This is a genomic window from Mycobacterium sp. 852002-51961_SCH5331710 (assembly GCF_001665535.1).
Classification (GTDB): domain Bacteria; phylum Actinomycetota; class Actinomycetes; order Mycobacteriales; family Mycobacteriaceae; genus Mycobacterium.
The window spans coordinates 112,014-169,151 of sequence record NZ_LZSQ01000069.1 but is presented as its reverse complement, the minus strand read 5'-3'; the positions used below and the strand labels follow the sequence as shown (position 1 = coordinate 169,151).

56 protein-coding genes and 2 pseudogenes (2 of these 58 running past the window's edge) are annotated in these 57,138 nt (G+C 68.4%); 27 read left to right on the top strand and 31 right to left on the bottom strand.

All coding sequences use genetic code 11. From position 1 onward, the window contains the following. From A5752_RS12150 to A5752_RS12095, 12 genes and pseudogenes are all read left to right on the top strand, one after another. On the top strand, positions 1-1,201 hold the 3' portion of the coding sequence (locus A5752_RS12150) for an acyl-CoA synthetase (RefSeq protein ID WP_502686718.1). 377 nt of this gene lie to the left of the window's left edge; 1,201 of the gene's 1,578 nt are visible here — the last part of the coding sequence; its start codon lies beyond the left edge, outside the window; the stop codon is at positions 1,199-1,201. Between the two features lie 21 nt (positions 1,202-1,222). Further along, a complete protein-coding gene (locus tag A5752_RS12145) occupies positions 1,223-2,329 on the top strand; it encodes a zinc-binding dehydrogenase (protein ID WP_067085402.1) in 1,107 nt (368 codons plus the stop codon). A gap of 14 nt (positions 2,330-2,343) precedes the next feature. Further along, positions 2,344-3,762, top strand: a complete 1,419-nt coding sequence (locus A5752_RS12140) for an aldehyde dehydrogenase family protein (protein WP_067085400.1) — start codon at positions 2,344-2,346, stop codon at positions 3,760-3,762. Further along, the gene (locus A5752_RS12135; RefSeq protein WP_067085398.1) at positions 3,759-4,538 is read left to right on the top strand and encodes a crotonase/enoyl-CoA hydratase family protein; all 780 of its coding nucleotides are present in this window, start codon (positions 3,759-3,761) and stop codon (positions 4,536-4,538) included. Before A5752_RS12140 ends, A5752_RS12135 begins: the two co-directional genes overlap by 4 nt. Beyond that, positions 4,535-5,680, top strand: coding sequence for an acyl-CoA dehydrogenase family protein (locus A5752_RS12130; protein ID WP_197500598.1), 1,146 nt, complete (start codon positions 4,535-4,537; stop codon positions 5,678-5,680). The genes A5752_RS12135 and A5752_RS12130 overlap by 4 nt, the downstream gene beginning before the upstream one ends. After that, positions 5,677-6,687, top strand: a complete 1,011-nt coding sequence (locus A5752_RS12125; RefSeq protein ID WP_067085394.1) for an acyl-CoA dehydrogenase family protein — start codon at positions 5,677-5,679, stop codon at positions 6,685-6,687. Before A5752_RS12130 ends, A5752_RS12125 begins: the two co-directional genes overlap by 4 nt. Before the next feature lie 81 nt (positions 6,688-6,768). Continuing rightward, entirely contained in the window at positions 6,769-7,257 is a 489-nt protein-coding gene (locus A5752_RS12120) for a nuclear transport factor 2 family protein (protein ID WP_067085392.1), read from the top strand. Positions 7,258-7,260: 3 nt separating this feature from the next. Beyond that, positions 7,261-8,112, top strand: coding sequence for an SDR family oxidoreductase (locus A5752_RS12115; protein ID WP_067085390.1), 852 nt, complete (start codon positions 7,261-7,263; stop codon positions 8,110-8,112). Positions 8,113-8,138: 26 nt separating this feature from the next. After that, positions 8,139-8,931, top strand: a pseudogene (locus A5752_RS12110) (SDR family NAD(P)-dependent oxidoreductase). An 8-nt stretch (positions 8,932-8,939) separates the two neighbouring features. Continuing rightward, positions 8,940-10,559, top strand: coding sequence for an FAD-binding protein (locus A5752_RS12105; protein ID WP_067085449.1), 1,620 nt, complete (start codon positions 8,940-8,942; stop codon positions 10,557-10,559). Next, the gene (locus tag A5752_RS12100; protein WP_067085388.1) at positions 10,556-11,485 is read left to right on the top strand and encodes an alpha/beta hydrolase; all 930 of its coding nucleotides are present in this window, start codon (positions 10,556-10,558) and stop codon (positions 11,483-11,485) included. The genes A5752_RS12105 and A5752_RS12100 overlap by 4 nt, the downstream gene beginning before the upstream one ends. A gap of 116 nt (positions 11,486-11,601) precedes the next feature. After that, positions 11,602-12,678: a hypothetical protein gene (locus tag A5752_RS12095; protein WP_067085386.1), complete on the top strand. Its 1,077-nt coding sequence runs from the start codon at positions 11,602-11,604 to the stop codon at positions 12,676-12,678. A 51-nt stretch (positions 12,679-12,729) separates the two neighbouring features. Here the strand turns inward: A5752_RS12095 and A5752_RS12090 are convergent, their stop codons facing one another. Together A5752_RS12090 and A5752_RS12085 are read right to left on the bottom strand one after the other, a co-directional pair. Continuing rightward, positions 12,730-13,005 carry a ferredoxin gene (locus A5752_RS12090; RefSeq protein WP_067085384.1) on the bottom strand — a complete coding sequence of 92 codons (276 nt, stop codon included), beginning with the start codon at positions 13,003-13,005 and terminating at the stop codon, positions 12,730-12,732. Then, positions 13,002-14,141 carry a 3-ketosteroid-9-alpha-monooxygenase, oxygenase component gene (locus A5752_RS12085; RefSeq protein WP_067085447.1) on the bottom strand — a complete coding sequence of 380 codons (1,140 nt, stop codon included), beginning with the start codon at positions 14,139-14,141 and terminating at the stop codon, positions 13,002-13,004. Before A5752_RS12085 ends, A5752_RS12090 begins: the two co-directional genes overlap by 4 nt. A gap of 101 nt (positions 14,142-14,242) precedes the next feature. Here A5752_RS12085 and A5752_RS12080 point away from each other — a divergent pair, with 101 nt between their 5' ends. Beyond that, positions 14,243-15,946, top strand: coding sequence for a 3-ketosteroid-delta-1-dehydrogenase (locus A5752_RS12080; protein WP_067085383.1), 1,704 nt, complete (start codon positions 14,243-14,245; stop codon positions 15,944-15,946). 4 nt (positions 15,947-15,950) lie between these two features. On the opposite strand, the gene A5752_RS12075 is transcribed toward A5752_RS12080, so the two are convergent. Then, complete coding sequence (locus A5752_RS12075) at positions 15,951-16,619, bottom strand: PadR family transcriptional regulator (protein WP_067085381.1); 669 nt, start codon at positions 16,617-16,619, stop codon at positions 15,951-15,953. 100 nt (positions 16,620-16,719) lie between these two features. Between A5752_RS12075 and A5752_RS12070 the strand changes: the two genes are divergently transcribed. Continuing rightward, positions 16,720-17,316 (top strand): PaaI family thioesterase, encoded by a 597-nt coding sequence (locus A5752_RS12070; protein ID WP_067085445.1) that lies wholly within the window; start codon positions 16,720-16,722, stop codon positions 17,314-17,316. A 22-nt stretch (positions 17,317-17,338) separates the two neighbouring features. On the opposite strand, the gene A5752_RS12065 is transcribed toward A5752_RS12070, so the two are convergent. The 4 genes from A5752_RS12065 to A5752_RS12050 all read right to left on the bottom strand — a co-directional run bounded on the left by A5752_RS12065 (position 17,339) and on the right by A5752_RS12050 (position 19,974). Then, positions 17,339-17,566, bottom strand: a complete 228-nt coding sequence (locus A5752_RS12065) for a hypothetical protein (RefSeq protein ID WP_067085379.1) — start codon at positions 17,564-17,566, stop codon at positions 17,339-17,341. Then, complete coding sequence (locus A5752_RS12060; RefSeq protein WP_067085377.1) at positions 17,553-17,783, bottom strand: DUF6400 family protein; 231 nt, start codon at positions 17,781-17,783, stop codon at positions 17,553-17,555. Before A5752_RS12060 ends, A5752_RS12065 begins: the two co-directional genes overlap by 14 nt. A 104-nt stretch (positions 17,784-17,887) precedes the next feature. Continuing rightward, complete coding sequence (locus tag A5752_RS12055; RefSeq protein ID WP_067085375.1) at positions 17,888-18,580, bottom strand: MBL fold metallo-hydrolase; 693 nt, start codon at positions 18,578-18,580, stop codon at positions 17,888-17,890. After that, positions 18,577-19,974, bottom strand: a complete 1,398-nt coding sequence (locus A5752_RS12050) for a xylulokinase (RefSeq protein ID WP_067085373.1) — start codon at positions 19,972-19,974, stop codon at positions 18,577-18,579. Before A5752_RS12050 ends, A5752_RS12055 begins: the two co-directional genes overlap by 4 nt. 96 nt (positions 19,975-20,070) lie before the next feature. Between A5752_RS12050 and A5752_RS12045 the strand changes: the two genes are divergently transcribed. The 3 genes from A5752_RS12045 to A5752_RS12035 all read left to right on the top strand — a co-directional run bounded on the left by A5752_RS12045 (position 20,071) and on the right by A5752_RS12035 (position 22,099). After that, positions 20,071-20,577 (top strand): DUF6328 family protein, encoded by a 507-nt coding sequence (locus A5752_RS12045; RefSeq protein ID WP_067085371.1) that lies wholly within the window; start codon positions 20,071-20,073, stop codon positions 20,575-20,577. A 36-nt stretch (positions 20,578-20,613) separates the two neighbouring features. Beyond that, on the top strand, positions 20,614-21,555 hold the full coding sequence (locus A5752_RS12040; RefSeq protein WP_067085369.1) for a DoxX family protein: 942 nt from the start codon (positions 20,614-20,616) through the stop codon (positions 21,553-21,555). Positions 21,556-21,616: 61 nt separating this feature from the next. Next, positions 21,617-22,099, top strand: coding sequence for an RDD family protein (locus A5752_RS12035; RefSeq protein WP_067085368.1), 483 nt, complete (start codon positions 21,617-21,619; stop codon positions 22,097-22,099). A 33-nt stretch (positions 22,100-22,132) separates the two neighbouring features. Here the strand turns inward: A5752_RS12035 and A5752_RS12030 are convergent, their stop codons facing one another. Next, complete coding sequence (locus A5752_RS12030) at positions 22,133-23,569, bottom strand: GntP family permease (RefSeq protein ID WP_067085367.1); 1,437 nt, start codon at positions 23,567-23,569, stop codon at positions 22,133-22,135. 85 nt (positions 23,570-23,654) lie between these two features. Beyond that, complete coding sequence (locus A5752_RS12025) at positions 23,655-24,173, bottom strand: gluconokinase (protein ID WP_067085366.1); 519 nt, start codon at positions 24,171-24,173, stop codon at positions 23,655-23,657. A 124-nt stretch (positions 24,174-24,297) separates the two neighbouring features. Between A5752_RS12025 and A5752_RS12020 the strand changes: the two genes are divergently transcribed. From A5752_RS12020 to A5752_RS12010, 3 genes are all read left to right on the top strand, one after another. Continuing rightward, on the top strand, positions 24,298-25,008 hold the full coding sequence (locus tag A5752_RS12020) for a FadR/GntR family transcriptional regulator (protein WP_067085364.1): 711 nt from the start codon (positions 24,298-24,300) through the stop codon (positions 25,006-25,008). Between the two features lie 49 nt (positions 25,009-25,057). Continuing rightward, positions 25,058-25,942, top strand: coding sequence for an SCO6745 family protein (locus tag A5752_RS12015; protein WP_067085362.1), 885 nt, complete (start codon positions 25,058-25,060; stop codon positions 25,940-25,942). Between the two features lie 92 nt (positions 25,943-26,034). Then, positions 26,035-26,361, top strand: a complete 327-nt coding sequence (locus A5752_RS12010; protein WP_067085360.1) for a YnfA family protein — start codon at positions 26,035-26,037, stop codon at positions 26,359-26,361. On the opposite strand, the gene A5752_RS12005 is transcribed toward A5752_RS12010, so the two are convergent. Continuing rightward, positions 26,358-28,313 carry a DUF7064 domain-containing protein gene (locus A5752_RS12005; protein ID WP_067085359.1) on the bottom strand — a complete coding sequence of 652 codons (1,956 nt, stop codon included), beginning with the start codon at positions 28,311-28,313 and terminating at the stop codon, positions 26,358-26,360. The genes A5752_RS12010 and A5752_RS12005 overlap by 4 nt on opposite strands. Before the next feature lie 41 nt (positions 28,314-28,354). Next, entirely contained in the window at positions 28,355-29,863 is a 1,509-nt protein-coding gene (locus A5752_RS12000) for a carboxylesterase/lipase family protein (RefSeq protein ID WP_067085357.1), read from the bottom strand. A gap of 72 nt (positions 29,864-29,935) precedes the next feature. On the opposite strand from A5752_RS12000, the gene A5752_RS11995 reads away from it, so the two are divergent. Next, positions 29,936-30,610, top strand: coding sequence for a hypothetical protein (locus A5752_RS11995; RefSeq protein ID WP_067085355.1), 675 nt, complete (start codon positions 29,936-29,938; stop codon positions 30,608-30,610). Between the two features lie 13 nt (positions 30,611-30,623). On the opposite strand, the pseudogene A5752_RS11990 reads toward A5752_RS11995, so the two are convergent. The 6 genes and pseudogenes from A5752_RS11990 to A5752_RS11965 form a co-directional block, all read right to left on the bottom strand. Beyond that, positions 30,624-31,717 (bottom strand): annotated as a pseudogene (locus A5752_RS11990) (LLM class flavin-dependent oxidoreductase). Between the two features lie 7 nt (positions 31,718-31,724). Continuing rightward, complete coding sequence (locus A5752_RS11985; protein ID WP_067085353.1) at positions 31,725-32,738, bottom strand: ABC transporter substrate-binding protein; 1,014 nt, start codon at positions 32,736-32,738, stop codon at positions 31,725-31,727. A 27-nt stretch (positions 32,739-32,765) separates the two neighbouring features. Next, positions 32,766-33,488: an ABC transporter ATP-binding protein gene (locus A5752_RS11980; protein ID WP_067085351.1), complete on the bottom strand. Its 723-nt coding sequence runs from the start codon at positions 33,486-33,488 to the stop codon at positions 32,766-32,768. Continuing rightward, the gene (locus A5752_RS11975) at positions 33,485-34,267 is read right to left on the bottom strand and encodes an ABC transporter permease (protein WP_156613792.1); all 783 of its coding nucleotides are present in this window, start codon (positions 34,265-34,267) and stop codon (positions 33,485-33,487) included. Before A5752_RS11975 ends, A5752_RS11980 begins: the two co-directional genes overlap by 4 nt. 127 nt (positions 34,268-34,394) lie before the next feature. After that, complete coding sequence (locus tag A5752_RS11970; RefSeq protein WP_067085443.1) at positions 34,395-35,084, bottom strand: hypothetical protein; 690 nt, start codon at positions 35,082-35,084, stop codon at positions 34,395-34,397. Between the two features lie 110 nt (positions 35,085-35,194). Further along, positions 35,195-35,524: a hypothetical protein gene (locus tag A5752_RS11965; RefSeq protein ID WP_067085347.1), complete on the bottom strand. Its 330-nt coding sequence runs from the start codon at positions 35,522-35,524 to the stop codon at positions 35,195-35,197. A gap of 126 nt (positions 35,525-35,650) precedes the next feature. On the opposite strand from A5752_RS11965, the gene A5752_RS11960 reads away from it, so the two are divergent. Next, entirely contained in the window at positions 35,651-35,986 is a 336-nt protein-coding gene (locus tag A5752_RS11960) for an RNA polymerase-binding protein RbpA (protein ID WP_064350208.1), read from the top strand. On the opposite strand, the gene A5752_RS28290 is transcribed toward A5752_RS11960, so the two are convergent. From A5752_RS28290 to A5752_RS11940, 4 genes are read right to left on the bottom strand one after another with little or no spacing between them, the layout of a single operon-like run. After that, on the bottom strand, positions 35,987-36,763 hold the full coding sequence (locus A5752_RS28290; protein WP_067085345.1) for a polyprenol monophosphomannose synthase: 777 nt from the start codon (positions 36,761-36,763) through the stop codon (positions 35,987-35,989). Further along, on the bottom strand, positions 36,760-38,400 hold the full coding sequence (gene lnt, locus A5752_RS11950) for an apolipoprotein N-acyltransferase (RefSeq protein WP_067085343.1): 1,641 nt from the start codon (positions 38,398-38,400) through the stop codon (positions 36,760-36,762). Before lnt ends, A5752_RS28290 begins: the two co-directional genes overlap by 4 nt. Continuing rightward, positions 38,393-39,979: an amidohydrolase gene (locus tag A5752_RS11945; protein ID WP_067085341.1), complete on the bottom strand. Its 1,587-nt coding sequence runs from the start codon at positions 39,977-39,979 to the stop codon at positions 38,393-38,395. The genes lnt and A5752_RS11945 overlap by 8 nt, the downstream gene beginning before the upstream one ends. A gap of 13 nt (positions 39,980-39,992) precedes the next feature. Continuing rightward, entirely contained in the window at positions 39,993-40,478 is a 486-nt protein-coding gene (locus A5752_RS11940; protein ID WP_067085339.1) for an FxsA family protein, read from the bottom strand. Positions 40,479-40,525: 47 nt separating this feature from the next. On the opposite strand from A5752_RS11940, the gene A5752_RS11935 reads away from it, so the two are divergent. After that, a complete protein-coding gene (locus A5752_RS11935) occupies positions 40,526-41,230 on the top strand; it encodes a dienelactone hydrolase family protein (protein WP_067085337.1) in 705 nt (234 codons plus the stop codon). Here A5752_RS11935 and A5752_RS11930 read toward each other — a convergent pair. From A5752_RS11930 to A5752_RS11895, 8 genes are all read right to left on the bottom strand, one after another. Further along, positions 41,217-41,600, bottom strand: a complete 384-nt coding sequence (locus A5752_RS11930) for a PPOX class F420-dependent oxidoreductase (RefSeq protein ID WP_067085441.1) — start codon at positions 41,598-41,600, stop codon at positions 41,217-41,219. The genes A5752_RS11935 and A5752_RS11930 overlap by 14 nt on opposite strands. A 2-nt stretch (positions 41,601-41,602) precedes the next feature. Further along, positions 41,603-41,983, bottom strand: coding sequence for a PPOX class F420-dependent oxidoreductase (locus A5752_RS11925; protein WP_067085336.1), 381 nt, complete (start codon positions 41,981-41,983; stop codon positions 41,603-41,605). A gap of 10 nt (positions 41,984-41,993) precedes the next feature. After that, positions 41,994-45,596 carry a cobaltochelatase subunit CobN gene (gene cobN, locus A5752_RS11920; protein WP_067085334.1) on the bottom strand — a complete coding sequence of 1,201 codons (3,603 nt, stop codon included), beginning with the start codon at positions 45,594-45,596 and terminating at the stop codon, positions 41,994-41,996. Between the two features lie 282 nt (positions 45,597-45,878). Continuing rightward, a complete protein-coding gene (locus A5752_RS11915) occupies positions 45,879-47,342 on the bottom strand; it encodes a flavin-containing monooxygenase (RefSeq protein ID WP_067085332.1) in 1,464 nt (487 codons plus the stop codon). Positions 47,343-47,407: 65 nt separating this feature from the next. Then, positions 47,408-48,373, bottom strand: coding sequence for a glycine betaine ABC transporter substrate-binding protein (locus tag A5752_RS11910; RefSeq protein ID WP_067085330.1), 966 nt, complete (start codon positions 48,371-48,373; stop codon positions 47,408-47,410). Then, the gene (locus A5752_RS11905; protein WP_067085328.1) at positions 48,370-49,140 is read right to left on the bottom strand and encodes an ABC transporter permease; all 771 of its coding nucleotides are present in this window, start codon (positions 49,138-49,140) and stop codon (positions 48,370-48,372) included. The genes A5752_RS11910 and A5752_RS11905 overlap by 4 nt, the downstream gene beginning before the upstream one ends. After that, the gene (locus A5752_RS11900) at positions 49,137-50,324 is read right to left on the bottom strand and encodes an ABC transporter ATP-binding protein (RefSeq protein WP_067085326.1); all 1,188 of its coding nucleotides are present in this window, start codon (positions 50,322-50,324) and stop codon (positions 49,137-49,139) included. The genes A5752_RS11905 and A5752_RS11900 overlap by 4 nt, the downstream gene beginning before the upstream one ends. After that, complete coding sequence (locus A5752_RS11895) at positions 50,321-50,968, bottom strand: ABC transporter permease (protein WP_067085324.1); 648 nt, start codon at positions 50,966-50,968, stop codon at positions 50,321-50,323. Before A5752_RS11895 ends, A5752_RS11900 begins: the two co-directional genes overlap by 4 nt. Positions 50,969-51,103: 135 nt before the next feature. On the opposite strand from A5752_RS11895, the gene A5752_RS11890 reads away from it, so the two are divergent. Beyond that, a complete protein-coding gene (locus A5752_RS11890; RefSeq protein WP_067085322.1) occupies positions 51,104-52,042 on the top strand; it encodes a TauD/TfdA dioxygenase family protein in 939 nt (312 codons plus the stop codon). Here the strand turns inward: A5752_RS11890 and A5752_RS11885 are convergent, their stop codons facing one another. Continuing rightward, positions 52,043-52,309, bottom strand: coding sequence for a hypothetical protein (locus A5752_RS11885; RefSeq protein WP_067085321.1), 267 nt, complete (start codon positions 52,307-52,309; stop codon positions 52,043-52,045). A gap of 131 nt (positions 52,310-52,440) precedes the next feature. Between A5752_RS11885 and cobG the strand changes: the two genes are divergently transcribed. From cobG to A5752_RS11870, 3 genes are read left to right on the top strand one after another with little or no spacing between them, the layout of a single operon-like run. Further along, on the top strand, positions 52,441-53,556 hold the full coding sequence (gene cobG / locus A5752_RS11880; protein ID WP_067085439.1) for a precorrin-3B synthase: 1,116 nt from the start codon (positions 52,441-52,443) through the stop codon (positions 53,554-53,556). A 9-nt stretch (positions 53,557-53,565) separates the two neighbouring features. Continuing rightward, the gene (locus tag A5752_RS11875; RefSeq protein ID WP_067085318.1) at positions 53,566-54,192 is read left to right on the top strand and encodes a precorrin-8X methylmutase; all 627 of its coding nucleotides are present in this window, start codon (positions 53,566-53,568) and stop codon (positions 54,190-54,192) included. Then, positions 54,189-55,661, top strand: a complete 1,473-nt coding sequence (locus tag A5752_RS11870) for a precorrin-2 C(20)-methyltransferase (protein WP_067085316.1) — start codon at positions 54,189-54,191, stop codon at positions 55,659-55,661. Before A5752_RS11875 ends, A5752_RS11870 begins: the two co-directional genes overlap by 4 nt. On the opposite strand, the gene A5752_RS11865 is transcribed toward A5752_RS11870, so the two are convergent. Next, positions 55,649-57,138, bottom strand: the 3' portion of a protein-coding gene (locus tag A5752_RS11865; RefSeq protein WP_067085314.1) for a multicopper oxidase domain-containing protein. It continues 1,090 nt past the right edge of the window; 1,490 of the gene's 2,580 nt are visible here — the last part of the coding sequence; the start codon falls outside the window, past its right edge; its stop codon occupies positions 55,649-55,651. The two genes, A5752_RS11870 and A5752_RS11865, sit on opposite strands and share 13 nt — an antisense overlap.

Here is a 57,138-nt window from a genome sequence, read left to right as displayed (position 1 = left end):
CGCCATGCGCATCGACGGAGCGGTTCGCACCAGGGCCGCGATCGTCCGGCCCGGACAGAGCGTTCCGCCGGGCTGGGACGACTTCGCGCAGTGGCTGTCCACCACGGCCCCCGCGCCGAATCCCCGCATCGACGACGACCAGCTGCTGCGGTTGATGTACACCAGCGGCACGGAGTCGCGGCCCAAGGGCGCGATGCACACGAGCCGCAGCCTGATGTGGCAGTACGTCAGCACCATCGTCGCCGGTTCGATGGCCGGCGACGACGTCGAAATCCATTCGCTGCCGCTGTATCACTGCGCGCAGCTGGACAACTTCCTGGCCACCGACATCTATCTCGGCGCGACCAGCATCATCCTGCCCGGGCCCGATCCCGAAACGGTGCTGCGCGCGATCGCCCGCTACGGGGTGACCAACTACTTCGCGCCTCCGACGGTCTGGATCAGCCTGTTGCGTTGTCCGGTGTTCGACGAGGTCGATCTGTCGAGCCTGCGCAAGGGCTACTACGGCGCTTCGGCGATGCCGATCGAGATCCTCGCCGAGATCCGGGACCGGCTGCCGAACCTGAGGTTGTGGAACTTCTACGGCCAGACCGAGTTGGCACCGCTGGCGTCCGCGCTCGGACCCGACGAGCAGGACACCCACGCCGGTTCGGCGGGACGCCCGGTGGTCAACGTCGAGACGACGATCCTCGACGAGGACGACGCCCCGGTCGCCCCAGGCGTGGTGGGTGAGATCGCCCACCGCAGCCCCCATCTGATGCTCGGCTATCTCGACGACCCGGCCAAGACGGCGGAGGCGTTCCGCGGCGGTTGGTTCCACTCCGGCGATCTCGGTTACTACGACGAATACGGCCTGCTGCACGTGGTCGACCGCAAGAAGGACATGATCAAGACGGGCGGCGAGAATGTCGCCAGCCGCGAGGTCGAGGAAGTTCTTTACCGGCACAACGGGGTTCAGGAGGTCGCGGTCTTCGGCCTTCCCCATCCGACGTGGGTCGAGACCGTGGTCGCCGCGGTGGTGTCCCGCGAGGGCGCCGACCTGACCGAGGATGACCTGATCGCGCATTGCCGGCAGCATCTGGCCGGGTTCAAGACCCCCAAGCACGTCCACTTCGTCGACGCACTGCCGAAGAATCCGAGCGGCAAGCTGCTGAAACGTCAACTGCGCGAACGCTTCGCGGCCGAACCGCTGAGCCGCTGAGCCACCGAAGGGAACTGTCTGTTGTTCACAGGACGTATCGCGCGCTTCGACGCGCCCGGAAAGCCATTCGAGATCGAGACCGTGAACCTGGCCGAGGTCGGCCGCGGCGAGATCCTGATCAAGGTCACCAGGACCAACATCTGCGGATCGGACCTGCACGCGTGGCACGGCACCTTCGCCACCCGCGGCCTGGGGGGACAGCTTCCGACGGTGCTCGGTCACGAAATGGTCGGCACGGTATCGGAACTCGGTGACGGGGTCACGGCGGACTCGAACGGCGCACCGCTGGCGAAGGGCAGCCGGGTGGTGTTCCCCTACTTCTTTTCCTGCCACCGGTGCCGAAACTGCCTGGCGGGCAGGCGCAACGCGTGCCTGAACCTCGGGATGGCCATGCTCGGACGCGCCGACGCGCCGCCCTACTTCGTCGGCGGCTACGCCGACTACTTCCTGCTTCCGGCCGGGGCGGTCGTGTACACCGTGCCCGACCGGGTCAGCGACGACATCGCGTCGGGCGCCAACTGTGCGCTGTCCCAGGTGATGTACGGCCTCGAGCGCGTGGACCAGCAACTCGGCGAGACCGTCGTCGTGCAGGGCGCCGGCGCGCTGGGACTGTATGCGGTCGCGGTCGCCAAGGCCCGCGGCGCCGGTCGGGTCATCGCCATCGACGGGGTGCCCGAACGGCTCGAGCTGGCAACCGCGTTCGGCGCCGACGCGGTGATCGACATCAACGCGGCCGCCACGGTGAAGGACCGCGCGAAGATCATCCGCGACCTGACCGACGGTTACGGCGCCGACGTCGTGGTCGAGGTCGTCGGCCACCCGTCCGCCATCGACGAGGGCCTCAAGATGCTGGGCCAGTTCGGCCGTTACGTCGAGATCGGAAACATCAACATCGGCAAGACCTTCGAATTCGACCCGTCACGGTTCGTTTTTGCCAACAAGACGATGGTCGGGGTCTCGCTGTACGAACCGCCGGTGCTGTCGCGGGCGCTGACCTTCCTCGAACAGCACCAGGACGTCCTCCCCCTGCACCGGCTGGCTGCAGCGCAGTATCCGCTCGACGACATCAACGAGGCGTTCGCCGCCGCCGAGCACAAGTGCGACGTTCGCGCCAGCATCGTTCCCTGATCCCAAGGAGACCCATGCACGACTACACCCGCAAGACGCTGTTCATCGACGGGCAGTGGATGACACCGTCGGCGGCCGACGTGATCGACGTCGTCGACCCCGCCACCGAGAAGGTGATCGGCTGTGTGCCCAACGGAACGGTCGCCGACGTGGACGCTGCCGTGGCCGCCGCCCGCCGAGCCTTCGATCCGTTGATCACCCGCGCCGAGCGCAGTGACCGGCTGGCCCGGGTGATCGCCGCGATGGAGAAGCGGCTGCCCGACATCGCCGAGACCATCAGCCGGGAGATGGGCGCGCCGCTGCGTGTGGCGCAGGGAGTTCAGACCAAGGTGCCACTGGCGGTGGCACGCGGTTTCGCCGACGTCCTCGAGTCCTTCGAATTCGAAGAGCGCGTGGGCAACTCGTTGGTGCTGCGCGAGCCGTACGGCGTCGTCGGCGCCATCACCCCGTGGAACTATCCGCTCTATCAGGTGGTGGCCAAGGTGCTGCCCGCCATCGCCGCGGGCTGCACCGTCGTCCTCAAGCCGAGCAACGAGGCGCCGCTGTCGGTGTTCGAGTTCATCGAAGCGGTCGAGGAGGCCGGACTTCCCGACGGTGTGGTGAACCTGGTGTCGGGGCGCGGATCCGTGGTGGGTGAGCGGATCGCGTCGCATCCCGACGTCGACGTGGTGTCGTTCACCGGCTCGACCGCCGTCGGCCGCCGGGTCGCCGAGCTCGCCGCCGGCTCGGTGAAGAAGGTCGCCCTCGAACTCGGGGGCAAGTCCGCCAACGTCATCCTCGACGGCGGCGACCTCACCACCGCGGTGAAGGTCGGCGTGGGCAACGCGTTCCTCAACGGCGGGCAGACCTGCATGGCGTGGACCCGGATGCTGGTGCCGCGCTCGCGCTACGACGAGGCCCTCGAACTGATCGAGTCCGCCGCCGCCAAGTACACCGTCGGCGACCCGTCCGAGCCCGGCACCCGGATCGGCCCCCTGGCGTCGGCCGCGCAGTTCGAGTCCGTGCGCGGGTTCATCGACCGCGCGCGCCGCGACGGCGCCCGCCTACTCACCGGCGGATCCGAATCGGTCCGCGACACCGGCTACTACGTCGCCCCGACCGTGTTCGCCGACGTCGACCCCGACTCCGAGCTCGGTCAGGAGGAAGTGTTCGGGCCGGTGCTCGCGGTGATCCCGTTCCGGGACCAAGACGACGCCCTACGCATCGCCAACGGCACGCCCTACGGGCTCGCGGGCGCAGTGTGGGGTCCCGACCTCGACACCGCCATATCGTTCGCGAAGCGCGTGCAGACCGGACAGCTCGACGTCAACGGCGGCGTGTACAACCCCGTCGCGCCGTTCGGCGGCTACAAGAAGTCCGGTGTCGGCCGGGAACTCGGCCGCGCGGGGTTCGAGGAATTCCTGCAGACCAAGTCCCTACAGTTGCCGTCATGAGCACACCGCTGAACATCGCCGCTCACGGTGCGACACAGACGTGGACCATCGACCTGCCCGAGGTCGGCAACGCGATCACCGACAAGGGCTTCATCTCGGCGTTCGAGGCCGCCGTCGACGCCGCCAACGCGGATCTCGACGTGCGCGCGGTGATCCTGACGGGCGCGGGCAAGATCTTCTCCGCGGGCGGCAACGTCAAGGAGATGGCCGACCGCACCGGGATGTTCGGCCTCGGCGCCCTCGATCAGCGGCGTGCGTACGTCGACGGGATCCAGCGCATTCCCCGCGCACTCGGCCGCCTGGAGGTCCCGCTGATCGCCGCGGTCAACGGTCCCGCCGTGGGAGCGGGCTGCGACCTCGCCATGATGTGTGACATCCGCGTGGCCTCCGAGCGGGCGTCGTTCGCCGAGAGCTTCGTGCAGATCGGCATCATCCCGGGCGACGGCGGCACCTGGTTCCTGCCCAGGGCGATCGGCTACGAGCGCGCCGCCGAGATGACGTTCACCGGCGACCGCATCGATGCGGCCACCGCCCTGGAGTGGGGCATGGTCACCCGCGTCGTGCCGCACGACGACCTGCTCACGGAGACGCTCGCGTTGGCCGAGCGGATCACGAAGAACCCCGCTCACGCGCTGCGGATGGCCAAACGTCTGCTGCAGGAATCGCGGGCCGGTTCGCTGGACTCCACGCTGGCCATGGCCGCCGCCATGCAGCCTCTGGCCCACCGCGACCGGGAGCACGAGCAGCGCATCAGCCGATGGCGGACCACCCCGTGACGCTCCCCCGCCTGGTGCCCCCGGCCGCCGTCGACGCCGCCGCGACCGCGGCCCTGCGAGCCGAGGTACGAGCGTTCCTCGCCGAGCAGCGTGCCGCGGGTGCTTTCACGCCGTCGGTCGACGCGTGGCTGACGGGATGGGACGAGGACTTCACCAAAGCGCTTGCCGCCCAGGGCTACCTCGGGATGACCGTGCCGGTCGAGTACGGCGGACACGGACGCTCCTTCATCGAGCGGTTCGCGGTGACCGAGGAGTTGCTCGCCGCGGGCGCACCTGTCGCGGCGCACTGGATCGCCGACCGGCAGATCGTGCCGTCGTTGCTCAAGTACGGCACGGAACTGCAGAAGAGGGAGTTCCTCCCGCGGATCGTGCGCGGCGAATGCTTCTTCGGCATCGGCATGAGCGAACCCGATTCGGGCTCCGATCTCGCGAGCGTGCGCACCAAGGCGGTCCAGGTGGACGGCGGTTGGTCGCTGTCGGGGACGAAGGTGTGGACGTCGGGGGCGCACTACGCGCATGCGTTCATCGCGTTGGCCCGCACGGCCCCAGTCGATCCGGACAACCGCCACGCCGGGTTGAGTCAGTTCATCGTCGACCTGCGCGGACCGGGTGTGCACATCCGCCCCGTCGTCTCGATGAACGGCGCACACCACTTCAACGAGGTGATCCTCGACGGCGCCTTCGTCCCCGACGACATGGTGTTCGGTGAGATCGGTGCGGGCTGGCGCCAGGTCACGTCGGAACTGGCCTTCGAGCGCAGCGGACCCGAACGGTTCCTGTCCACCTTCGTGCTGTTACGGATGTGCGGCGAAAAGATGGCCGCACAGGAGCTTTCGCGGGACGCCGGACTCGGCCGCCTTATCGCCCGAACCGCCGGACTGCACCAGATGTCGACCGCCGTCGCGGGCGCACTGGAGAGGCGCGAGCCCGCCGATGTTCCCGCCGCGGTGGTCAAGGTGCTCGGCACCACCACCGAGGGCGACATCGCCGACTTCGCCGACACGCTGACCGACGCGACCACTAATCCCGAACTCGCCGAACTGGTTTCGCGAGCCGTGGATCAACGTCCCGGCTTCACGCTGCGCGGCGGCACCAACGAGGTGTTGCGCGGCGTGATCGCACGAGGATTGGGGCTGCGATGACCGTCGATCCGGCACTGGTCGAGATGATGGACGCGGTCTTCGCCGAGTACCGCGACGCCCACCCGCCCGCGAAGACCGTCGAACGGGACACGGAGTTGTGGCGGCGCCTCGACGACCTGGGCCTGGTCCGACTGACCGGCGCCGAGGAGTCGGGCGGCAGCGGAGCGGGCTGGTTCGAGGCCGCCGAACTGCTGGCGGCCGCCGCGCGCAACGCGGTGCGAACACCGTTGGCCGAACACGACCTACTGGCCTGCTGGCTGCTCGAGGCGAACGGAATGGGCGGCGACGACGCGGTGCGCACGGTGTGCCTGCTCCGCGAGGACGGAACCGCCGACGGCGTCCCCTGGGCCGCGGCCAGTGACCGGGTGGTCGTCGTCTGGCGCGATGGCGACGACCATTGCGTCGCCGACATCGACGCCGCCGCACTCTCGATCACGGCCGGCAGCAACGCGATCGGCGAGCCCCGCGACTCCATCGAGGCCGACATCGCCGCGCTCGACGGTGTCCCGCTGGCCTCCGATCTGGTGGCCGAACTGTGGCACAAGGCCGCGCTGGTGCGGGCGATCCAGGTGTGCGCGGCGCTCGACCGGATCGTGCTGTCGTCGGTCGAACACGCCGCGTCGCGAATCCAGTTCGGCCGGCCCCTGTCCCGCTTCCAGGCCGTCCAGCACCTGATCGCCGACTCCGCCGCCGAAGCGGCGTTGGCGCGGGCGGCCACCGAGGGTGCGCTGACGACGGCCGTCATGAGCGGTTGGTCGACGGGCAGCCTCGCGTTCCGCGTCGCGGCGGCACGCTCCTGCGTCGGTCATGCCACGTCGGTCGTGGTGCGCAATGCCCACCAGGTGCACGGCGCGATCGGCACCACCCTCGAGCACCGGTTGCACGAGTTCACCCGCGCCGCGCTCGCATGGCGGTCCGAATTCGGGTCGGTTCGCTATTGGGACGAACAGGTCGCCGACGCGACGCTGGCCGCCGGAGCCGACGTGTGGAGCCTGATCGTCGACTGATCCGACTGCCTGCCCGCGCGGTGTTCCACTGACCGGGCACCGCCGCGCCACGTCCCGGTCGGCGACGGTTGACTCGCACCCATGAGCAACGAGATCACGCTGTCCGAGGTCCAGGAGTTCATCGCCGCCTTCTGGTACCACTACGACCAGGGTCACTTCGCCGAGCTCGGGGCCCGGCTCGGCGAGGAGATGGAATACCTGAGCCGGTCCGATTCCGGGAACTGCCCGTTCGAGGAGCTGCTGGCCGCCGAGTTGCACGGCAAGGACGAGACCTTGGCGTGGTTGACGCAGCACCGCAACGAGAATCCCTACCCGCTGCGCCACCACGCCACCAACGTCTTCCGCACCGGCGTCGACGGGGACGTCACCACCGCGCGCTTCTACCTGTACGTGAACCAGGTGACGAACAACGTCCCGTTCGACGTCTCCAGCGGTGTGGTCGACGTCGGCATCCGCCGCGCCGGCGACGGCCTGGTGTTCACATCGATGACCGTGATCCTCGACGCCGAGGACTCCGTCGCGTTCTCCGAGCACGCCGCCAAGACCGCCACCGCCTCGACCGCCTCGTAAGGCGTGGACGCACGCGCGACGTTCGGCGGTGGTGTCGCGGTCATCACCGGCGCCGGAAACGGGATAGGCGCGGGGCTGGCACGCCATGCCGCCGCGCTGGGCATGACCGTCGTACTGGTCGACATCGACGCCTCGGCTATCGCAGCGCTTCGCCACGAGCTCACGGGCTCGGTGGACCTGGTGTGCGATGTGCGCGATCCCGAAGCGCTCGAAGGCCTTGCCGCACAGGTGTATTCAGAGATCGGCCCGGTCCGGCTGCTGGTCAACAACGCCGGTGTCGAGCAGTTCGGATACCTGTGGGACACCCCCGTCGCCAATTGGGACCGGCTGGTGGACATCAATGTCAGCGGCGTGTTCTACGGCGTCCGCGCGTTCCTGCCGCGCATGATCGCCGCGGACTCCCCGTCGTGGGTATGGAACCTGTCGTCGATCGGCGGCGTCGCCGTCGTGCCGCTGCAGGCGCCCTACATCATGAGCAAGCATGCGGTGCTGGCACTGACCGAATGCTTGCGACTGGAGGTCGAATTGGTTGGCCACGCCGACCGGATCCACGTGCAGGCTGTGCTGCCCGGCGCCGTGAAGTCGAACATCTTCGAGGCCGCCGGCGGCGTCGACGACGGCGACGTCGGGGCCGCCGAGGCGCAGCGGACCGCGATGCTCGACATCAAGGCCGAGGCAATGGATCCGGTCGAAGCGGCGCGAGTGGTCTTCGAACAGGCCGCGGCCGGCGAGTTCTATCTGCTCACCCAACCCGAGTACGTCGGCAACGCCATGGCGGAGCGCGCCGAAGTCCTGGCGTCGCGCCGGGCGCCGGCCCTGCGCGCCAAGCGGCGGTTCGACCCCACTCGGCATTGACGGAATTCGATTGAAGGAAGGTCGACGTGCAGATCGCCGACAAGGTGTTCGTGGTGACAGGCGCCGGCAACGGTATGGGCAGGCAAGTCGCGCTCGGACTCGCCCGCCGCGGCGCACGCATCGCTGCGGTCGACCGTGACTCGGTCGGCCTGGCTGGTACGGCGGAACTCGCGAGCATCACCGGCATCCCGATGTCCACGCATGTTCTCGACCTCACCCGACGACGAGGCGGTCGCCGCACTACCCGATGCGGTGGCGCGGGCGCACGGACAGATCGACGGACTGGTCAACATCGCCGGCGTCATCCACCGATTCGCCCCCTTCTCCGAGCTCTCCCCAGATGAGACCGACCGCATCATGGCCGTCAACTTCGATGCCACAGTGCGGATGTGCCGCGCCTTCCTGCCGTCCCTGCTGACGCGGCCGGAGGCGAACATCACCAACATGTCGAGTCTCTCCGCGCTGTTGCCGTTCGCCAGCCAAACGCTCTACAGCGCGAGTAAAGGCGCGGTGAAGCAGTTCAGCGAGAGTCTCTACGCCGAACTGTGCGACACCAATGTCCATGTGGTGACGGTGTTTCCGGGCAACATCGACACCAACCTGACGGGGAACTCCGGGGTGGCGATGCTCGACGCCGGTGACAAGAAGGTTCGTTCCGCCACCGCCGAAGCCGCAGGCAAGAAGATTGTCGACGGAATCGCCCGTGACCGCTTCCGAGTCCTGATCGGCACGGACGCATTGGCCCTCGACATCTTGGCCCGGCTGTCGGCGAAGCGCGCTACCCGGTTGGTCGCCAAGCAGATCAAGTCGGTTCTGTGAGGCTGAACGTGGCAGCTGCAACCGAGTACGACGTCATCGTTGTCGGGTTCGGTGCTGCCGGCGCCGCCGCCGCGATCGAGGCTGCCGATCGCGGAGCACGCGTCCTGGTGCTGGATCGGGGGTATGGCGGCGGCGCGACTGCCTTGTCGGGCGGGATCGTCTACGCGGGCGCGGGTACGGCCGAACAGCGGGCCGGCGGATACGACGACAGCGTCGCGGACATGCGGGCGTATCTCGAACAGGAGGTCGGCGACGCGGTCAGCAGTGAAACCCTTCGGAGGTTCTGCGAACAGAGCCCGGATCTGATCGAGTGGCTCAAGAGACAAGGGGTCGGGTTCCGCGGCGGTCTCGTGTCCTCATACAAGACGTCGTATCCGACCGACGATTTCTACCTCTACTACTCCGGCAACGAGAAGGCCCATCCCTACGCGCGGCACGCGCGGCCCGTGCCGCGCGGGCACCGCGTGGTGGCTCCGGGTATGAGCTCGGGCAAGGTGCTGTTCGAGAACCTGCGCCGTTCGGCGAAAGCCAAAGGCGTCGAATTCATTCCGTTGTGCCGAGTGCATCAACTCATCGCCGATGACCACGGGCGGATCCGCGGGGTCCGGTACCGCGCGATGCCGACGAACCATCCCGACGCGCGCAAGCACCGCGTTCTGACCAAGCTCACCGGAAAGGCAGGCACCTGGCTGCCCGGCCTGGTCAAGGGCGCGGTCGAGCGCGCCGAGACGCTGTGGTCCGACGCCGCCGTGGACGGCGAGGCATCCGCACGGGCAGTGGTACTGGCCGCCGGCGGTTTCATCCACAACCGTGAGTGGATGGCCGAACACGCTCCGGAGTTCATGAAGATCTCGCCGCTCGGCACCCCCGGCGACGACGGCTCGGGTATCGCCCTGGGAGTCGAGGCCGGCGGCATGACCGACAAGATGGGCAACATCACGGCCTGGCGTTTTCTGTCGCCACCGAGCGCATTTCTCGAAGGTCTCACCGTGGGCAGGGAAGGCCGACGCATCGCCAATGAAGACCTCTACGGCGCAACGCACGGCAATGTGATGATGCGCGAGTTCGGCGGCGCGGGCTGGGCCATCTACGACGCCCCGACCTGGAGGAAAGTAAAGGCCCAGATTCGAACGCAGACACAGCTCTTCCAGCGCCTGCAATTGATGTACCTGTTGACGGTCGGACACCGCAAGGCGTCGACGGTGGAGGAGATCGCGCGCAAGAACGGGATCGATCCGACGGGTCTGCGCCGCACCGTCGAGGAGTACAACCGCGGCATTGCCGGCGGCGCGGGCGACCCCGCGCACAAAGAGCCGGATCTGTGTCCCCCGCTGACAACCCCGCCGTTCTACTCGATCAACATCTCTGCGGACTCGTCGATGTTCTACCCGATCCCCGGGCTGACACTCGGCGGCCTCATCGTCGATGAACACACCGGCGAAGTCGCCCATCGTGACGGTGGAACCGTGGCCGGCCTCTACGCCGCGGGTCGCAATGCGGTCGGTATCTGCTCCAACAGCTATGTCAGCGGGTTGTCCATCGCGGACTGCATTTTCAGCGGACGGCGCGCAGGGGCGCACGCGTCGGACACGCTACGGTCGGTCTCGAGTGATCGAGATCGCCTGTGACGCACTACTGCCTGGATCCCGACGCCGCGGCGCGGGTTGCGCAGTTCGGGGACGTGGCGCCGATGCGGGAGCGTGGACTCGACGCGGTGCGTGACGCTTTGGAATCCGCGCCGCTGCCCGAAATGCCGGAGATGGCCGATGTCGAGGATCGGATCATCGAGGGACCCGTCGGGGAGATCCCCCTGCGCATCTACCGACCGTCGACCGACAGCGGCGCCCCCGCGGTCGTCTACTTTCACGGCGGCGGAATGGTTCTGGGCTCGAACCATTCGTTCGAACCGTTGGCGCGCAACATCGCCCACCACTCCCACGCCACTGTGGTGTCCGTCGACTACCACCTGGCCCCCGAAGCGGCACCCCCGGCCCAGTTCGACGACGCCTACGCCGCGACCCGTTGGGTTGCCGAACACGCCGACGACCTCCGCATAGACGGCACCCGCGTCGCGGTGGCGGGCGACAGCGCCGGAGGCACACTGGCGGCCGGCGTCGCGTTGGCCGCCCGTGACCGCGGTGGGCCGGCCCTGTTCGCCCAGATCCTGATGTATCCGGGCGTCGACAAAGATCTCGAGGTCCCGTCGATCCGGGCCATGCCCGAGGCGCCGATGCTCAGCGTCGTCGACATCGAGTACATGCACGAGCTGGCCGACGGCCCGGAGCACCCCTACACGATTCCCGCACGGGCACAAGATCTGTCGGGCCTGCCGCAGGCCATCGTCGTGACCGCCGAAGCCGATCCGATCCGCGACTGGGGCGAGCGCTACGCGGACCGGTTGCGCGACGCGGGAGTACAGACGACGGTCACCCGCTACCCCGGCATCTACCACGGGTTCCTGATGCGTTCAGACGCGACGGCCCGTGGGCGACTGGCGGTGGCCGAGATCGGCGCACTGCTACGCGCGAAGTTCGCCCATCCGCTGCCCTTCTGATCGAGCGGAAACAGATGTCCCGATGACCGGACAGGCACGCGGCCACTTGCGGGCCGCAACACCAGAATTGACCAAGCGACCGGCATGAGATGCCGACCTCGAGAGTAGGAGAGAACATGCTCACCCAAGAGCAGCGGATGGAGTTGTCCGACGTCCTGCGGCCCGCTTCACCGCCCCGCGAGATCGACAACCTCTATTCCGACGACCAGCGGGAGCGCCTCCTCGATGTGGTGCGTACCCAGGGTCCCTGGAAGTTGATCATCGCCCAGCACTTCGCGTCGGCCGAAGAACTCATGGCCACCATGAGCGGGTTGTTCCCCGAGGGCTTCACCCCCTCGCTGGACCTGTTCCTCACCGCGACGTTCCGCGGTTATCTGGCCAACTACGGCACGGTGCTCTATCCCGAGCTGCACGACTGCTTCTACAACCAGCGCTTCGTCGAGTACGCCAAGAGCTACTGGAACGCCGAGTACGCCAAGCCCGAGATGATGCTGTTCAACATCAACGGCCCCTGCGCCAACCGCGATCCCGGCCACCTCGACTCCCCCAGCTTCCGCGGCGTGCGCCACGAGAACGCTCCCACCTGGCTGACCAGCGTCATGGGCAAGTCCGGGCTGTTCCGCGACTACCTCATCAAGATGGCTCAGGTCATCACGTGGTTCTCGCTCGACGAGGGCAGCGGGTTCACCTACTGGCCCGAGGGGCCTCTCAAGCCGCCGAAACGCCTGCTGCCGCCGGTCTACAACCGCGGTGTGCTCGTGCAGAACGAGATGATGGTGCACCGCGGCGAGGCCAACGGGCCGCTCGATCAACAGACCCCGGCGGGGCTGGCGTTCGACACGGTGTTCACCGGGGATCCGTCGGACCGCGACTTCTGGCTGCTGAAGAACGGCGACGACGTGATCGCCCGCCACCACACCGACGAACTGCGGTTCCTGGTGCACTGGTCGGCGGAGGTGTTCACCGACTTCGACGAGCTCAAGAAGAACATGGACGGCAGCGACGATCTGACCATCGACAAGGCGATCGACATGCTCGTCGACGATGTCCACTCCAAGGGCATCAAGCTCGACGTGCCGAGCGAGCCTCTGCACGATCCGGAGTTCATCGCGGCGCTGAACGCGGTCTACGACCTCGGCGGGCCGGCGGAGTACCCGAAGGAAGCGCCCCTGTCGGAGTTCCAGCTGACCTAGCGGCGGTTTCGGTGCGCTATCGGTCGCTCAGCGATCGGTAGCGCATCGACATCACGCTGTTTCGTCGACGATCGGCAACGCCCCGCGGCGCGCCGCCTCCTCGATCGAATCCCGCAGTTCGAAGCAGACCAGGAACGGCCTACCGTCGTGCGCGTGGATGGCCTCGGCGTCGCGGCGCTGGTGGCACTTTCCGGCGGACTCGGCGTCCCACTGCACGCTGGTCTGCTGCCAGGTGCTCTTACGCACCAAAACGGTTGCCGCGCAGAGCCGGCACGTCACCGAGGTCATCGGCGCGTCGGCGAATCGGTTGTCCTGGCGGACGGTCATCCCGCGCTCGTGACGGCGTCCCGTGCGGCGATATTGGCCTCGACGATCTTCATCCATTCCTCGCGCGGCCGGGTGGTGTCGATCTCGTATTCGAAGCGGTCCACCATGTCCGGCGTCACGTCGGCGACGTCGACGTAGAACTGCTCGTACCAACGACGAAGTTGGTAGACGGGCCCGTCCTCCTCGCACAGGAGCGGATTGTCGATGCGCGCCTTGTTCTTCCAGATGGCGACGTCCTGCTCGAAACCCATCTTCACGAAGTCGCCGAGACCGATCGCCGTCTGCATCGCGAGGTCCTCGGGCAGGTTTTCGGACTTCTTGACGATGATCCCGTACTGAAGCACGAAGGAGTTCTGGTCGATCGGATAGTGACAGTTGATCAGCACCGTCTTGTGATCGACGTCGGTGTAGTGGTAGGTGAGGTCGTCGATCATGAACGACGGCCCGAAATACGATGCGACCGAGGTGGTTCCGAGCATCTGGGTCGGGCCGGGCTCACCGAGGTCGGGCCGTCCCGCGCTGTTCATGTACTGGGTCGCGACATGGCCTTCGAAGATGTTCTTGAAATGCGTCGGCAGCGAACCGTGAATGTAGAAGAAGTGCGCCATGTCGACGACGTTGTCGATGATCTCGCGGCAGTTGGTGTTGACCACCGTCGTGTACCAGTGCCAGTCGGTCCACTCATCGCTCGTCGCACCCTCGATGCGCGGAATGGTGACCTCGGGCGGCGGAGGGTTGCCCTCCGCGTCGTTCCAGACGAACAACATGCCGTCCTGTTCGAGGGTCGTCCACGTCGCGGTGCGGGCCAACCGGGGCACACGCTTGCTGTAGGGCACCTTCTTGCATCGCCCGTCACCGCCCCAGCGCCAGTCGTGGAACGGGCACGCGATCTCGTCGCCCTTGACCTCGCCCTGGCTCAGGTCGCCGCCCATGTGACGGCAGTACGCGTCCAGGACGTTGATGCGGCCGTCACCGGCGCGGAACACCACGAGCTTCTTGCCGAACGCGTGCACCTGGTGCGGTTTACCGTCACCGAAATCTCTGACCAGGCCCAGGCAGTGCCATCCGCGAGCGAACCGCGACGGCGCGGCCTCCGCCTCGATCTGGCGGACCTCGATATCGGTGTCCATCGTCATACCGCTGTTGTAGCAGCCCTCGGCGAGCGTGTTCACGGTTCTGTTCCGCTCATCAGGACATCGATTCCGCACCGCGTCGAACAGTTCTAATTTGTTCGGTTGTGAGTAGCGCACACGGGGCGACGATCCCCGACGGCTTGCCGATGACCGACACCGACGTCGATCTGGTGGTGATCGGGTCCGGCACCGGCATGGCCGCCGCCCTCGCCGCTCACGAGCGTGGCCTGTCGGTGGTGATCGTCGAGAAGTCGGCCTACGTCGGCGGCTCGACCGCACGTTCGGGCGGCGCGCTGTGGCTTCCGGCCAGCACGGTGATCAAGGTCGACGGCGGCGCCGACACCGCGGCGCGGGCCAAGACGTACCTCGACGCGGTGGTGGACGGGACCGCACCCGCGCAGCGGTCGGACGCGTTCCTGGCGAACGTCGGCGAGACGATCGAGCTGCTGCGGCGGGCAACGCCGATGCGGCTCTTCTGGGCCAAGGAGTACTCGGACTACCACCCCGAGGCGCCCGGCGGCACCGCCGTGGGTCGCACGTGCGAATGTCGTCCGCTCGATTCGGCGATCCTCGGCCGGTACCGCACGCGTCTGCGGCCCGGCGTGATGGAGGCCAAGGTCCCGATACCGACCACCGGCGCGGACTACCGCTGGATGAACCTGATGTCGCGGGTGCCGCGCAAAGGTCTGCCGGTCATCGCCAAACGTCTCGGCCAAGGAATCGGCGGATTGGCCCTCAAGCGGCGGTATGTCGCCGGCGGTCAGGCGCTGGCCGCCGGCCTCTTCGCCGGTGTGCTGCGCGCGGGCATCCCCGTGTGGACCGACACCACCTTGCGTCGGCTCGTCACCGACGGCGACCGGGTGAGCGGCGTGGTGCTCGACCACAACGGCGAGGACATCACGGTGTCGGCGCGCCGCGGTGTCGTGCTCGCGGCGGGCGGGTTCGACCACGACATGGACATGCGGTGGAAGTTCCAGTCGGAATCCCTCGGCGAACATGCCAGCCTCGGCGCGGAGACCAACACCGGCGACGCGATCCGAATCGCTCAAGACGCCGGCGCCGCAACCGATCTGATGGACCAGGCGTGGTGGTTTCCCGCCGTCGCGGCGCTGCCGGGCGCGGACCCGAAGGTCATGCTCGCGGAGCGGTCACTTCCCGGGTCGCTCATCGTCGACCAGACCGGAAGCCGGTTCGTCAACGAGGCGACGGACTACATGACGTTCGGACAGCGTCTGCTCGAGCGTGAACGCGCCGGGAATCCGGTCGAATCCATGTGGATCGTCTTCGACCAGGGCTATCGCAACAGCTACGTCTTCGCCGCCGAACTGTTCCCGCGCATGGCGATACCCCAGAGGTGGTATGACGCCGGCATCGCACACCGCGCCGACTCCATCGCCGGACTCGCCCCCAGGATCGGCCTCGACGCGTCGACGTTGACCGCGACCGTCGAGCGCTTCAACGAAAACGCCGCCGCCGGAGTCGATCCCGACTTCCTGCGCGGGGCCAGCGCCTACGACCGCTACTACGGCGACCCGACCGTCACGCCGAACCCGAACCTGCGTCCGCTGAATCGGGGGCCGTTCTACGCCGTCGAGATGGTGCTCAGCGACCTGGGCACGTGCGGCGGCCTGCGCGTCGACGACCACGCCCGCGTGCTGCGGGAAGACGGTCGCGCCATCGACGGGTTGTACGCGATCGGCAACACGGCGGCCAATGCGTTCGGCACCACCTATCCCGGAGCGGGCGCGACGATCGCGCAGGGTCTGGTGTACGGCTACATCGCCGCCGCAGACGCCGCAGGCGGGTGACGGATCAGTCCTCGGCTTCGGCCTTCTTCTCGATTTCGTACCAGTATTCCGGTGCGGGCCAAGGAATTTGCGTGCCGCGTTCGATACCCGCATCCGCGAATGAGGCCTCGGCCTCGTCGAGTTCCTTGAGCATCTTCATGGCGAGTTCGCGTTCTGCGGCGTAATACCGCTCGGCCCACTGCAATGCGACCTTCGCGTAGGCCCACGACGGGTCCACGCCCGCCCACTTGGCGTCCTTCGCGGCTTGGCGCTGCATGTCGTCGGCGTAGGCGATGTGCTCCTGCAGGATCTCCTTGAGGCGCTCCGGTTCGGTCAGATGTCCGAACGTCACGCGCAGCAACGGGTTGTGCTTGAGCACCGGAGGATCGACGGGTGCCTCGTTGGCCCACCGCCGCACCGCGTCGAGACCCGCCGGGGTGATCTTGTACAGGCGACGGTTGCGGGTCCCGCCGGTGTTCTCGACGCGTGAGGACAGCAGGCCCAACTTCTCGAGCTTCTTCAGCTCCGAATAGATCTGGCTGTAGGCGGGGCTTCCGTAGAAGAAGCGCATGCTCCATTCGATCCACTTGCGGATGTCGTAGCCCGACAGTTCGTGTTCGTAGGTCAGCATGCCCAGCAGCGCCCAACTGGTCGCGGCCAGATTCGGCTTCGCGTCGGACGTGCTTTTCGCCATTTGCCTAGCCTAACAACGCAGGAGCACACCGCACCTCCAACGCACCACTGGCTGGGACGCCGCCTTGCGGAGTTGCCCAGGCGTGCGCACGCTGAAGCCCATGGCCGGTTCCGAACTCGACGACCTGCGTGCGGTGTACGAGCCCCTGGCGCAGTCGGTGCGCCGACTGATCGACGTCACCATCCGCACCCGCGCGGACGCTGCGACGGTCGCGGCCGTGAAGGACAGAATCGATTGCGCCAGTGACGAACTCAGTGAATCGCTGCGCGACGGCTCATTCGGACTGGAACACACCCGCGGCGGCGAGGCGATGGTGTGGGGAAATGTCGTCATCGGAGTGCGCAATCCGGCCGCCCCACCGCTGGTGGTGCATCACGATCCCGACGGCAGAGTGTGGACCGAATTCACGCTCGGCGCCGCGTTCGAGGGCCCGCCGGGGCACGTCCACGGCGGAGTCTGCGCGATGCTGCTCGACCACGTGCTCGGCGCGACGGCGCACAAACCGGGCAAGCCCGCCGTCACGGGAACGTTGACCACGCGGTACCGGCGCGGGACCCGGCTTGATCACCCGCTGCGCGCGGAGGCCTGGGTCGAACGGGTGGACGGCGCGAAGACGTTCGCGGTCGGGCATATCGCCGACGCCGACGGCGTCACCGTCGAAGCCGACGGTGTCTTCATTCACCCCAGAAACCCCTGAGCGCTCGGGGGCGGGTCGAGCGTCAGGCGGCCCCGCGGCGCTTGCGGTGACGCGTATCGGTCGACCACAGATGCCCGCAGGTCGGGCATTGCAGATGGACGACCGTGGCCCGGTTGCTCAGCAGGTACTGCCAGTGGTCGGCGCAGTTGCGCTGATTGGCGCACTCGCCGCAGCCGGCGCCGTGGTCGCAGCCGGGGCAGGCCAGCCAGGCCCGCCGTGCGCGGTCGGCGGTGGGATCAGTCGGCAGCACGGGTCACCGTCCGATCGGGCAGGACACCGGCGCGCACGAGGTCGTCGTAGATCTGCTGCTGGTCGTCGTCCAGGTCGCTGTAGAGCATGTCGTAGGCCAACCGCTCCTGCTCCAGCGCGGCGATCGGATCCCAGTCGTCGCCGATCGCTTCGAGGACGGCGGCGCGCCGCCGTCCCTCGTCGAGCGTGAGGTCGTACGCGAAGTCGAAATCAAGCATTGAGTGGAAGCACCTTTTGGGAATTTTTCGATAGGAACGGCCAGCGTGCCCGTCCGTCGAGGCACCCGACAATGAATTAGGTCACACCGGTGTGTTGAAATTCGTCACTTTTGGGCGGTGAGCCACCGGCGCTGCCGACGGACGAAGCCGGCGTCGACCGCGGCCCCGTGACCGGGCACGTAGACCGCGTCACCGCCTCCTGCGGCCAGCACCCGATCGAGCGTCGCCGGCCATGCGTCGAGGTCGGAGTCGAGGTCGATGGACGGCTCGCCCGATTCCTCGACGAGGTCACCGCAGAACACGACCGTCAGGTCCGCCTCCACCACCGCGATCAGATCGTGGTCGGTGTGGCCGCGGCCGGGATGGCTGATCACCACCATCCGCCCACCGACGTCGACAGCGGCTTCCCAGAGCTTGCAGTCCGGTTCGCGCAATGCGCCGATCGCCGGGTCCACCTCGGCGGCATCGGCGCCGTGCCGCATCGCGTCGGCGCGCAGGTGCTCCTTGCCGTAGGTCACGGTGTCGGCCACCGGTGGCGCGCAGTAGACCTGCGCGCCGTCGAAGGCGGGAAGGCCCAGGACGTGGTCGAAGTGGTCGTGGGTCAGAAGCACGTGGCACACCGGTTGGGCGGCGATCTCGGCGACGTCGGCGCCGATGGCCCGCCCCTCGGCCAACGTGCTGCCCGTGTCGATCAGCAGGCAGCCGCTACGTCCGGCGACCAGCCCCACCGTGACGTCGAGGAACGGCAACCGGGTGCGAAACACGCCGTCTGCCAATCGTTCCCACGAAAAGTTCACTGCCCCAGGGTAAGCGGCTGCGCCGCCCGATACTGGTCGAACACCGACGGAGTGGGATCCGCACGGTAGGTCGCGGTCTCGCCCAGCGCCCACGTCGGCGGCGCGTCCGAGTGGCCCAGCGTCCACGCGGCCTGACGGGCCGCACCGAGCGCAACGTATTCGGCGGGTTCGGGTACCTGCACCGCCGTTGAAAGGATCGCCGGTGCGATCCGTCGAACCGCCTCCGAGCGCGCTCCCCCGCCCGTCAGCATGACGCGTCGCACGTCGACACCGTGCGCCCTGATCTTTTCGATGCAATAGGCCATCGAACACCACAGGCCTTCCACGGCGGCCCGAGCGACGTTTGCGGGCAGTAGGTTTCGTGTCGTCACACCGTGTAGGGCTCCGGCGGCCGCGGGTAGGTTGGGCGACCGCTCCCCCTCCAGATACGGCACCAGGGTGAGACCCTCCGCTCCCGGCGGCGCCGACAGTGCCAGCCGGTCCAGTTCGCCGAATTCCACGCCCAACATCCGGGCCACGGCGGCGAGCACGGGGGCGCCGTTGAGAGTGCACACCAAGGGCAACTGACGACCGGTGGCATCGGCGAAACCGGCGACGATGCCCTCCGGATCGCGGGGCGCGACCGCCCCGACGGCGCTGACCACCCCCGATGTGCCCAGTGACACCACGCAGTCGCCCTCGTCGGCGCAGAGCCCGAGCGCCGCCGCGGCGTTGTCGCCGGCCCCCGGCCCCAATACCGCACCGGAGGCCGAACGGCCGGCGCTCGCGGCCGGTTCGAGCACCGGCGGAACGAGGGGCCGCTTGCCCCGCATGGCCATCTCGAGAAGATCGATGTCGTAGCGACCGGTGGCGGCGGAGAAGTACCCCGTTCCGCTGGCATCGCTGCGATCGGTGCGCAGATCGCCGAGATCCGTGGAGCCGCTCAGCCGCCAGGTCAGCCAGTCGTGCGGAAGGCACACCGCCGCGGTCGCATCGGCGTGCTCGGGTTCGTGATCAGCCAGCCAGCGCACCTTCGCGGCGGTGATCGCCGCGACCGGCACCACGCCCACCCGCGCGGCCCATTCCTGCGGACCGCCCAGCTCGTCGATCAGGTCGGCGGCGGCGCTGCTCGAGCGAACGTCGTTCCACAGCAATGCATCTCGTACCACGCGACCGTTTTCGGCAAGGCAGACCATGCCATGCTGCTGCGCCCCCACCGAGATCGCCGCCACGTCGTCAAGACCCCCCGCCGCCGAGACCGCGGCCTGCAGCGCCGACCACCAGCGCCCGGGGTCGACCTCGGTTCCGTCGGGGTGCGGAGCCGAGCCCGAGCGGACCACCGTCCCGGTGTCCGCATCACAGATGAGCACCTTGCAGGACTGAGTCGATGAATCTATTCCCGCGACGAGCGCCACCCTCGCCAACCTACTCCGGCGCCCACTGCCACCAGCCGGTCGGCCGGAAACCGTCATTCGGTCGACCGGCCAACCGAGCGGCTGCCAGAATCAGATGTGGACTTCGAGCGACCCGATCCCGACGGTCCGGAGGGCTACCGGCGCCGCGAGACGGAAGCCCAACGGCTGGACCGCAATTGGTCGAGCCTGTTGCAGGAACTTCGGGTCGCGCAGACGGGCGTGCAGCTGCTCACCGGTTTTCTGCTGATCCTGCCGTTCAGCGATCACTTCTCCGAGCTGGACGAGGTCATGCGCACGGTCTATCTCGTGACGGTGGCCTGCTCCATAGGCGCGACGATATTGCTGATCGCTCCGGTCAGCATGCACCGGCTGCTGTTCCGGCGGCACCGCATGGAGACGTTGGTGGCAACCGCGCACGCCTTCGCGATCACGGGCACGCTGCTGCTCGGCGTCGCGCTCTCCGGCGTCGCGACGATCATCTTCGACGCCGTCGCCGACCGGACTGCGGCGTGGATTGCCTGCAGCGTCGTGCTGATCGCGCTCGTCGGGTTCTGGTACATCATGCCGCTGCGGCACCGGACTCCTCGCGACGCGTCCAATTGACGTTTGCGTCCCGATACGCCTGGGAACTCCCGAGCCATGTTGATTCGCCGTATCGCGCGCCCGATGCTCTCAGCAGCCTTCATCGCCAGAGGTGTGGAGGCCCTTCGTAGCCCGAAACCGGCGGCCGACGCCGCACGCCCGACCCTCGAGGGGCTCAGCAAGCTGCCCGATCCGGTCGGGACGAACGTTCCGACAAACGCCGAAACCGTCGCCCGCGCGACGGCCGCCGTCCAGATCGGCGGTGGTCTGCTGCTCGCGACCGGCAAACTCCCACGGCTCGCCTCCGCGGCGCTCGCGTTGAGCGTGGTGCCGGGGAGCCTTGGCGGACATACGTTCTGGAGTGAGACAGATCCCCAGCGCAAGGCCGACGAGCGGCGTGCATTCATCACCGACGTGAGCCTCATCGGTGGGCTGATCATCGCGGCGGTCGATACCGAGGGCAAACCTTCGCTCGGTTGGCGTGGCCGGCGCGCGGCGCACAAGGTCTCCGAAGCGGTCACGGCGGCGCTGCCGGTCGGCGCGGCCGCGGGCGGCGCGCTCTCCGACAGCGAGTTCGCCGATAAGGTGGGCCATGGCCTGCATGTGGGCGCCGAGCGGGGCCGCGAGTTGGCCAACGTCGCACTCGAACGCGGCGCCGAATTCGCCGACGTCGCCCGCGAACGCGCGCCCGAATTCGCCGAGCTGGCGCGCAAGCGCAGCGCGGAACTCGTTGACGTCGCCCGCGAACGCGGACCCGAGCTCGCCGAGGTGGCGCGCAAACGCGGAGCGGTGTTCGCCGACGTCGCGCGCGAACGGGGTTCGGAGTGGGCCGATGTCGCGCGCGACCGTGCTCCCGAGTTGGCCGAGACGGCGCGCGGCCGTGCCGCGGAGTTGGCCGAGACCGCGCGCAAGCAGGCCGACACCGCTCGCAAACAGGCCGAGACCGCGCGCAAGCAGGCTCGCAAGCAGGCAAAGCGCCAGCAGCGCAAGCTCCGCTGACCTCCCTGCGGAGCGTGCGAAAGCGGCCCTGATCCGCGAGGTCGCCGGTACATTGACTCGGATGACTAGCGGAAATCTCGGATCACAGCCTGGGCAGTACGGCGGCGGCTATCCCGCCGCGGGCGGACAACCGGGCGGCCTGCTCCTGCGCTGGCTCGCCCGAATCATCGACGGCATCCTCGTCGGGATCGTGAGCTGGCTGCTCGCGTTCGTCACCGACAGCGCCTCCAACATCATGGTCACCGGGTTCTTCACCGGCGGTCTGATGTTCGTTTACTTCTTGGCCTTCGAGGCGGGCATGGGCTCGACTCCGGGTAAGAAGTTGCTCGGCCTGAGCGTGCGCGGACCGGGCGGTGCGCCCAAGCCGACGGCCGCGCAGGCGGCCATACGCAACTCCTGGACGTTGCTACCGATCATTCCGTTCGTCGGCGGGTTGCTCGGTGTCATCGCGATCATCGTCATCGCCGTGACCATCAGCGGCAGCGCAACCAAGCAGGGCAAGCACGACGAACTCGCAGGCGGTACGCAAGTCGTCAAGGGCTGACCACACGCGAATGCCGTTGACCCGCAACGAGGGTCAGATCACCAGCCACAAGATGAGGCTGAACGCGAAGGCGGTCAGGCCGAGTGTGGTCTCCATGACCGTCCACGTCTTCAACGTGGTCTTCACATCCATCCCGAAAAAGCGGCTGACCAACCAGAAGCCCGAATCGTTGACATGGGAGAGCACCGTCGCCCCGGCGGCGATGGCAATGCACAGCAGGGTGAGATGAAGACTGCTCAGTGACGCCTCGCCCGCCGCGGCACTGAGCAGGCCCGCCGTCGTCGTGATCGCCACCGTGGCCGAACCCTGCGCCACGCGCAACAGCGTCGCGATGATGAAGGCCTGAACTATCAGCGACATTCCGAGTCCGGACAGCGAGTCGCTCAGCGCGCTTCCGATCCCGCTCAGCCGCAGCACTCCGCCGAACATGCCGCCGGCGCCGGTGATCAGGATGACCGAGCAGATGGGTCCGAGGGCCTTGTCGTAGAGGGCGCTGACGTCGTCCATCGACCGTCCCCGCCGCAACCCCAGAACCACGGCCGCGACGATCACCGTGATCAGCAGCGCAACGCTGGTGTTGCCGAGAAGCATCAGATAGCGCACCCAGGTGGCGTCCTCTTCCAGCACGCCGGCGGAGACCAGGGTGTCGAGGACGGTGTTGAACGAGATCAACACGAACGGCAGCAGCAGCACCCCGAGCACGGTGAGGAACGACGGTGCGGTTCGGGCCGCAGTGGCCACCGCAGACGTGCCGGCGCCATCGGCGGAATCGGGCTCGGGAGTCGTTGCTCCGCCGTTGATCTCGCCAAACAAGGCCGTCGGGACGTCGACGTGCACACGGCGCCCGATCACCCGCGACACCAGCAGCACACCGATGTACCACGACAGGACGGCGACCGGCGCGCCGATCAGGAGCGTCACGCCGATACTCGCGCCCAGCGCTTCGGCCGCGGCGACCGGACCCGGGTGGGGCGGGACCAGGGCGTGCATGGCGGCGAACGCTCCGGCGGCCGGCAGGCCGTAGAGCAGGAGCGAACCCCCGAAGCGGCGGGCGACCGTCATGATGATCGGCAGGAAGACGACGAGGCCGGCGTCGAAGAAGATCGGGAAGCCGAACAACAGGGCAGCGACCCCGAGGGCGAACGGCGCCCGCTTCTCACCGAACCGGGCGATGAGCGTATCGGCGAGAACCTGTGCGCCGCCGGTGACTTCGAGCAGCCGACCGAGCATGACGCCGAAGCCGACCAGTAGGGCGACCGAACCGAGGGTGTTCGAGAACCCGTAGCTGATGGCGTCGGGAACGTCGCCGACCGGGATGCCGGCGGCCAGCGCCGTGAGCACGCTGACGAGCACCAGCGCCACGAAGGCGTGCAGCTTGACCTTCATGATCAAGAACAGCAGGACCGCCACCGCCACCGCGGCGATCAACAGGAGCGTGGTTGCTCCGTAGGCGGGCTCGATTGCTTCCATCAGGCCTCCGACCGTGCGTGTTTCCGGGTGTATCTAGCTGTTACGCCGTGTGGCGGCAACGGATGTGGCCCGACCGGTGCGGCGGTCACGCGTCTTGCCGGTCGGTCGAGTTCGAACCCGTTGCGGATACGTAGGCCTCGACGATGGCGTCGATGCTCTGGTCGACGTCGATGTCGACGCCGCGCTCATCGGCGGCCAGCGGTTCGAGGGTGTCGAACTGGGACGCGAGCAGAGATGCCGGCATGAAGTGTCCGGGACGGCTGGCTTGCCGCCTGCCGATGATCTCCGGAGTGCCGACCAGATGCAGCAGTTCGGTCTCGGCGCAGTGGCGCCGCAACTGATCGCGGTACTTGCGCTTGAGCGCCGAACAACTCATCACCCCACCGGTTGCGCAGTGTTCGGCCAGCCACTCGCCAATCGCCTCCAGCCAGGGATAGCGGTCGTCGTCGTCGAGCGCTTCACCGGCGGTCATCTTCGCGATGTTGGCAGGGGGATGGAAGTCGTCGGCGTCGGCGAACGGAACGCGCAGGCGCTGCGCGAGTGCGGCGCCCACAGTCGACTTGCCCGAGCCCGAAACGCCCATGACGACGATTGGAGACGCCATTTCCTCCACCTACCCAGTTGTGTTTGGCATCACACAGCATGCCGTAATAGTCATATGATTGCAATAGCATCACGCATTGATATGTCTTTAGATCGGTTTACCGATCGTATGAAAAGATGTATCCGTGGCGTCTCAACCAATCGTCGGCGCGCTGCACGGCAATCTGCTGAACTCGCTCGGCACGGCGATCGTCTCCGGCGAGTATCCCGCCGGGCAGGTGCTGACGCTGGACGGTGTCAGCGCGCGACACGGGTTGTCGCGCAGCGTTGCACGCGAGGCCATCCGGGTGCTCGAGTCGATGGGCATGGTCGAATCGCGACGCCGGGTCGGCATCACGGTTCAACCCGCGGAGAAGTGGAATGTGTTCGACCCCATGCTGATTCGTTGGCGGTTGGAATCCGGCGACCGAGCGGCGCAGCTGGTCTCGCTCTCCGAACTTCGGCGGGGTTTCGAGCCCGCTGCGGCGGCGCTGGCCGCGCGGCGGGCTGATCCGGACCAGTGCCGCATCATGGCGGCCGCCGTCTCGGACATGGTCGTGCACGGGCGGGCCGGGGACCTCGAGGCCTATCTCGAGGCCGACAAGCTCTTTCACCGCACGATGCTCGAGGCCAGCGGCAACGAGATGTTCCGCGCGCTCAACGGCGTGGTCGCCGAGGTGCTCACCGGGCGAACACATCACGCGATGATGCCCAGGACGCCGAATCCGGCGGCGATCAATCTGCACGACGAGGTGGCACGCGCGATCCGGATGCGCGACGAGGCGGCAGCCGAACAGGCAATGCGGGCCATCATCGACGAGGCCAGTTCGGCGGTGTCGGCGGACACCCCCGGCTGACACCGGGACCCCGGCGAGCGCGTCCAGGTGTGAGTGGTTAACTGCCGACGTGGACAGGCAACCGACGTTGGCGCGCCGATTCTTCGATCGACTCGAACCCGTGCACGCCGTCACCTACTTCGCCCCGGAAGCCCGCACCGCCCTCGACGACCTTGGCTACAAGGGGTTTTGGATGGGCTACTTCGCCGCCAGGTCGGCGCCACTCGGCCAGGTGCCGCCCGAGGTGGTGACCGCGGCGTTCTACAACTTCGCGCCGCATCGCGTGGCCAAGGCGCTCCCGGCAGCATGGGAGGTCGCTCCCCCGGCCGACGCGCTGCGTGTCCGGCAGCAGTCCGCCGTCGCGGCGCTCGAGCGGTACGACGTCGGACACGGCGACGACGTGGCGACCGCGGCGGACCTGCTGGCCGAAGCGGCACGCAACGCCCCTCTGGACGGCCGCCCGCTGTTCGCGGCCAACGCCGCGCTGCCATGGCCGGACGAGCCGTTGGCCAAGCTGTGGCACGCCACCACACTGCTGCGCGAACAGCGCGGCGACGGGCATATCGCGGTGCTCGTCAACCACGGCATCTCCGGACGCGAGAGCAACGTGCTGCACGCCGCGGCGGGTCGCGTGCCCAAGGAGATGATCATGCGCAGCCGCGACTACGACGACGAGCAGTGGGAGTCGTACCGATCGCGGCTCACGGACCGCGGGTTGCTCGACGGCGACGAACTGACCGACGCAGGGCGCGATCTCAAGCAGCGGATCGAGGACGCCACCGACGAGTTGGCACTGCCGGTGCTCGACGCACTGACCGACGACGAGATCGAGACGCTGTTCCGCGCATTGACGCCGATCACCCGCAAGGTGGTCGCCGCAGGCGACGTCCCCGCCGCGACGCCGATGGGCCTGAACCGCGACGATCTCGACGACGACAGCGCCCACCGCGCCTAGCTCCCCTTCGTTGCGCGACCGTGCGTGTTTGCACACGACACGCCGCGCCATGCCAGCATTTTGCGCACGCTCGCGGCACGCTGAGTGACGTGATGGTGCTCAAGTCGGTGATGCTGTTCGTCCTTGCCGCGGTGCTCGAGATCGGCGGCGCGTGGCTCGTGTGGCAGGGCGTGCGGGAGCACCGCGGGTGGTGGTGGATCGGTGCGGGCGTGATGGCCCTCGGCGCTTACGGTTTCGTCGCCGCGTTTCAGCCCGACGCCCACTTCGGCCGGGTGCTGGCGGCGTACGGCGGAGTCTTCATCGCCGGATCACTCGCCTGGGGCATGGTCGCCGACGGCTTTCGACCCGACCGCTGGGACGTCACGGGCGCGCTGATCTGTCTGGTCGGCGTGGGGCTGATCATGTACGCCCCGCGCTAGCCCTGGTTGCGGTTCCACTCCAGCCAGCCCACGCCCTTGCGGCCGTCGGGCGTGGTGACCGTCGCCCAGGCGCGGGGAAAGTGACTGATGCGGCCGTCGGGCGACACCAGCAGCACAGGCGCATGGCCACGCACCTCGGCGGTGACGGTCACGTCGCCGGGCGTGAGCGTCAGCGTCGTCTCGACGGGTAACGCGTTGTCGGCAAACGTCTCTCGCGCGGTGACGGCCTGCAGTTCGATCAGCGGTTCACCCGCCGATTGCACATACCCGATGCCGAGCGGCGGGGCGCCCGGAATGCGGATGTCGACGCCGTGCAGGCGGGTGCCGTCGTCGAGGTGCAACGCGCTCCACACCCAGTCCATCGCCCACCAGTCGCGCACACCCCAGGAGTGGTCACGCTGGCCCGGGACGTTGGTGAACGTGAACTCGCGGCCGTCGACGGACACGGTGCCCGACACCGTGCACGGGATCTCGTAACGCGGCGTGATCCGGTACAGATACGGCGCGCCCGCGGTCGTGTACTCGAGTTCCATCGACACGTCGACGGGCCGCCCGGATTCGTTGCGCAGCAGCGCCGCCGGATCGTCGTACGCCTCACCGCGGCCCCGCATCGTGACGCGATAGGTCTTGAGCGGTTCGGTGGCCGTGAGGATCAACTCGATGTCGCCGGTGCCTTCGAAATCGAGCAGTGCGTAGGTCGGGATGCCCGGCCCGCACACCAGGCCGTTGATCCACGATTTGTGCAGGTTCGGGTACAGGCCGAGACGCACCCATCCGCCGATCTCCTGCTCGAGGTCGACGAAGTCGTAGTACCAGCTCTCGTTCCACAGCGGTTCGTCACCGGGCGGATGGTCGCCTTCGTCGTCGGCAGTCGGCGTAAGGGGTTCGGGCGTAACGGGTTCCGGCAGGGTGGCCAGTGCATCGACGTCGAGCACATGCTCGCAGTGGCGGTGCAGCATCGTCATGAACATCTCGTCGCCGCGCTCGGTGCGCTCCACGAGCATCGACGAGATGATCGCCATCATCACCCCGCCGAACGTCTGTCTGCGCACCCCGTCTCGGACATCGTCGATGGTGATCGGGGCATCGGGACCGAGCGCCGAGTGGTAGGCGGACAGCAGCGCCTCGTAGTGCTCGCGACGTACCTCGACGGGCAGCGCGCAGCCGAGAAAGTACGCGACGTCGGTCATCGCCGGTCCCCAGGTGACCGTCTGCCAATCGACCACGGTCAGCGGGCGGTCGGCGCCGGGTTGTCCGAACAGCATGTTGTCCAGGCGGTAGTCGCCGTGCACCAGTCCTTTGACCCGGTCGGGTGCGGACTCGGCGGCGATGTAGGCGTCGAATGCGTCGATCAGCCGCTCGCACACCTCACGGTGCGCAGGCGCGATCCTGTCGGCATAGCGTTCGGCGAACCCCGCATACAGCCCGGCGATCAACGCCTGGTTGACCGGCGCCTCACGGTTGAGCCACTCGGCGCTGGCGGCCGCGGGATCGCCGAGCAGCGGTCCGTGCAGCCGGCCCAGCTCGGACAGCGCCAGCATGGCCTGTTCGGCTGAGGCGCCGCGGATTTCGTCGCCGACGATCGCGGGTCCGGCGTCGCCGAGCAGAAGATGAAAGGCACCGGTCTCGGGATTGAACCCCGAGGAGAAGCACGGCGCCACCGGTCCCCCGATCCGCGGCGCGATGTCGGTGTAGAACCGCACCTCGCGCTCGTAGAGGCCCAGCGCCAGCCCGGTCTGCCTGCTCACCGGATCGCTGGCGGCCACCTTGAGCACGACCGTCGCGGGACCGGAGCCCTCAGCCGCGTACGTCAGCGCGACGCGGTAGCACTCGCTCATCTGCCCCGTGCCGATGCGCTCGTACGAGAAGTCCGCGACCGGTGAGCCGACCGTTGACGTCAGCCACTCGGCGCTCAGTTCTGCGGGGCGCTCCACGACGTTGATGGTGGGCACTTGTCACCTCCATGTGACCTGTTCGGGTGGCGGCGCCACCGTTATCGCGAGACCAGCGAGAAGCCCTCCCACGCCTCCCTGCGGGCGGCGTGCGGGTCGAACTCGATTCGCGGGCGGTGATCGAAGACTCGCACGGCACGGTCGGCGCTGGTGTAGGCGGGCCAGTCGTCGCCGGGGACGCCGGTACGGGCGAATTCGCGCCAGCGGCGCTGGATGTCATCGCTGACACGCAGGGCCTTTCGCCGGTCCCCGACCGCTGTGAGCAGGCGCCCGAACCGGCTGCGGTACACGTCGAAGACCGCCAGCAGTTCGGTGGCGTGTGTGGCGCCCAGTCCCGCCAACCGCAACGAGCGCGGTGCGTAGTCGTAGCGATACAGGTGGGTCGGAGCGTGGCGGCTGTGCGCCTCGGCGATCTGCCAGGCGGCCGAGCCGAATGCGAAATCGCCGCCGAACTGGACGCATGCCTTCTGGTCGGGGTAACCGGGATACGCCGCGGTGATGCGTTCCCGCTCTTCGGGTTCCGCCTCGGCGAGCAGCCGCTCGATCATCGGTTCGGACATCGGCAGCAGCTTGAGGAAACGGCCGAAGAGGTTGGCCTCCTCGGCGTTGGTCCCGACGATGAGCGGGACCCGGTGCGCCTTGCCGCTGCGCATCGCCTCCACGGGATCCAGTGGCAGGTAATCGGTTCCGCTCGTCGGCCCGGCCGCGAAGGCGCCGAGCATCTCGCGCTGCCCCTGCTTGATGAGCCGTTCGAACGCGGTGACCAGCTCGGCCGGCCGAGCCGCCATCACCGCGTCGGCGCCGTTGCCCTCCCCCGCGCCCAGCATCTCGGCGAACCTCGTCGCGTACTGCTCGGCCACCTCCGGCGTGCGCACCATACCGGCCGCGGGACTCTCTGAAATCGCCTTGGCGAACAGGCCTTTGGCGGCCGGCACCGCCAGCAGCGTGGCCACGGCGTGGGCTCCGGCGCTCTCACCGAAAATCGTCACGTTGTCTGGGTCGCCGCCGAACACCGCGATGTTGTCGCGCACCCAGCGCAGCGCCGTCACCAGATCGCGCAGGTACAGATTGTCGTCGATGGTGAAGGTCCCGTTGGACAACGACGACAGGTCGAGACAGCCGAGCGCGCCGAGGCGGTAGTTGACCGAGACGTACACACACCCCTTGCGGGCCAGTGCCGCGCCGTCGTAGATCGGCGTGGCCGACGTTCCCATGAAGTAGCCGCCGCCGTGGATGAAGACCATGACCGGCAGCGCGGAGTCGAACCGCTTCTTCGGGCTCACCACGTTGAGCGTCAGGCAGTCCTCGCTCATCGGTTGGTACTTGCCCGGTGCCAGCATCGTGTACATGCGTTGCTGAGGCGCACAGTTGCCGTATCCGTGGCAGTACCGGACGCCGCGCCACGGCTGTACCGGCTGGGGCGCGCGCAGCCGCAGCGGGCCCACCGGCGGGCGCGCATAGGGAACCCCACGCCAGCGGTGCACGCCATCGCGGGTGAAGCCCTCGATCGTGCCCGAGGCGATGGTCGCGCGGACGGTGTGTTCGTGCATCACCCGACGTTAGCAATGGACTCGCGCCGCGCCTGGCCAGGGATTGCGTGTCGGCCCGCTAGCCTGGCCCGTATGCGAATGGCTGTGCTGATCGCGTCTGTGCTGGTAGCGGGGTGTTCGACGACGACGGGCGGACAGGCTGAACGGATCGAACCGATTCCGCCATCCCCGTCGGCGAGTTCGCCGACGACGTCCACGACGAAACCCAAGCCGGCCGCTCCGCCGGCCCCGGGCGCCCCGATCGGGGATGTGATGGCCTGGGTGGAGGCCGGCGAACCCGCCGACGCCGGCCAGTATCACGCGGCCTCGCGTGACGGGCAGACGACGGACCTCGGCGAAGACGTCGCATTCACCACGCCGTCGGGCAAGACCAGCTGTATGACCGACAGCCAGTACGCCGACGGGGCGTTGGCCTGCCTGGTGGACCTGGTCAACCCGCCGCCGCGGCCGGACGACGCCTACGGCGAGTGGAAGGGCGGCTGGGTCGATTACGACGGCACCACCGTCACCGTCGGCTCCGTGCACGGCGATCCCGGCCGGTTCACCGCCGGGGAGGGGCCCGAACTCCCGTACGGGCAGGTCCTGTCCTTCGGTGACTACCGCTGCCGCACCGACACCGTCGGACTGTTCTGCGTCAACTACGCCTACCGGTCCGCGGTCCGGTTCAGCGACGCCGGCATCGAACCGTTCGGATGTCTGCAGCCGGCCACCGCGCCCCCGCAGACCGGCGAGAAGTTCAGCTGCTGACCATAGCCACGAATCAGGCGACGCCTTTGCGTTTGAGCAGCGGCAGCACGCCTTCGGCGAACCAGTACGCCTCTTCCAGGTGCGGGTAGCCCGACAGGATGAACTCGTCGAACCCGAGCGAGTAGTACTCGTAGATCAGGTTGGCGACTTCTTCGTGGCTGCCGACCAGCGCGGTGCCCGCGCCACCGCGCACCAGCCCGACACCGGCCCATAGATTCGGGTAGATCTCGAGTCGATCCGTCCGGCCGCCGTGCAGAGCGGTCATCCGGCGCTGGCCTTCGGACTGCGACTTCGAGTGCAGTGCAGTGGCGTTGGCGATCTGCTCCGGGCTCAATTCCGCGATCATCTCGTTCGCGACCCCCCACGCGGCCTCCGAGGTGTCCCGGCTGATGGTGTGCAACCGGATCCCGAACCGCACGGCGCGGCCCTGCTTTTCGGCGAGCTCACGGACGCGGCTATCTTGGCCGCCGCGTCCTGCGGGGGTTCGCCCCACGTCAGGTACACGTCGACGTACCGCGCGGCGATCGGCAGCGCCGCGGGCGACGACCCGCCGAAGTAGATCTGCGGCAACGGATCCGGCGGCGCCGACACCCGCGCGTCGGCAACCTTGTAGTGGTCGCCCTCGAAGTCCAGCGATTCCTGGCGCCAGACGGAGTTCACGATGTGGAGGAACTCCCCCGTCCGCGCGTAGCGCTGGTCGTGGTCGAGCCAGTCGCCGAACCGGCGCTGTTCGACGTCGTCGCCGCCGCTGACGATGTTGAGCAGCACGCGGCCGTCCGAGAACCGCTGCAGCGTGGCGGCCTGCTGCGCGGCCAGTGTGGGCGGCGTCAGACCCGGCCGGAACGCGACGAGGAACTTCAACCGCTCGGTCTCCGCGAGCAGGGCGGATGCGGTCAACCACGCGTCCTCGCACCAGGTTCCGGTCGGCGTCAGCACCCCCTCGTAGCCCAGGCGGTCGGCGGCGCGGGCCACCTCGGCGAGGTAGCGCCGCGTCGGTGGACGGTAACTGGCGGGCACCGTCTTCTGCGACGACGCATGCGACGAACCGACGATGGATCGGCCGTCTCCGGCGGTGGGCAGAAACCAGAAGAACTTCGCCGAGGGCATGTCGCTCCTAATCACGATCCAGGTAGAGGGGTTCGAGCACGTCGGTGTAGCGACGGTCGACCCAGCGTTCGAAATCCGGTGCGGCCGCGATCTGTTGGGACTCGGCGAACAGGTCGGCCATCTCCTGCTCCGAGGCGATCAACTTGCCCGACAGATCGGTCGGCAACCGCAGGCTGCGACCCTGCGCCAGGGAGGCGACCGCGGGGGCGAGGCCCACTTCCTCGCCGTAGCGTTGGGCCCACTGTTCGCGGTTGTCGTTGGCCCACCGCACGGCCTTGGCGTAGCGCTGCAGCAGATCACTCAACGCGGTGTTGCGTTTCGGGTCGGCCAACGCGGCGTCGGAGGCGACACCGAAGCCGGCGCCGTTGGTGATGCCGGTCGCGGTGGCGATGCTGCGCACCGAGAGATCGGTCTCGGCCTGCGCGGTGTAGGGATCCCAGATGGCCCACACGTCGACGCGGCGCTGGGTGAAGGCCGACAGCGCATCGGCGGGTTGCAGGAACACCAGCTTCACGTCGGACACGTTCAGCCCCGTGCGGTCGAGCTGGACCAGCGTATGCCCGTGCGCCGAGCTGCCTTTGGCGACCGCGATGCTCTTGCCGCGCAGATCCTCGACGCGCTGAATGGGCGCGTCGGCGTGCACCAGGAGCTGATCTCCGTATCCGCCGCCGTCGTAGGCCGATACCACCTTGACCTTCGCGTTGGACGCGGCGCCGAAGATCGGTGGCGTGTTACCGGTGATCGCGAAGTCGATCTTGCCCGCGGTGGCGGCCTCGATCTGGGGTGGGCCGGAGGTGAACGTCGAGAAGTTGATCTCGTAAGGCAGATCGTCGAGCGCACCCGACGCCCTCAGCAGGGCCTCGGTGCCACCCTTCTGGTCGCCGACGTTGAGCGTCACCCCGGCGAGGTCGGACAGCGGCACGGTGGCCGGCGCCTCTTGCGCACCCGCACTGTCCTGGCGCGACACGCAGCCGGTCAGCAGGAGGCCGATCAGCGTGAGAACGACGACGACTCTGGGCATGAAAATTCCCCTCGGTAGCAATGGGTTTCAGCTCTGCACACCGAGCTGTTCGAGCAGTTCGGCGCGGTAGGCGTCCGCGCCGATCGAGGCGCGCGGGTCGGCGATCTCCAGCGTGTGGATGACACGGCCGTCGTCGAGCACCAGAACCCGGTCGGCCAGAGCGACGGCCTCGTCCACGTCGTGCGTGACGAGCAGGACGCCGAACCCGTGCTCACGCCAGAGGTCGAGTAAAAGCTCGCGCATGCTCAGCCGGGTCAACGCGTCCAACGCACCGAACGGCTCGTCGAGCAGCAGGAGCTCCGGTTCGGCGACCAATGCGCGAGCGAGCGAAACCCGTTGCGCCTGACCGCCGGACAGCGTCAGCGGCCACGCGTCGGCGCGCTCGGCGAGCCCGACATCGGCCAGCGCCTGCTCGGCGCGGGCGCGTGCCCGGTCCTTACGCAGCCCGCTGCGGGTGAGCCCGTACGCCACGTTGGTGCGCACGTCGCGCCACGGGAACAGCCGCGGCTCCTGGAAGGCCAGCGCCGGCGCGCCCGACACGATTCGCTCTCCGGTGTGTTCGGGCGACAGGCCGGCGAGCACCCGCAGCACGGTCGACTTACCGGATCCGCTGCGGCCGATCAGCGCGACGATTTCGCCGCGACCGACCGTCAGCGACACGTCAACGAGCGCATGGTGGTCGCCGTACCACTTGTCGACGTGGCGTAATTCGGCGGCGGTGCGCACTTCCCGTGCCGTGGCGAGTGTCATGAGCGGTACCTCAATGCGCGTCGTTCGAGAATGCGGACGATCGCGTCGGTGCCGATGCCGAGCAGCGCGTACACGATCAGGCCGAAGATGATGATGTCGATCCGCAGGAAGTCGCGGGCGTTGTTGATCAGAAAGCCGATCCCGCTGTCGGCGTTGATCTGTTCGGCGACGATCAGCGTCAGCCACGCGATCGCCAGCGACTGCCGGAAACCGACGAGCACCTGCGGCGCCGCGCTGGGCACGATGATGCGCCAGAACCGTTGCCAGAACGAGAATCCCAGCACCTGAGCGGTTTCGAACAGTTTCGAATCCACCTGGCGGATGGCCGAGAACGTGTTCAGGTAGAGCGGAAAGCTCACACCCAACGCCACCAGCAGCACCTTGGGCAGTTCGCCTATGCCGAACCACAGGATGAACAGCGGAATCAGGCCGAGGTGCGGAAGCGCCCTGATCATCTGCATGGGTGGATCGATGCCGGCCTCGACCCACCGCGACAACCCGACGGCCGTGCCGAGCGCGACGCCGAGCAACCCGCCGAGCACCAGGCCCTCGGCCACCCGGATGCCGGAAACGTGCAGCGCGTCGGCGAGTTGGCCGTTGCGGATCAGCTCCACCCCGGCCTCGAGGATCAGCGACGGCGCCGGCAACACGTCCTGCGGGATCAAGCCGACAGCGCTGAGCAGCTGCCACAGCAGAAGCAACAGCACCGGAGACGCCAACCGAACGGCGGCCCACTTGCGTTGCCGCCGAGCCTGATTCGCGGCAGGCCCGGCGGTTATGGGCGCGTTGGGTGCAGCGAGGTCGACGGGGGCGGTCACGGTGATTTGACGCTACGCACGGCTCCGCGGGGGCGGAAGGTTTTGATTCTGGGTGAAGGAAAGACCGCCCCCGCCGGTCATCGGCTTGTCAGTGCAAGCGGAACGAACCGGTCACCGGCGTCGGCGTGACGTCACCGCCGTTGATCGTCGATCGCATCGCCCCGTTCGACAGGCGGGTGATCTGCTGGGCCTGCTGGAGCTGTCGCTTGTTGCGGACCTCGGCGCGGAACTGGGCGTCATTGAGCTGAATGATGTCGGCCTGGTCGAGCGTTCCGCTGATTCCGTTGAGCTGCACGCCGACGGCCGAACCGTCTTCGCGGACCACCCAGGTGGCACGAACGCCGTTCAGGTCGGCGGTGTAGATACCGGCCTCCCCGGACACCGGCGCGGCGGTGAACGCGTAGGTCACCCCGTTCATCGTGACGTCACCGTCGACGTCGGTGCCGTCGAACCGCGCGTTCAGGGCGTCGCGGTACTTCGACTCGAGGTCTATCGTGCCGTCGGTCTGCTTGCCGAAGAACCACGCTTCGTCGTCGGTGCCGTTGCAGGCGTAGGCGACGACCTGGCCGCCGTCGACGGAGATGCCGATCGTCATGGGCTTACCGTCGGGCGACTTCATGTCGGCGACGAAGCGCGCCGACTGAGGAAACGGCCGAGCGGACGCGGGCGGGGACGGAGCGTCCGCCGTCGGGGTCGACCCGCCGGAGCAGGCGGACAGGGTGGCGAGCGCGAGCATCGCGCCGATCGCGACGAACAGTGTGGGGGTCAATCGCTTCATGAGCACGGTCATGGTGGGTCCAATCGGGGGAAATTGCTGGTCGTTCTGGACGACGAGCCAACCCCCGTGGTGGTTCAACCGCGCAGCGATTTACCGAGAGATATTCGCCGTCATCGCCACCCGTCGGCGGCCTTGGCCGCCTGCATCAGGGCATCGCACAGCTCGCGCAGTTCACCGGTGTCCGCCCCCTCCTCGACGGCCAGGGCGACGTCTTCGGCTGCGCATCGGACCTGGTAGACGCGGTCGGAGAGTTCGGCGGCCTCCTCCGGGGACAGGACCACCGCGTCGGGGGCCAGCGAGGTGCCCTTGATCAGGCTTCTCTGTTCATACGCGCGCTGGCGGCAGGACTGCCTGCAGTACTGGCGTCGCCGGCCCAGACCGGCGTCGCCGACCTCGCGACCGCACCAGCGGCAGGACTGGGGACGTAACCGACGTGCCACGGACGTGACTGTAAACCGAGCGCCACCCGTTCCCCGGTATCATGGAGGGTCGAGTCGGGAACTTCACAGCGTATTGCTGCGTTGATGATCCGGACAATTACGCGCTGATCGAGGAGTTGTTTGACGATGGCTGATCGTGTTTTGAGGGGAAGTCGCCTCGGAGCCGTGAGCTACGAGACCGACCGCAACCACGACTTGGCGCCGCGTCAGGTCGCGCGGTACCGCACCGACAACGGTGAGGAGTTCGACGTCCCGTTCGCCGACGACGCCGAGATCCCCCACACCTGGCTGTGCCGCAACGGCATGGAAGGCACCCTGATCGAGGGTGACGCGCCGGAGCCCAAGAAGACCAAGCCGCCGCGGACGCACTGGGACATGCTGCTCGAGCGCCGCTCGATCGAGGAGCTCGAGGAGCTGCTCAAGGAGCGCCTCGACATCATCAAGGCCCGCCGCCGCGGCTGATCACGGCGTGACGCGGGCCCCCCGCGCGCGGTCGATGCGACCCCGCAGTCCCCACCCCGCGACCTTGAACAGGGCCTCGCGGATGTTGGAGCCGCTCATCTTGGACTGACCGAACTCGCGTTCGGTGAACGTGATCGGCACCTCGACGACGACGAACCCGTTGTTGATCGAACGCCAGGTCAGGTCGATCTGGAAGCAGTAGCCCTTCGATTCGACCGCGCTCAGGTCGATCTTCTCGAGCACCTCACGGCGGTAGGCGCGATAGCCGGCGGTGATGTCGTGGATGTCGACGCCGAGCAGGATGCGGCTGTAGCCGTTCGCGGTGCGCGAGAGCACCAGGCGGCGGCGCGGCCAGTTACGCACCTCTCCGCCCGCCACGTAGCGCGAACCGATCACCACGTCGGCGCCGCCGTCGATGGCGTCGAGCAAGCGGTACAGCTGCTCGGGAGGGTGGCTGCCGTCGGCGTCCATCTCGACGAGCACCGAGTACTCGCGGCCCAGCCCCCACGCGAACCCGGCCAGGTAGGCCGCGCCGAGGCCGCCCTTGGCGGTGCGGTGCATGACGTGGATGCGGTCCGGGTCGGCGAGCGCCAGGTCGTCGGCGAGCTTGCCGGTGCCGTCGGGGCTGCCGTCGTCGACGACCAGAATGTGCACGTCGGGCTGCGCCTTCTGAACGCGCTCGACGATCAGCGGGAGGTTCTCCCGCTCGTTGTACGTGGGGATGATGACCAGCGTGCGCTGGCTGGGGCGCTCCCCCGGGTCCCGGCCCGTCGTCATGTAGCTCCTCTATCTTTGGTGCCGCCGGTCAATCGACGGCGCACAAAGCTTTCATTGTGCAGCATCGCGGCGATAAGCCCGCCTACGCCGAGGGCGATGAGCAGGCCCTCCACCAGCGGGCCCCACCGCGTCGCGGCTGTGAGCTGCGTTTTCAGCCGTACCGCGGAGTCGAGGTACGCGGGTTCGTAGAACGCGGTGCGAGACAGCTCACGGCCGTCCGGCGAGATGACGGCGCTGATTCCCGTTGTCCCGGCGACGACGACGTATCGGTCGTGCTCGACCGCGCGCAGCCGCGCAAACGCCAGCTGCTGTTCGCTCATGGACTCGGTGAACGTCGCGTTGTTCGACGGCACCACCAGCAGCTGCGCCCCGTTGCGCACCGACTCGCGCGGTGCCCGGTCGAAGATCACCTCCCAGCAGGTGGTCACCCCCACGGGCACACCGGCGGGATGCACGACCCCGGTGCCGTCGCCCGGCACGAAGTACCCGGCTCGGTCGGCGTAGTCGGAGAAGTGCCGGAAGAAGCCGCGCCACGGCAGGTACTCCCCGAACGGCTGCACGATCTGCTTGTCGTGTCGCTCGCCCGGCCCGCCGCGCGGATTCCACACGATCACCGAGTTCGTCGTGGTCGGCTCGTCGGGCGTGGCACCGGGCGCCTCGACCACGGCGCCGACGAGGATGGGAGCGTCGATGGCTGACGCCGCCGAGGAGATCAGCTCGTCGGCGTCCGGGTTGGCCAGCGGGTCGATGTCGGACGAGTTCTCCGGCCAGACGACGAACATCGGCCGCGGTGCGCGCCCGGCTCGTACGTCTTCCGCGAGTTGCAGCGTCTCGCGCACGTGATTGTCGAGCACCGCGCGCCGCTGCGCGTTGAAATCCAGGCCGAGCCGCGGGACGTTGCCCTGGACGACGGCCACGGTGACCGAGTGTTCGTCGCCGGCGCCTAGCCCGGACTGACGGACGTGCGGCCACGTCAACGCGGTGACGAGCAGCACGGCGCTGATGGCCACCCCGGGGACCACTACGGCCGGCGGTGCCGCGTTCTGTCCGGCGTCGCGCCGCCACCATTCGACGACCTCGAAAACGATTGCCGCGACGCTGAACCCGACGAGCACCGTGGCGAAGGACAGCAACGGCGCACCCCCCAGTTGGGCGATCGACCGAAGCGGGCTCTCGGTCTGGCCGTAAGCGACCACGCCCCAAGGGAAGCCACCGAACGGCACCGTCGACTTGAGCCATTCCTGCGCCGACCACAGCCCCGCAAACCACAGCGGCCAGCCCGGCAGCTTCCGAACCGCCACCGCGGCCGCACCGAACAGCGCCGGGAAGAACGCCTCGGCGAGTGCCAAACCGATCCACGGGAAGGGGCCGACGAACGCGCCGACCCACGGCAGCAACGGCAGGTAGAACGCGGCGCCGAACAGGAAGCCGTAGCCGAATCCGCCTCGCACGGTGGTGGTCTCGCGCGTCAGCACCCAGGCCAGCAGCGCGAACGCGACGAAGCTCAGATACCACCAACCGAACGGCGGAAAGCTCAGGCACAGTAGCGCCCCGGCCACGATCACCACGGCCAGCTGCGGCAGCCGGTTGATCAGGGCCTGTCCGAAGCGCCTTGTCCTGGAGGCGGTTTCAGCCATGGATGACGACACCCCGGTGAACCGTCTGACGGCAGCGGGGTGATGGGCCGTCCAGCCGTGGCAACGCGGGCACCCGCGAGCGCCGGTCGGTCGACCACCTCTGTACCGCGTCGGCGGGCGCACTGACCTCGAGTTCGTCGGCCTCCCAGACCGCGTACGTGGCCGGAGCGCCGGGGACCAAGGTGCCGGCCACCCCGTCCCGCACGCCTGCGGCCCGCCACGCACCGCGGGTCAGTGCCGCGAAGGCCGCACGCGCCGAGAGCGCACTGCCCGGGGTCTGATGCCGCGTCGCCGCGCGCACCGTCGCCCACGGGTCCATTCCGGTGACGGGGCTGTCCGAGCCGAAGGCGAGGGGCACGCCTTGGGATGCTAACAGCGCGAACGGGTTCAACGATCTGGCTCGCTCGCGCCCGAGACGCTGGGCGTACATGCCGGTTTCACCGCCCCACAGGGCGTCGAAGTTCGGTTGCATGCTGGCGAGCACGCCCCAGGCGCCGAGCTTGTGTGCCTGTTCCTCGGTGACCATCTCCAGATGTTCGAGCCGGTGCCCGCACCGGGCGACGGCGGGGGCTCCGGCCGAAGCGACGACGGTCTCGAGCGCGTCGACGACGGCGGTGACGGCCGCGTCGCCGATCACATGGAAGCCGGCGGGGATGCCGGCTTGCGTACAGGCCTGCAGGTGCGCCGCGATCGCGTCGCGGTCGAGGTAGGTGTTGCCGACACATCCGGGGGCGTCGGCGTAGGGCTCGTGCAGCCAGGCGGTGCGCGAGCCGAGCGCTCCGTCGACGAACAGGTCGCCGGCCAGGCCCCGGGCGCCGGTGCGCTCGATCAGCGCGTGCGCCTGATCGGCCGTCATCACCGCCTCACCCCAGTAGCCGATGATCTCGACGCCGTGGTCGAGGGCGCGGATCTCGTCCCAGTCGTCGAGGCCGCCGATCTGCGGGCCGGCGCACTCGTGCACGGCGGCGATACCGGACGCCGCCGCCGCGTTCAGCGCGGCTGTGCGCGCGCGGTCGCGCTGCTGCGGGGTCAGCCGGGTGCGCGCCTCGGCACGGACCACGTGGTGCGCGTCGGCCGTCAGCGGCCGCTGCGGGTCGTATCCGGCGGCGTCGACCAGGCCGGTGCGAAGTGCCCGCAGTGCGGTCGAGGCGACGGCCGAGTGCACATCCACCCGCGCGAGGTAGGCGGGCCGGTCACCGACGACGGCGTCGACGTCATCGGTGCTGGGCGGGGTGCGTTCGGGCCAGTCCGATTCGTCCCAGCCGTGGGCCCAGATCGGGCCGTCGGGATGGCTGCGGGCGTAGTCGTCGAGCAGTTGCAGGCAGTGCTGCCTGGATCGGGCCGACCGGAGGTCGAGGCCCGAGAGCGCCAGCCCGGTGGCGGTGAGGTGAATGTGGCTGTCCACGAAGGCGGGTGCGACGAAGGCGCCGTCGAGGTCGATGACCTGCGCGTCGGGGTATTGGCTGCGGCCGACGTCGTCGCTGCCCAGCCAGGCGATCACACCGTCGCGCACCGCGAGAGCCGTGGCGTCGGGCAGGGCGGGGCTGTGCACCCGCCCGTTGAGCAGAAGGGTCGTCACCTACGGGAGGTTCTCACAGGTCGTCGGTGGAACGAGGCGCGCGCTCCACGGCGGGCGGTTCGACGTCGACCACGTCGACGACCTCGCCGTCGATGTAGTCCTCGCGCCTCGTGGCCGCTCCCCAGCCCGCCACCCCGGCGGTGATCAGCGGCATCCGGCGCGCGGCCAGCGCGGTGAGCACCGGGCGGGCCGCCGCCCGCGTCGGCGGCAGAAGGAGCAGCGCGCCCATCACCGAGCTGGCCAGCCCCGGGATCACGACCAGTACGACGCCGAGCGCGACCAGGATGCTGTCGGCGGCCGTACCGTGCAGGGTCGCCGGGGTCAGGCCCGAACGCAGCCGGCCGATGTGGCGCCGCAGCTGCGATCCGGCCAGCGCGAAGCCCAATATGAACGTCGCGAGCAGCAGCAGTAGCGTCCAGCCGATGCCGATCGTCGACACCAGGGCCACCACGACCGCCGTCTCGATGAGCACATAGAGGACAAACAGCCGCATCGCCATACGCGGTTAACGTCCGGGCGGGCTGTCGGGTTCCGTAGATTGACGGTGTGGGCACGATCAAGATCGATACGCCGGACGGTCCGATCGACGCGTTGCTCTCGACGCCGGACGGCGAGGGGCCGTGGCCGGCGATCGTGGTCGTGCACGACGCGATTGGGTACGGACCGGACAACGAGGCGATCGCGGCCCGCATCGCCGGCGCCGGCTACATCGCGATCACGCCGAATCTGTACTCCCGGGGTGGGCGCGCCCGCTGCATCACCCGAGTGTTTCGCGAACTGCTCAGCAAGCGCGGTCGCGCGCTCGACGACATCCTGGCCGCCCGCGACCATGTGCTGGCCCTGCCGGAGTGCACGGGCGCGGTCGGCATCGCCGGGTTCTGTATGGGCGGGCAGTTCGCGTTGGTGATGTCGCCGCAGGGGTTCGGCGCGTCGGCGCCGTTCTACGGCACCCCGTTGCCCCGCCAACTCGACGAGACGCTGACCGGCGCGTGCCCGGTCGTCGCCAGCTTCGGCCGCCGCGACCCGATCGGCATCGGGGCCGCCGACCGGTTACGGAAAGTACTCGAGGACAAGGGAATTCCGTCGGACATCAAGGTGTATCCGGACGCCGGCCACAGCTTTGCCAACAAGCTGCCCGGGCAACCGTTGTTGCGGATCACCGGGTTCGGGTACGACGGGGCGGCCGCCGACGACGCCTGGGCGCGGGTGTTCGCGTTCTTCGGCGAACACCTGCCGGCTACGCCGGCTTGATCTCGATTCCGATGTGCACCTTGTCGATGCCGCCGCGGATGAGCGCCTGCGGGATCCACCACCACGCGTGATACCAGTAGCGGCGGGTGACCTTGTCGAAGACCCGGCGGGTGTCGTCCCTGGGCAGCACCCGGGCGACCGCCTCGACGGGTTCGCCCTTGGGCTTGCCCAGCGCCGACGACTTCTGGATGGTCACCCGCGGGGTGTTGTTGATGCGCTTGGTTTTCCACGACCCGTCGTCGGTGATGACGAGCAGCTTGTCCCCCTCCGGGGCGCCCCAGATCGGGGTGGGCTTGGGTCTGCCGTCCTTGGTGAAGGTCGTCAGCAGCATGTACTTCGAACGCGCGACGTCGTCGAACGTGTCGGCCATGATCACCCCGGCTTGATCTCGATGGTTACGTTCTTGTTCATTCCCCCGCGCAGCTTGGAGAAAACGTTGAACGTCTTGCCGAGCAACCCGTAGCGCTTGCCGATCGCGGCATAGGTCGCGCCGTTGGCCGACTTGTCGAGGATCGAAGCGACCGCCTCGACCGCCTCGCCCTTCGGATTACCGCGCATATCGCACGGCGCTATGGTCACCCGCGGCGTATTGCGGATCCGCTTGACCTTCCACGATTGTTCCTGCGTGATGGCGATCAGGCCGTCACCTTCGGGCACCGCCCAGATCGGCGTGGGCTTCGCCCTGCCGTCCTTGGTGAACGTGGTCAGCAGGATGTACTCGGACTTCGCGACGTCGGCAAAGGTGGCAGACACGCCACCCAACCTAGCCCTCCAGATCGCCCTCGGTCTCCAGGAGCACGTTGCGCAGGCCGTCGAGCGTCGCCCGTTCGGGTGCGGACCACATGCCGCGGTCGGCGGCCTCCAGGAGTCGTTCGGCCATACCGTGCAGCGCCCACGGATTGGACTCGGCCATGAACTTGCGGTTCTCGTCGTCGAGCACGTACTCCTGCGACAGTCGCTCGTACATCCAGTCGGCCATCACGCCCGCGGTCGCGTCGTAGCCGAACAGGTAGTCGACCGTGGCGGCCATTTCGAACGCACCCTTGTAGCCGTGCCTGCGCATCGCGTTGATCCACCGCGGATTGACCACCCGGGCACGGAACACCCGGGTGGTCTCCTCGGAGAGCGTGCGGGTGCGCACGGCGTCGGGGCGGGTGTTGTCGCCGATGTAGGCGGCCGGATCCTTACCGGTCAACGCCCGGACGGTGGCGATCATGCCGCCGTGGTACTGGAAGTAGTCGTCGGAGTCGGCGATGTCGTGTTCGCGCGTGTCGGTGTTCTTCGCGGCGACCGCGATTCGGCGGTACTGCCTGCTCATGTCGTCGGCGGCCGGCGCACCGTCGAGGCCGCGGCCGTAGGCGAATCCGCCCCACGCCGTGTACACCTCGGCGAGGTCGGCGTCGTCGCGCCAGTTGCGGCTGTCGATCAGCTGCAGCAGCCCGGCACCGTACGTTCCCGGTTTGGATCCGAAAATTCTTGTGGTGGAGCGACGCTCGTCGCCGTGTTCGGCGATGTCGGCCTGTGCGTGGACACGGACGTAGTTGTCCTCGGCGGGTTCGTCGAGCGCGGCGACCAACGCCACGGCGTCGTCGAGCATCGTGACGACGTGCGGGAAAGCGTCTCGGAAGAACCCCGAGATGCGCACGGTGACGTCGATGCGGGGTCTGCCCAGGTCGGCGAGCGTGATCGGTTCGAGGTCGACGACCCGCCGCGACGCCTCGTCCCAGACCGGGCGAACCCCCAGCAGGGCCAGCACTTCGGCGATGTCGTCGCCGGCGGTCCGCATGGCCGAGGTGCCCCATACCGACAGCCCGACCGACCGCGGCCAGTCACCGTAGTCCTCGCGGTAACGGGTTAGCAGCGAATCCGCCATCGCCACACCGGTTTCCCACGCCAGCCGCGACGGCACCGCCTTGGGATCGACGGAGTAGAAGTTGCGTCCGGTGGGCAGCACGTTGACCAGCCCGCGCAGCGGCGACCCCGACGGCCCGGCGGGGATGAAGCGCCCATCCAGCGCCCGGAGAATCTGCGGAATCTCCTGCGCCGTGCCCGCGAGCCGCGGCACCACTTCGGCGGCAGCGAACCGCAGCACCGCAGCGACGTCGGCGTTGTCGGTCAGCGTGTCGACGACATCGGCGTTCCATCCCGACTCCTGCAGCGCGGCAACCAGTTCGCGGGCTTGCTCCTCGGCGGAGTCGACTGCGGCGCGCTCGTCGTTGCCGTCCTCGGCGAGGCCGAGGGCCTGGCGCAGACCCGGCACCGTCTGTTCACCGCCGAACAACTGCCGGGCCCGCAGGATCGCCAGCACCAGATCGAGTTCGTCCTCGCCGCTGGGTGTTTCGCCGAGGATGTGCAGACCGTCGCGGATCTGGACGTCCTTGATCTCGCAGAGCCAGCCGTCGACGTGCAGGAGCATGTCGTCGAACGAGTCCTCCTCGGGGCGCTCCTCCAGCCCGAGGTCGTGGTCCATCTTCGCGGCGCGCATCAACGTCCAGATCTGCTGTCGGATCGCGGGCAGTTTGCCGGGGTCGAGCGCCGATACGTTCGCGTGCTCGTCGAGCAACTGCTCCAGACGGGCGATGTCGCCGTAGCTTTCGGCGCGCGCCATGGGCGGGATGAGATGGTCGACGAGGGTGGCGTGGGCGCGACGCTTGGCCTGGGTGCCCTCGCCGGGGTCATTGACCAGAAACGGGTAGATCAGCGGCAGGTTGCCCAGCGCGGCGTCCGATCCGCAGGCCGCCGACATGCCGAGGGTCTTGCCCGGCAGCCACTCGAGATTGCCGTGTTTGCCCAGATGTACGACCGCGTCGGCGCCGAACACCGACTCGATCCACCGGTATGCGGCGAGGTAGTGGTGGCTGGGCGGTAGGTCCGGGTCGTGGTAGATGGCGACGGGGTTCTCGCCGAATCCGCGCGGCGGCTGCACCATCAGCACGACATTGCCCGCCTGCAGCGCGGCGATGACGATCTCGCCGTCGGGGTCGGCGCTGCGGTCGACGAACAACTCCCCCGGCGGCGGACCCCAATGCTCGACGATCGCGTCGGTGAGTTCGGCGGGCAGCGTGGCGAACCAGTCGCGATAGTCCTCGGCCGACACCCGGATCGGATTGCCCTCGACCTGTCCTTCGGTCAGCCAGTCGGGGTCCTGGCCGCCGCGTTCGATCAGCGCGTGGATGAGCGCGTCCCCATCGCCGGAGGCGATGATCGTGCCGAGGTCGCCGGCTCCGTCTGCGTCGTCGATGCGGTAGCCGTGCTCGCGCATCGCACGCAGTAGGGCGACGGCGCTGGCGGGGGTGTCGAGCCCGACGGCGTTGCCGATGCGCGCGTGTTTGGTCGGATAGGCGGAGAACACCACCGCGATCCGCTTGTCCTGCACCGGAATCGACCGCAGCCGGGCGTGCCGCACGGCCAGCCCGGCGACGCGCGCGCAGCGTTCGGGATCGGGCACGTACGACGTCAGTCCCTCGTCGTCGATCTCCTTGAACGAGAACGGCACGGTGATGATGCGGCCGTCGAACTCCGGCACGGCGACCTGTGTCGCGACGTCGAGCGGCGAAAGCCCGTCGTCATTGTTCTGCCACTGCGACCGCGGGCTCGTCAGGCACAACCCCTGCATGATCGGAACGTCCAGTGCCGCAAGGTGCGCGACGTTCCAGCTGTCATCCGCGCCACCGGCCGACACGGTCGACGGGGTGGCCCCACCGGCCGCGAGGACGGTCGTGATCAGCGCGTCGGCCGTTCCGAGCAGTTCGAGAAGCTCCGCGTCGGCGGTGCGCAGCGACGCGCAGAACACCGGCAGCGCACGACCGCCGGCGTTTTCGATCGCATCGCACAGCGCCTCGACGTAGGCGGTGTTGCCCGCGAGGTGCTGGGCGCGGTAGTAGAGCACCGCGACGGTCGGACCGTCACCGCCGCCTTCGCGGGGCACCACGCCCCACAGCGGCGTGCTCTCGGGCGGCGAGAACCCGAAGCCGGTCATCAACACCGTGTCGCACAGGAACGCGTGCAACTGGCGCAGGTTCGAGACGCCGCCCTGAGCCAGGTAGACATGCGCCTGCAGCGCCACCCCCGCGGGTGTGGTCGAGTGCCGCATCAACTCCGCGTCCGGCGACTGCTCGCCGCTGACGACGACCGCGGGCACTCCGCTGGCCACGACCTCGTCAATGCCGTCCTGCCAGGCGCGGTAGCTGCCGAGGATGCGCACCACCACGACGTCGGCGTCGCGCAGCAGTTCGCCGAGTTCGCCGTCGACCAGCCGCGACGGGTTCGCCCACCGGTAGTTGGCGCCGCTGGACCGGGCCGTGATCAGGTCGGTGTCCGAGGTGGACAGGAGCAAGACGGCGGGGTCGCGAGACGGCTGAGCCACCCCCCATTACTACCCCACGCCGTATTCCGCTCCGCGAGCGTGCGGCAGATACCGAAGCGGTTAGTGGCGGTTCCAGCGGCCGTAGGTGCTCTGCGGATACGGCAACCCGAGGGCGGCGATCAGCACGACCAGAAGAGCACCGAACACGATGAGTTCGAACATCGTCGTTCCTTCCTGACGCTTACTGCACACACGTGCAGTAATCGGGAACTTACGACGTCAGCGACGGTGTGAGATCGACTTGTGTGGCACGGATCACTAGAGGCTCTAGTGTGACGACCGTCACGTTTGAGCCGTTTGGACGTCGAAGTCGGATGGCTCCGGCGACGCCAACAGCCGGCGATGACGGACGGGCTCCCACGGGAACAGTTCGGGCAGCCCGTGCTTGTCGAGATACCAGCTGTTGCAGCCGGTCGTCCAAACCGTATGCGGCATGGCCAATTTCATCTGCTCGTTGTAATCCTTGGTGGCGATCTCCGTCGGCGCCGCGGCCTCGATGCGACCGTCCCGGATGCGCTCGATCCACCACATCGCGTAGTCGGCCTGGTTCTCGGCGATGATCACGAGCGACTGCTGACCGATCGGAGAGTGCGGCCCCATCAGCATGAACATGTTCGGGAAGCCCGGCACTGCGACCGAACGATAGGCCTGCGGGCCGTCCGTCCATGCGTCGTCCAACGAGACGCCGTTGTGCCCGATGATCTCCATCGGGCGCGTATAGGCGTGCGCGTCGAAGCCGGTCGCGACCACCAGGAGATCGAGCTCGTGCAGGGTGCCGTCCGCGGTGACGACGCCCCGGGGCTCGATGTGATCGATCGGGTCGACGACGACGTCGACACCCGGCTTCTGTACGGACTGGTAGTAGTGTCCGGCGGCGACGATGCGCTTGCACATCGCCTGGTAGTCGGGCGTCAGTTTGCGGCGCAGCTGCGGGTCGCGCACGGAGAGGTTGAGGTTCCACCGGCACATCGCCGACACCAGCCGGCGACGGAGTCCCGGATGGACCATCGCCTTGGCGAAGAAGTTCTCGTACACGGCCTGCCAGAAGCGGTAGCCGAGCCGGCTCAGCGCCGGGGCGCGTCGCAGCGCGGCCTTTGTGATCGGTGAGTACCGCGGGTTCGGGAACGGGAAGACCCATTGAGCGGTGCGTTGAAAGATCGTGAGCCCCCGCACTTTTCCGCCGAGTTCGGCGGTGATCTGGACACCCGTCGATCCGGTCCCGATCAACCCGATCCGCTTGTCCTGCAACGGCACCGAGTGATCCCAGCGAGACGAGTGGAACATCGGGCCTGCGAACCTGTCCAGTCCGGGGATGTCGGGATAGCGCGGTACCCGCAGGATGCCCGTCGCGGTGATGAGGACGTCGAACGGTTCGGAGCCGTCGGCGGTGCCGATCCACCACTTGCCGTCGCGGAACTCCGCGCTGGTCACGGGTGTGCCGAACTTGATGTGGCTGCGGATGCCGCGCTCGGTCGCCACCTGTTTGAAGTACGACTGAACCTCGCTGCCCGGCGGTAGCAGTCGGGACCATTCGGGGTTCGACCGGAAGGTATACGAGTAGAACCGAGACGGCACGTCGCAGTGCAGCCCGGGATAGGTGTTGTCGCGCCAGGTGCCACCGACCTCGTCGGCTTGTTCGAAGATCGTGAAGGTCTCGATGCCGGCGTCCTGCAACTTGGCCGCCATACAGATGCCCGACATACCGGCGCCGACGATCGCGACCTTCACCGCACGTTTCTCCGCCATCGCGACCCCCTTCGGCTATCGGAAGAGTACGCGCGGAAGAGAGGCGATATCGACGAAAATCGCGATTACTGCGCGGTGATGAAGCCCTGCGCCACCATCCAGTCACGCGCGACCACGCTCGGGTCGCGGCCCTCCACGTCGACCTGCTTGTTCATGTCCATGATGGCCTCGTTGGTCAGCGCCGCCGTCACCGGTGCCGTGACGTCGGCGATCTGCGGATGCGCCTCGTAGAAGGCGCGTTTCATCGTCACCGACGGGTTGTAGTGGGCGAAGAACTGCTTGTCGTCGGTGAGCACGACGAGGTCCAGCGCAGCGATGCGGCCGTCGGTGGTGAACACCTCACCGAAGTCGCACTGTGTCCCGTCGGCGGTGGCCTGGTAGATGATGCCGACCTGGAGCACTGGCGTCTGCGCGCGCGCGGGGTCGAATCCGTAGGCCGCGGCCATGCCGGGATAGCCGTCCTGGCGGGCCCGGAACTCGGTGTCGACGCAGGTGCGTGCCGCCGCCGGATCGCGCTTGACCAACTCGGCGTACTCCGACAGCGTGCGCACATTGGTCCGCTCGACGACTCCCCGGCTGGCCGCCAGTGCGTAGGTGTCGTCCATCGGCCCCGGCGGCAACCACACCATGTCGTTGCGGGCCAGATCCTCATCGCGGACCGCGTCGAACTGCTTGCGGCTGTCGGGGATCGGCTTCTCGTGGCCCAGATAGTTGATCCACGCGTTACCGGTGAACTCGTAGGCGACGTCGACCTGACCCGACAGCTGCGCCTCGCGGGTGCTGCGCGAGCCCACGATGCCGGTGAGATCGCGGACGTCGGCTCCGGCCGCGGCCAAGGTGTACTCCAGGATGTAGCCGAGGATCACCTGTTCGGTGTATTCCTTGGAGCCCACCGTGATCGGAACGCCCTCGAGTGCGGGATTGGGTTGGATCGAGGCCGGCCCGACCTTGAGCGGCACGGTGCTTCCCGCCCCCAGCCCGCACCCGGCGAGCAGTGCGCAGGCCAGCAGGGCGATGGTGCGGCGGATCATCGCAGACCCTTGGGGTTGAGGTAGAACTCGGCGAGCCCGCCGAGCCAGTCGACCAGCAGCGCGAGGCACACCGCGAGCACGCTGCCCAGGATCAGGGTCACGTTGTCCTGCAACTTGTATCCGGTGTCGATGAGGATGCCGAGGCCGCCGGCGTTGACGAGGAACGACAGGGTCGCCGTCCCCACCGCGAGCACCAGCGATGTGCGCAGGCCGGCCAGGATGTACGGGATGGCCAGCGGCAACTCGACCCGCGTCAGCACCGATCGCCGCGACATGCCTTGTCCCAGACCGGCATCCACCAGCGACCGGTCCACCTGGTTGATGCCGAGGATCGTGCTGGCCAGCACCGGCAGCAGCGAGTACAGCGCGATCGGCAGGACGCCGATCCAGAACCCGGTCCTGCCGGTCCACAGGAACAGCAGGACCAGCAGGCCGATCGCGGGCGCCGCCTGGCCGATGTTGGCGACACCCATGAAGAAGGGCCGCAACATCTTTGCACCGGGGCGTGTGACCAGCACGCCGAGCGGCACGCCGATCAACAGCACGATCGCGGTGACCGCAACGGTGATCAACAGGTGCTGCCAGATCAGCGTCGCAATGTTGCCGGGGTTGATGTTCTCCTGCTGGGTCGCGGTGAGGTCGCGGTTGAACGCCCAGAACACCACGGCGGCAGCGACGATCAGCACCACGATGGGTTGAATGAGCAGTCGCCTGCGTTCGCCGGGGTTGGTGCGCGCCGACTGGGCGGAGTCCGCGACCGCGGTCACGGTTGTCCGTCCGTGCTGGCCTCCGCCGAGGCCCGAAGCCAGGTGATCGTGTCGATCAGCGTGTCGAGCGTGACGACGCCGGCATACCGGCTGCCCGGTCCGGCCACGACGGCCGACGCATGCTGTTGTGCCAGGATCGCTTCCAGGGCGTCCTCCAGCGTCGACTGAGTGCTGACGACGTCGAGCGGTTCGACGGCGTCGGCGAGCGCGGCCGCGTGGTCGAGCTTGCTCTCCCGCACCCAGCTCACGGGCCGCTCCCGTTCGTCCAGCACGACCACCCAGTCGAACTCGCTGCCCGCCAGAGCCTTTCGGACGTCGTCGATCGAATCGGTCTGGCGCACAGCCGGATGCTGCCGCAGCTCCACATCCTTGATGCGCATCAGACCCAGCTGGCGCAGCGAAGCGCCGGAGCCGACGAAACCGGCGACGGTGTCATCGGCGGGGCTGGCCAGGATGTTCTGCGGTGTGTCGTACTGCAGGACCTTGGACTGGTTGCCCAGCACCGTGATCCGGTCGCCGAGCTTTACTGCTTCACCGAAGTCGTGCGTGACGAACACGATGGTCTTACGCAGTTCGCCCTGAAGCCGCAGCAGTTCGTCCTGCAGCGTGCTGCGGGTGATCGGGTCGACGGCACCGAACGGTTCGTCCATCAACAGGACCGGAGGGTCGGCGGCCAGCGCCCGCGCGACGCCCACACGCTGCTGCTGACCGCCGGACAGTTGGCGCGGATACCGCTCGGCGTACTGACCCGGCTCGAGGCCAACCATGTCGAGCAGTTCATCGACGCGCTCGGCGATGCGCTTGCGGTCCCAACGCAGCAACCCCGGCACCAGGCCGACGTTCTGCCGGATCGTCATGTGCGGGAACAGCCCCGCCTGCTGGATCGAGTAGCCGATCGAGCGGCGAAGCTCGGTCGGCCGGATGGACAGCGCGTCGTTGTCGCCGATCATGATCGTGCCCGATGTCGGTTCGGACAGCCGGTTGATCATCCGCATCATCGTGGTCTTCCCGCAGCCGGACGGGCCGACGAACACGACGATCTCGCCGGCGGGGATCTCCAGCGACACGTCGTCCACCGCGGGGCTGTCGGAGCCGGGATAGACCTTCGAGACGTGGTCCAGCACGATGCGGACCCCCGTGCTGCCGTTCGAGCTGGTGTCCTCCGGCGCGACTTGGGTTGTCATCGAATACCTTTCGACGTGGTGATGCGACCGATCACGACGAGGACCGCATCGAGTGCGAGTGCGAGGACGACGATCAGCAGCGTCCCGGCCAGGGCCATCGGTACGGCCGTCGGACTGCCCACGCGCGCCAGCCCGGTGAAGATCAGGTTGCCCAGTCCGGGCCCCTTGACGTAGGCGGCGATCGCCAGCACGCCCATCGACATCTGCGTGCTGATCCGCATGGCGGACAGGATCGACGGCCACACCAGACGCAGTTCGACGCGGGCCAGGGTGTCGAGCCGGCTCATGCCGATTCCCCGCGCGGCGTCGGTGAGTGCGGGGTCGACCCCGTTGAGCCCGACGATCGTGTTGCGCACGATCGGCAGCAGCGAGTACAGCACCAGCGCAGCGACACTGGGCACCACTCCGAGCCCGAACAGCGGGATCAGCAAGCCGAGCAGAGCGAACGCGGGGACCGTCAGGATCACGCTGGATGTCGCGGTCGCGAGGTTGGCCGCCGTCGGGTTTCGGTAGGTCAGCACCCCGATCACCACACCGACGATCGTCGCGATGAGCACGCTCTGGACGACGGCACTGACGTGTTGATAGGAGTCGAACGCCAGCTGCGCTTGGTGGGCGGTGATGTAGTCCCACAGTGCCCTCACGGCGGTGAGCTACCCGATCTTGATCCAGCCGAAACACGAGCCCCTTCCATTCGCGCTGAGCCGAACGATTGTCATCGCAAGGGCGCGCGGCGAATGTGACCAGCAGGCTTCACGGACCGTCTGGAGGTTGCTCACATGTCGTCATCGCTACGGGTGGTAAAGCTCGGCGCCCACATCGGTGCCCGGATCGAGGGCCTCGACCTCAGCGCGGGTGTCGACCCGGAGACCGCGTCGGCGATCAACGCGGCCCTGCTCGAACACAAGGTGATCTTCTTCCGCGACCAGCACGGCTTGGACGACGACGGTCAGCTCGCCTTCGCCCAGGCGTTGGGCACGCCGACGACCGCGCACCCGACCGTGACCTCACGCGGGGAGCGCTTCCTGCCCATCGATTCCCGGTACGACAAGGCCAACAGCTGGCACACCGACGTGACGTTCGTCGACCGGATTCCGAAGGCGTCGATCCTGCGGGCCATCACCCTGCCCCCGTACGGCGGCACGACGACGTGGGCGTCCACCGAGGCCGCCTACGACCGGCTACCGGCACCCCTGCGCACGCTCGCCGAGAACCTGTGGGCCGTCCACACCAACCAGTACGACTACGCCACCCTGCACGACGAGCCCAACGCGTCCCTGACCGCCGAGCAGCGGTCGTACCGCGACGAATTCGTCTCTGACTACTACGAAACCGAGCATCCGGTGGTCCGCGTGCACCCGGAGACCGGTAAGCGGGTGCTGCTGCTCGGCCACTTCGTCAAGAAGTTCGTCGGGCTCCGATCGACCGAGTCGGCCGCCCTGTTCAATCTGTTCCAGGACCGAATCACCAAGCTGGAAAACACGATTCGGTGGAGCTGGCAGCTCGGCGACGTCGCGCTGTGGGACAACCGGGCCACCCAGCACTACGCCGTCGCCGACTACGACGACCAGTACCGCCGGCTCAACCGCATCACCCTGGCCGGGGACATCCCCGTCGACGTCTACGGCCGGCAGAGCCGCGTCGTGGCGGGTGACGCCTCGGCGTACTCGGCGGTGGCCGGTGTCGAAACCACGCAGACCGCGGCCCTGGCCGGCTGATCACAGCCGGTCGAGTTCGCGTGACAGCAACGCGTGCTCGAGATAGGCGAACCGCTGGGGATAGTGCCTGTGCTCCGGGCCGCGATGGCTGCGCCAGAGCCCGCGCACCGCACCCAGCGTCGACGCCCAGTGCCCGTGGGTTGGAGGTGCGGCAAGGCGTGCGGCCGCAGTGCCGAACCGCACCTGCTCCTCGGTGATCAGGGCCGGGTCGATCGTCGGTACCGGTCGTGGTGTCGACTGTGGCCTTGTCGTGGTCAGTTCGGTCATGGCGATCTCCCACCGTGCTCGCTCGGTCCGACTCGGACCTGATGTTCCGGACGCTACGAGCGCTGGACCGGCAGGGCACGCGTAGAGCACTACCTGTGTTCGGACCCCGCACCCACGACTACCGTGGATTCGTGGCCAGGACCCGCGACCAGGACGCCTGCCCCGGTGCGCTGCAAGTGCATCGGGCCGCCGACGGCGCGCTGGCGCGGATACGGCTGCCGGGTGGGCGCATCACCGCAGCACAGTTGCAGGCGCTGGCGCGAGCGGCCACCGACTGGGGTGCGGGCACGCTGGAGCTGACCTCGCGGGGCAATCTGCAGATCCGCGGCGTCACCGACACGACGGCGGTAGCCGAGGCCGCTGCGGCGGCCGGTCTGCTGCCCTCCCCGACCCACGAACGCGTGCGCAACATCGTCGCCTCACCGCTGTCGGGCCGGGTCGGGTCGACCATCGACGTCCACGGGCTGGTCACCACCCTCGACGAAGCCATCCGCGCCGACGCGGACCTGGCCGCCCTGCCCGGCCGGTTCCTGTTCGGCATCGACGACGGCCGCGGCGACATCTCCGGCCTCGGCCCCGACGTCGGGGTGCACTTCGACGGTGAAACGGCCGGGCTGCTGCTGGCGGGACGGGACACCGGTGTGCGGCTTGCGAAGAGTTCGACGGTGCCGACGATGGTGGCCGTGGCCCGGCGATTCGCCGCCGAGCGCGGAAAGGCTTGGCGGGTCAAGGAACTCGACGATGTCGGCCCGCTGCTCGTCGGGCTGACCCCGTCGGAGGCAACGGGCATGACGTGGCCGGCGGTCACCCGCCCACCCGTGGGATGGCTCGAACAGTACGACGGCCGCATCGCGCTGGGTGCCGCGGTGCCGCTGGGCGTGCTGCCCGCCAAGACCGCGGAGTTCCTCGCTGCGATCGAGGCGCCGATGGCGATCACGCCGTGGCGCTCGGTGGTGGTGTTCGACCTTGCCGAGGACGTCGCCGATGTCGCGCTGCGCGTGCTCGCGCCGTTGGGCCTGGTGTTCGACGAGAACTCGCCGTGGCTGTCGGTCAGCGCATGCACGGGCAGGCCCGGTTGTGAGCACTCGGTGGCCGACGTCCGCGCGGACGCTGCCGCTGCCGTGGCCGACCCGGCGGCGGGCCACCGCCACTTCGTCGGATGCGAGCGGGCCTGCGGCAGCCCGCCTACGGGTGAGGTGCTGGTGGCAACCGGAGACGGATACCGGACGCGCGGCGCGCACCCGTAGGGTGATCGCGTGCTCGACTACATCCGCGACGCCGGGGAGATCTACCGGCAGTCGTTCGCGACGATTCGCGACGAGGCGGACCTGGCGCGATTCCCCGACGACGTGGCCCGGGTCGTCGTGCGGCTGATCCACACCTGCGGCCAGGTCGATGTCGCCGACCACGTCGCGTACAGCGACGACGTCGTCGCCGCCACCCACTCGGCGCTGAGGGCCGGAGCCCCGATTCTGTGCGACTCGTCGATGGTCGCCGCCGGCATCACCAGATCGCGGCTGCCCGCCGACAACGAGGTGGTCTCGCTGGTGGCCGACCCCCGCGCGCCGGACCTCGCCGCCCGCCTGGGCACCACCCGCTCCGCAGCGGCCGTCGACCTGTGGGCGGACCGGCTCGGCGGCGCGGTGCTGGCGATCGGCAACGCGCCGACGGCGCTGTTCCGGCTGCTCGAGCTCGTCGACGACGGCGCGCCGACCCCTGCGGCGGTGCTTGGCGGTCCTGTCGGCTTCGTCGGCTCGGCCCAGTCCAAGCAGGAACTCATCGACCGCCCCCGCGGGATGTCGTATCTCGTGGTGACGGGTCGTCGCGGCGGCAGCGCGATGGCCGCCGCGGCCGTCAACGCGATTGCCAGTGATCGAGAATGAGCGCGACGCGAGGAACGCTTTGGGGCGTCGGGCTGGGACCCGGCGACCCCGAACTGGTCACCGTCAAGGCCGCGCGGGTGATCGGCGAGGCCGACGTCGTCGCGTACCACAGCGCCAGGCACGGTAAGAGCATCGCGCGCGGCATCGCGGAGCCGTATCTGCGTCCCGGTCAGATCGAGGAGCATCTCGTCTACCCGGTGACGACCGAGACCACCGACCACCCCGGCGGCTACGCCGGCGCGATGGAGGACTTCTACCGCGAGGCCGCCGACCGCATCGCCGCCCATCTGGAGGCAGGGCGCAACGTGGCGCTGCTGGCCGAGGGTGACCCGCTGTTCTACAGCTCCTACATGCACATGCACACCCGGCTCACCGAACGGTTCGACGCGGTGATCGTGCCCGGGGTGACGTCGGTGAGCGCGGCGTCGGCGGCGGTGGCCACTCCCCTCGTCCAGGGTGACGAGGTGCTGACGATCCTGCCGGGCACGCTGCCCGCCGACGAGCTCCACCGTCGGCTTTCGGACACCGACGCGGCGGTGATGCTCAAGCTGGGACGGTCGTATCCTGCTGTGCGCGAGGCACTCTCGGCGGCCGGCCGGCTGGACGACGCCTTCTACGTCGAGCGGGCCAGCACGCCGCAGCAACGGGTGCTCGGCGCCGGCGAGGTCGACGACACCACCGTCCCGTACTTCTCGCTCGCGATGCTGCCGGGCCGGCGCGACCGCGATGCGGTGAGCGGCAGCGTCGCGGTGGTCGGGCTCGGCCCGGGCAGCACCGATTGGACGACCCCGCAGTGCCGTCGCGAACTCGCCGCGGCCACCGACCTCATCGGCTACGGCCCCTACCTCGACCGGGTCGGCAACCGCACCGGTCAACGCAAGCACCCCAGCGACAACACCGACGAACCCGCCCGCGCCCGGCTGGCGTGCACGCTCGCCGAACAAGGCCGCGCCGTCGCGGTGGTGTCCTCCGGCGACCCGGGCGTCTTCGCGATGGCGACCGCGGTGCTCGAGGAGGCCAAACAGTGGCCGGGTGTCTCGGTGCGGGTGGTTCCGGCGATGACCGCCGCGCAGGCCGTCGCCAGCCGGGTCGGCGCACCGCTGGGACACGACTATGCCGTGATCTCGCTGTCGGACCGGCTCAAGCCGTGGGACGTGATCGCCGCGCGGTTGACCGCCGCCGCACAGGCCGACCTGGTGCTGGCCATCTACAACCCGGCGTCGAAGACACGCCGGTGGCAGGTCGGCGCGATGCGCGATCTGCTGCTCGAACACCGCGATCCGGGCATCCCGGTGGTGATCGGCCGCGACGTGTCCGGTCCCAGCGAGGAGGTCAAGGTGGTGCGCCTGGCGGACCTCGACCCTGCCGACGTCGACATGCGCTGCCTGCTGATCATCGGCTCCTCGCAGACCCAGTGGTACACCGACGACGGCGATCGGGTCTTCACGCCGCGGCGCTACCCGGCCTGAGGCGCGACCTCGATGACCCCGTGCGCGCCGCGTTCGGCGTCGACCATCGCATGCGTGACGAGCGGGTAGTGCCCGGGCTGATCGAAGCTCAGCTCGACGAATCCGCCTTGAGCAGTGGACAATCCGAGCGTCTGCGCGCCACCGGGACCGGGTCTCAACCGGTAGTCGCCCTCGGACCACACGGTGTCGAACTGGCCGCCGACCACGTGGAAGGAACTCCCCCGGTTCGGCCCGGCGGCCAGCACCCAGATCCGCACGCGCTCCCCGACCCGGGCTGTCAGCGGCGCGTGGTCGTACTGGTTCGCGTAGCCGTTGAAGACCACGAGGTCTGGCTTTTCGGCGACCACCTTGGCGGCGTCGACTTCGCCGCCCGGCGGACCGAGATAGTACTCGGACTGGACGAGCAGGTACTCGCGATCGACCGCCGGTAGGTCCGGCGGGTCGATGACGACAGCGCCGAACATGCCGTTGGCGATGTGCACCGACATCGGCATCGTCGAACAGTGATACATCCACAACCCGGCCCGCGTCGCGGTGAACCGGTAGACGAGGCGTTCGCCCGGTTGGATCGTGCGCATCGGCACGTCGGGGGCGAGCGCCCCGGCATGGAAGTCGATCGAGTGCCCGATCGTGCCGTCGTTGACGAGCGTGACCTCGAAGACATCACCGACCTTGCCCCGCAGCGTCGGCCCCGGGGCCGTACCGCCGAACGTCCACAGCCGCTGGGTGATTCCCGGCGAGATCTCCCGCTGCATTTCGGTCACGGGCAGGGTGATGCGGTGGTCCGGCGTCACCGCCGTCAGCGCCGGGTCACGCGGCACGAACCCTGGACCCGGCGTAGCACCGATGCTGCGCGCGATGTCGTCGGCGCCAATCGACGGCGCTGCGGTGTCGTGATGTCCCGCGTGCACGCCGGGTGGGGCGGGGGCACCCGCCGCGCGCACCGTCATGGTCATGCCCATCTGCCGGTGCCCGGCCACCGAGCACCAGCCGTCCAGGTCGGCGCCGATCACCCCGGCGTCGAGCACGGCGGTCTCGCCGACAGCGAGGCGCCCGGTGGAGGTGCCGTTCGACAACACCAGATCGTGGTGGTCGGAACCGGTGTTGACGAGGGTGATCACCAACCGGTTTCCGGTCGGCACCTCGATGGTGGCGGGTACATAGCGCATGCCTTCGATATGCACCTCGACTTCGGTGGTCGCTCCTGTGGAGGCGACGGACGCCGGTGGTGTCGTGGCGAAGCCGACCGCAGCGGGGTCGGCCGCCACCGCGGCGGCAGCCGTCAACACCACCACACCCAGCCCGGCGGCCGCCACCCCGACTCGATACCGCACCGGTGGGCCCGACGGGGGCGGTCCCGGCGTCGACGGCGTATCGCGGTTCTTGCGTGCCTGCCACACCGCCCGCACGAGCAGCGGCAGGAACGTGGCATACGCCACCAGCACCAGCACGGAGGCGGCCACCCGCACCAGGCTTG

Excerpts from the sequence above, each read along its gene's own strand:
- A5752_RS11890 (WP_067085322.1), top strand. The coding sequence starts at position 51,104 with ATGTCGTCATCGCTACGGGTGGTAAAGCTCGGCGCCCACATCGGTGCC.
- A5752_RS12025 (WP_067085366.1), bottom strand. The coding sequence starts at position 24,173 with ATGGCGTCTCCAATCGTCGTCATGGGCGTTTCGGGCTCGGGCAAGTCG.
- A5752_RS11985 (WP_067085353.1), bottom strand. The coding sequence starts at position 32,738 with ATGCCCAGAGTCGTCGTCGTTCTCACGCTGATCGGCCTCCTGCTGACC.
- A5752_RS11995 (WP_067085355.1), top strand. The coding sequence starts at position 29,936 with ATGCGAATGGCTGTGCTGATCGCGTCTGTGCTGGTAGCGGGGTGTTCG.
- A5752_RS11900 (WP_067085326.1), bottom strand. The coding sequence starts at position 50,324 with ATGACAACCCAAGTCGCGCCGGAGGACACCAGCTCGAACGGCAGCACG.
- A5752_RS12030 (WP_067085367.1), bottom strand. The coding sequence starts at position 23,569 with ATGGAAGCAATCGAGCCCGCCTACGGAGCAACCACGCTCCTGTTGATC.
- A5752_RS12125 (WP_067085394.1), top strand. The coding sequence starts at position 5,677 with ATGACCGTCGATCCGGCACTGGTCGAGATGATGGACGCGGTCTTCGCC.
- A5752_RS11885 (WP_067085321.1), bottom strand. The coding sequence starts at position 52,309 with ATGACCGAACTGACCACGACAAGGCCACAGTCGACACCACGACCGGTA.
- A5752_RS11960 (WP_064350208.1), top strand. The coding sequence starts at position 35,651 with ATGGCTGATCGTGTTTTGAGGGGAAGTCGCCTCGGAGCCGTGAGCTAC.
- A5752_RS11980 (WP_067085351.1), bottom strand. The coding sequence starts at position 33,488 with ATGACACTCGCCACGGCACGGGAAGTGCGCACCGCCGCCGAATTACGC.
- A5752_RS12010 (WP_067085360.1), top strand. The coding sequence starts at position 26,035 with ATGGTGCTCAAGTCGGTGATGCTGTTCGTCCTTGCCGCGGTGCTCGAG.
- A5752_RS12035 (WP_067085368.1), top strand. The coding sequence starts at position 21,617 with ATGACTAGCGGAAATCTCGGATCACAGCCTGGGCAGTACGGCGGCGGC.
- A5752_RS12000 (WP_067085357.1), bottom strand. The coding sequence starts at position 29,863 with ATGCACGAACACACCGTCCGCGCGACCATCGCCTCGGGCACGATCGAG.
- A5752_RS11870 (WP_067085316.1), top strand. The coding sequence starts at position 54,189 with ATGAGCGCGACGCGAGGAACGCTTTGGGGCGTCGGGCTGGGACCCGGC.
- A5752_RS28290 (WP_067085345.1), bottom strand. The coding sequence starts at position 36,763 with ATGACGACGGGCCGGGACCCGGGGGAGCGCCCCAGCCAGCGCACGCTG.
- A5752_RS12040 (WP_067085369.1), top strand. The coding sequence starts at position 20,614 with ATGTTGATTCGCCGTATCGCGCGCCCGATGCTCTCAGCAGCCTTCATC.
- A5752_RS11915 (WP_067085332.1), bottom strand. The coding sequence starts at position 47,342 with ATGGCGGAGAAACGTGCGGTGAAGGTCGCGATCGTCGGCGCCGGTATG.
- lnt (WP_067085343.1), bottom strand. The coding sequence starts at position 38,400 with ATGGCTGAAACCGCCTCCAGGACAAGGCGCTTCGGACAGGCCCTGATC.
- A5752_RS12075 (WP_067085381.1), bottom strand. The coding sequence starts at position 16,619 with ATGGCGAAAAGCACGTCCGACGCGAAGCCGAATCTGGCCGCGACCAGT.
- A5752_RS12085 (WP_067085447.1), bottom strand. The coding sequence starts at position 14,141 with ATGACGATGGACACCGATATCGAGGTCCGCCAGATCGAGGCGGAGGCC.
- A5752_RS11930 (WP_067085441.1), bottom strand. The coding sequence starts at position 41,600 with ATGGCCGACACGTTCGACGACGTCGCGCGTTCGAAGTACATGCTGCTG.
- A5752_RS11910 (WP_067085330.1), bottom strand. The coding sequence starts at position 48,373 with ATGATCCGCCGCACCATCGCCCTGCTGGCCTGCGCACTGCTCGCCGGG.
- A5752_RS12120 (WP_067085392.1), top strand. The coding sequence starts at position 6,769 with ATGAGCAACGAGATCACGCTGTCCGAGGTCCAGGAGTTCATCGCCGCC.
- A5752_RS12140 (WP_067085400.1), top strand. The coding sequence starts at position 2,344 with ATGCACGACTACACCCGCAAGACGCTGTTCATCGACGGGCAGTGGATG.
- A5752_RS11970 (WP_067085443.1), bottom strand. The coding sequence starts at position 35,084 with ATGAAGCGATTGACCCCCACACTGTTCGTCGCGATCGGCGCGATGCTC.
- A5752_RS12070 (WP_067085445.1), top strand. The coding sequence starts at position 16,720 with ATGGCCGGTTCCGAACTCGACGACCTGCGTGCGGTGTACGAGCCCCTG.
- A5752_RS12090 (WP_067085384.1), bottom strand. The coding sequence starts at position 13,005 with ATGACCGTCCGCCAGGACAACCGATTCGCCGACGCGCCGATGACCTCG.
- A5752_RS12095 (WP_067085386.1), top strand. The coding sequence starts at position 11,602 with ATGCTCACCCAAGAGCAGCGGATGGAGTTGTCCGACGTCCTGCGGCCC.
- A5752_RS11940 (WP_067085339.1), bottom strand. The coding sequence starts at position 40,478 with ATGGCGATGCGGCTGTTTGTCCTCTATGTGCTCATCGAGACGGCGGTC.
- A5752_RS12135 (WP_067085398.1), top strand. The coding sequence starts at position 3,759 with ATGAGCACACCGCTGAACATCGCCGCTCACGGTGCGACACAGACGTGG.
- A5752_RS12060 (WP_067085377.1), bottom strand. The coding sequence starts at position 17,783 with ATGCTTGATTTCGACTTCGCGTACGACCTCACGCTCGACGAGGGACGG.